This window comes from Bacillus sp. X1(2014) (genome assembly GCF_007678255.1).
This window is the reverse complement of sequence record NZ_VEED01000004.1, coordinates 230,687-288,357: the sequence shown is the minus strand read 5'-3', so window position 1 is coordinate 288,357 and position 57,671 is coordinate 230,687. Positions and strand designations below refer to the sequence as shown.

Below are 57,671 nucleotides of genomic sequence, written 5' to 3'. Positions count from 1 at the left end.
GCTCCGCAATCACATTTCCAGTTGGTCCAACTATTTTCGTAATTAAGTGGCTGTCTTCCCTCTTTCCGCCATTTGGGAAAGCTGAAAAGGCGTTAGCCATTTGCAGGGGAGAGACCCCAGTACTCATACCGCCCAGTGCAATCGCCAGGTTTTTATCTGCTTTCTCGACGGGTATACCGAACCGCTTTAAGGAATCGATTCCCTTATTTAAGCCAATCTCATTTAACAGCCATACAGCTGGGATATTCAGCGACTTCTCTAGCGCTTTGTACATCTCAACCTTGCCTTCATAGGTCTTTGAAAAATTTTCTGGCTTGTAGTTTCCGAAGCTGATTGGTTTATCAACAAGTTCAGATGAGTATTTATATCCTTCTTCAAGGGCCGGTGTGTAAACGGCCAGTGGTTTAATCGACGACCCTGGCTGTGCCCGTAATTGGGTTGCACGGTTAAATCCGCGAAATACATGCTCACCGCGTCCACCAACTAGAGCACTCACCCCGCCTGTACCCGGGTCCATTAGAACAGAGCCACTTTGAACAAGTTTTCCCCCTCTACTGCGTGGGAACAAGTAGTCTTCACTATACACTTGTTCAAGATCAGACTGCAGATTTTGATCCATCGCGGTGTAAATTCGATATCCTCTAGTTAGAATTTCTTCTTGTGTTAAACCATATTTATTGATTGCTTCATTAAGGACCGCATCCACATAATATGGATATTTTCGTTCCACATTGCTTCCGCCGCCATCATGTAGTCGAATTTTTTCTTTATTCGCTTTGTTATATTGCGAACTAGTAATCATCCCAAGTTCTTTCATTTTACTTAATACAGTATTTCTTCTTTTCATGGCTAAATCATAGTTGTTGTAGGGATTTAGGTAATTCGGTGAATGCAGTAAACCCGCAAGCATTGCTGCCTCACTGATAGTAACGTCTTTAATATTTTTATCAAAATATTTTTTGGAAGCGTTGCTGATCCCCCAGGAACCGCTCCCGAAATAAACTTGATTAAGGTACATCTGCAGTATCTCGTTTTTTGTATAAACTTTTTCAATTTTTACAGCTAAAAATAATTCCTCTGCTTTTCGTTTATAGGTTCGTTCAGGAGAAAGGAGGGCATTCTTTGTTAACTGCTGGGTTAACGTACTGCCGCCGCCCGTGATTCTGCCCGCAAACAAGTTACTGAAAAATGCACGAGCAATCCCTTTGATATCGAAACCGCCATGCTCATAGAATCGTTCATCCTCAATTGCCACGACAGCATTTGGGACATACTTCGGCAACTCCTCGATTTTTACTCCTTTTGTCCGATTCGTAGCGACATTACTTGCGATTTTCCCTTTTTTATCATAAATAACGGTCGGCTGACTGAGACCTTGCTTCAGCGATTCTACATTGGCTCTCATCGCAAGCCAGCCAAAATAAAGGATGGTAGTTAAAACTACCACTAAGATTAATAGTAATAATATTTGAGTTAAATGTTTCTTTTTCCAGAAAAGAACAAACTTTTCCCAATATGGATGCAATTTCTCCATGTAATCTCCTTACTTTCAAAAGTAATTTTTAATTCTTTTATTATAAATTTTATAAATTAAAAAGACTAGTAAAAGCCTATATAACAAGTAATATTCCCATATGTAACCAAAAAAACTTATGTGACGTCTAACGAATTGTAAAAAAATTAATTATTTTGTAGGGGTTAAGTGAGTGTGCTTCGTCTATTATGGTGAAGTGATTGGAAAACAGGAGGAAATTATGATAACAATAAAAAACTTAAGCCATGACTTTGTGATTGGAAAAAAAGGGAGACAAACGATCATTCCAGTACTTAAAGATATTTCTTTAAGTGTCAAGAAGGGTGAAATCGTCACTATTGTTGGCAGAAGCGGGTCAGGAAAATCGACGCTCCTTAACTTAGTTAGTGGTTTCATTCATCCGAAAGAGGGTGATATTTGGATTAGCGGGGAAAAAGTTTCAGATTTAAATGAATCAAAATTTGCGGACTTCCGAATCAATCATCTAGGATTTATTTTTCAAAGCTTTCAATTGATACCGAGCATGACCGCTTTTCAAAATGTGGAATTGCCGTTGATATTAAAAGGTGTAAATGAAAAGGAAAGAAAAGTGCAAACCGAAACGATGCTGCAAAAAGTGGGATTGCTAGATTACCAGGATCATTATCCTGGAGAGCTGTCAGGCGGGCAGCAGCAGCGTGTAAGTATCGCCCGGGCCTTAATTGTAAATCCCCCAATTATTCTTGCCGATGAACCAACGGGCAGCCTTGATAGTGAAACTGAAGAAGAGCTATTACTATTTATTAAGGAATTGAATAGGGATTTAGGAATTACGTTTTTAATTATCACCCATGATGATAAGGTAGCTGAGATTGGTAACCGTAAAATTGAATTAAAAGATGGACGCATTGTCCAGGAGGTGTTTGCATGAAGTTAAGAGACCAATTTCGCTTCGTCCGCCAAAATATGAAGAAAAATAGAACAAGAGTATTTATGACGATTCTTGCAACCGCAATGGGTTGTGCCTTCTTAATTGTCCTCGCCTCTGTAGGGTTTGGTTTACAGAAATCGGTGGTAAAGGAAATTACCGAACGGAGGGTCATTACCCAAATTGATATTCATGGTAAGGAAACAAAAGATGAAGGTATTTATCGCCCTTTAAATGATAAAGATGTTAAATTGTTTGAAAAGATAAACGATGTAAAAGCAGTGACAAGAAGGAAAATGTTACAGCAGGAGGGTGCTTTTACGATTGGGAAATATCAAGAATCGGCACCAACCTTTGTAGCAAATTTTCCGGCTGAAATAAAAGCTGGTTTTGAATTATCGGAAGGGCATATTCCAAAAGGGAAAAATGAAGTGGCCGTCGGTTATAATTTCTTAACTAATCTAGCTGACAAGGATGCGGGCGATGATCTGTATGATGAAAAGGGGCAGATTAAAGATGAGTATCTCTATAAAGGTGAATTACTTGGAAATGAAATAAACTTAACCGTAAAACAGTTTAAAGATGGTAAACAAGTAGAAAAAACGATCCCATTAAAGGTCGTGGGGATTTCTAAAAAACCAACAAAAGAATGGGCACAGGATAGTAGTGTCTTTATTTCCGATGAGATGTTAACTGAAATTGAGAGATTTACGGGGACACCCAAAGGATACATGTTGGATATAAATACAAATGAGGTACCAGAAGATCTTGTAAACAATAAAAATATGTATGATGAAGTAAAAATTTATGCCAAAAACATGGAAGCAGTTCAAAGTATATCTGACCAACTAAAAGAAAAGAATTATGCTACATATTCAGTTGTCAATGAACTAAAAGAAGTAAACATGGTGTTTATGATTGCAAAGGCAGGTCTGATCTTTATTGGGACCATCGCGATACTGATTGCTTCCATTGGAATTTATAATACGATGACGATGGCGGTGACCGAGCGGGCCCCTGATATTGGGATTATGAAAGCAATCGGAGCCAACCCGAAAACCATTAAACGAATCTTTCTGCTTGAAAGCAGTTATATCGGGCTTATCGGTGCCCTTATTGGTACGATCGTTTCTTATGGGATTAGTTATACGGTTAATTTTGTGATTCCATTAATTATCAAACAGGCTTTTGGCCAAGAGACGGATTTAGACCTGATTTTTAGTGATATTCCGCTTGTTTTACCGATTATCTGTGTTGTAATTTGTTACGCTGTTACTATCATTTCAGGATTACGCCCAGCACAGCGCGCAACAAAGGTCGATGTCTTAAAAGCTATGAGAAGAGAAGTGTAATGGATAAAAGAAAAAACCCATGATATCAGCGGACAACCATTTCCTCGTCCAAGCATATGTTAATAGAAAGATTGTTTAACAAAAATGGAAGGGGATGGGGAGATGATCAACTGGAAAGTCCGATTAAGAAATAAGAACTGGGTAATCGCGTTTGTTTCTCAAATCATGATTGTGGCTCAGATGGTGTTAGCAGCTTTACATTCTTCCGGAATCATTGATTTTCAGCTTACTGATGCTATTCAGAATGGTGTGTTAACCCTTGTGAATGCTGTGTTTGTTTTGTTGTCTATGTTAGGGATTGTACAGGATCCGACCACAAAGGGGTATAAGGATAGTGAACGGGCGTTAACCTACAAAGATCCAAACTAATGTATAATAGTCAGTTCCAAATCGGAACTGGCTTTTCCTGTAATAACAGTAAGAAAATTCTTTACAATAGCCACACAAATTGTTTTACTAAATATGGACTAAAAAATTTGTGAGAGGCAGTACATATAAATGGTAAAAATAAAAAGCTATATCGGACAATTTCACCCGATTGTGTGGGTTTTATTAATTGGGACCGTTCTATCTAGAGGCGCTTCATTTATGACGCTGCCTTTCTTATCTATCTACTTATCTAGGAATATGGATCTGTCGCCAATCATCATCGGCTTAACCGTTGGGATGAGTCCATTAATGGCAACAGTTGGCGGTTTTATCGGAGGTCATTTATCAGATCGATTTGGCCGAAAACCTGTTATGCTTATCTCTTTGTTTACGGTTGCATTTGTTTATTATGGGTTTACGATGGCAACTGGTGAAGGATGGTTTATCCTTTTAAATGCATTAAACGGACTGTGCAATTCATTTTTTGAACCAACCGCTCAAGCTTTAATGGCCGATTTAACCGATAAGGAAAAGCGGATGAAGGTATATTCCTTACGATATACTGCCATGAATATTGGAGCATCAGTAGGTCCGCTGGTTGGAGCCTATTTAGCCAGTACATCAGCAAAGTTATCGTTTGCAATAACTGGAACCACATATTTATTGTATGCAATGGTGCTGGTGATCCTGATGAAGAGGCTAGTCATAACTCAGCCCGGACAAAGCAAAAAGGGAGTCTCTTTTGGTGATGCATTTAAAATTATTAGAACGGATAAAGCATTAAGGTATCTAATCATTGGTATCATTTTAGTCAACATGGGCTATGTTCAAATTGATTCCAACTTGCCGCAAATACTTGAAGGTACTGTCGAAAATGGCATTGTCATTTTTTCAACGCTGATCACGATAAATGCGGTGATGGTTGTTTTCCTGCAAATGCCCATTAGTCATGTTGCCGAGAAGTTCCGGTTAATGCAGGTGATGGTTGTCGGTGCTGTATTTATGGCAGCAGGATTAGTTGCCTTTAGTTTTGTAAACGGCTGGGTAACTGCCATTCTGGCAATTGTGTTCCTAACCATAGGTGAAATTTTAATTTTCCCATCGAACAGCATGATGATTGATCAATTGGCACCCGAACATTTGCGAGGTACGTATTTCGGGGCAGCACAATTTCGGAAGATTGGAAATTTTTTAGGGCCAATTATTGGCGGCTTTCTACTTAGTCAGTTTCAAGGCCAAATCATGTTTTGGGTACTTACGATCACAACCTTGGGTAGTGTGGTTTTCTTCTTATCAGGAAATAAATTTTATAATATTAACGAAAAAACTCCAAACCTTGAAAAAACAATTTGATAAAAATAAGAAATGCCTCTGGATACGCAGCCAGAGGCATCATCTTTATCTTAGAATATCTTCAATTCTTGCCAGAGTTTCATCATTTAGCTTAACACCCGATGCTTTCACGTTTTCTTCCAATTGCTCGGGACGGCTTGCCCCGACAAGTGCACTTGCTACATTCTTTTGCCGCAAGATCCAAGCAAGGGCAAGATTAGCGAGGGAAAGGTCATTGTCTTGGGCAACATCTTTTAAAAGTTCTACTTTATCAAGGTTCTCATCCGTTAACAAACCAAAAAGATTGCTGTATTTTTCCTGTGAAGCCCGGCTCCCTGTTGGAGCTTGTTGGCCTTTTATATATTTTCCAGTTAGCACACCCTGGGCAAGCGGGGACCAGACAACCTGGCCAATTCCATGCTTTTCACTTACAGGCAGTACTTCTTTTTCAATATAACGTTGCAGCATGCTGTATTGCGGCTGATTGACTACTATGCGGTCCAGCAGCTTTTTATCGGCAAGATGAACAGCTTCGGAAATTTGTTCAGCTGTCCACTCACTTACACCAACATATAAGACTTTCCCCTGACGGACTAAATCATCAAGTGCACGTAAAGTTTCGTCGAGCGGTGTTTGAGGGTCATAACGATGGCAATAATAAATGTCTACATAATCAGTGTTAAGACGTTTAAGACTAGCATGGCATTGTTCAATAACATGCTTACGAGATAATCCTTTATCATTCGGACCATCACCCATTGGCCAGAAAACTTTAGTAGCCAATACATAAGAATCACGTATATATTTTTTCAGTGCCTTACCTACTACGATTTCAGCTTCCCCTCGCATATAAACATTGGCAGTATCAAAAAAGTTAATCCCTAATTCGTAGGCTTTATCGATTGAAGCAGAAGCATTTTGTTCCTCTACATAGCCTCCATATGTAAGCCAGCTTCCTAAGCTTATTTCACTTACCTTTAAGCCAGTGTTTCCCAAGCGACGATATTCCATATAATAAATCCCCTCCTAAAAAATTTCGCGACTCAAAATAAAAATACAACAAAATTTACCTAAAGGTCCACAATTTAGTGAGTATTTGCTAAAATAAGAATATCCAGATAGTTCCATGTTGAACTGCGCATGATTTTGATCGTACTTTTCAGAGGTTTATCGAATATGAATAATCATCTGTTTGAAAAGGAGTCCTTAAAATGTGGTTTTGGATCATTATTTCGGTACTATTGTTCGTCCTATTACTTGTAGTTGAGGAATTTTTCTATTATTTTTGGAATCGGTATGTGTATGGGCCGAATATAAAAGGGAAAAGGAGATGGTTGAGTAAACTAGTATTAGGTACGGTTGGTTTAATCAAGAGGTTGTTCCAGAAAAGGGAAAAAGTATTATCAAAAACGAAGTCAGATAAGGGCCTTCCATTATAAGGGAGGCTCTTATCTTTTTTAATTGGTCGGATTCTGTTTTTCCTTTTTCTTATTTAAATAACTACCAAAGGTATCGATGACGTAAAACAAAAGAAATAAAAAAATAATTACATATTCAGCGGGTTCCATTACTTTAAAAGGGTTTATCGCCTTCCAAATAATTCCTGGTATGCCAATACCCATTAAAAGATCTAGTGAAACAATTAGGATTACACTAAAAGTCGCCAATAAGCCCGATACAAAAAATATTTTCAACCTCATCACACCTTTTGGGATCATATTGTCCTTATTGTTTGGTTCTAAGCAGTTCCTTATCCCAGTTTAAAAATGTTTATTATGCTTGATTTAAACCGTTCTCAATGGGATAAAGTGGTAACCATTGGGCAATATATCCAATAATGGGTGAAAAGTTATAAATAATAGTAAGCGAGGTGGATTTTGTGTCGATTTTGTCTAAAATGCTCAAAAATAAACAAAAAAAGAGACAGGAAGATAATTATAGGCAAAAACAAGATCCGCAAAAACCAGAGGACTTGCCTATTCTTAGGGATTATCAAGAGAATATCTCTCATTTAAAAGAGGAAACTGGCAATAGTAGCGATGTAAACGTTCGCGAGTTTAAGATTGGTTCCCATAAAGGCGGACTTGTTTTTATTGACGGATTGGCTAGTGATCAAAGCATTGCAGACTATATTCTAGAATCAGTGATAGAAACAAAAGTACCCGAAGGACCGATAGATATTTTTCAATTCATGATGGATGAAGCAATGGCACTAGGAAATGTGAAGACCATTGAAAATTGGAATCAAGTATTTGATTCATTGTTTTCTGGAAATACAGTCATCTTTTTGCAAGGTTGCAACAAAGCAATTAGCGGCGAAACCAAAGGATGGGAAAAGCGGGCCATTTCTGAACCCTCAACCCAATTGTCGATACGAGGTCCAAAAGATTCGTTTACAGAGACACTCCGGACGAATACTGCTTTAATACGGCGTCGTATAAAAAGTCCCAATTTACGGGTCGATTCCATGAAACTAGGTACTGTTTCCCAAACTGACATCGCAATCCTTTATATTAATGGAATTGCCAATGACAAAATTGTTGGAGAAGTTAAAGAAAGGCTACAGCGAATCAATATTGATTCCATCCTTGCCTCTGGTTATATAGAGCAATTGATTGAAGATCAAACTTGGACAACATTCCCAACAACGTACCATTCAGAAAGACCGGATGTCGTGACATCCCATTTATTGGAGGGGAGAATTGCCATAGTTGTCGATGGAACTCCGTTTGTTGTAACTGTTCCAGCTATTTTTATTCAATTTTTCCAAGCGCCGGATGATTACTATTCACGGTTTGACATTTCAACTGGGATACGATTGTTAAGAATTTTGGCATTCCTTATCGCAGTTATTGGGCCTTCTGTTTATATTGCTGCGACTACTTTTCATCAAGAAATGATTCCAACCACTATGGCCATTGCTATTGCTGCTCAACGTGAAAGTGTTCCATTTCCAGCCTTTGTTGAGGCATTAATCATGGAAGTAACGTTTGAAATATTAAGGGAAGCTGGTTTAAGGCTTCCAAGAGCAGTTGGTCAAGCTGTATCAATTGTAGGGGCGCTCGTAATTGGCCAGGCAGCCGTACAGGCGGGATTTGTTTCTCCTGTCATGGTTATTGTTGTTTCCATCACGGCGATCGCAAATTTTTCCACCCCTGTTTTTGCTATGGCCATTGCAGCAAGATTAATTCGCTTTGTTCTAATGGGATTAGCGACAATTTTAGGATTTTATGGAATCATGTTAGGGCTTATGTTCATGACGATCCATTTATGTTCACTTCGTTCATTTGGAATTCCATACATGATGCCGCTCGCACCTTTTAACCTTCATAATCAACAAGATGCATTTGTTCGTTTTCCTGTCTGGGCAATGAAAAATAGACCCATGTTTATTAGTAAAGGAAATATTAAAAGGACTGGGGAAAATCAAAAGCCACAGCCTCCAAAGCAATCGGAAAATCAATCTAAAAATGGTGAAGAGTAATGAAAAAATGCTTGCTTGTTATTTTGGTTTTAATAATGACTATGCCGATCCTCAGTGCATGTTGGAATCAGAAAGAGCTCACAGATTTGGCCTTTGTGACGGCACTTGGTATTGATCGGGAAGATGATGATATGTACCATGTCTCGTTTCAGCTTGTTAATCCTGGGAACGTTTCAGCAGGACAAACTGGAGGAGGTCAAGGTCTGCCGATTGCCGTTTATAGAAGCACTGGTAGGACGATAACGGAAGCAGCGAGAAATGCAACGAAAAAGGTTTCACGACGGCTATATTATGCACATACCAATTTAGTGGTTGTAAGTGAAGAAGTCGCTAGGGATAGAACTTCAATGCTTAAAATGTTGGATGCCTTTGCAAGGGACCCAGAGTTTAGAACTACGACAGAGATCGTTATTGCAAGAGATTCTACCGCAGAGGAAATCGTCACTACTCTGACCATTCTTGATAAACTACCCGTTACCAAAATTACTAAAGAGTTAAAATTTACTGAAGCAATGAAAGGGGAGAATATGAGTATAAGTATTGATGATTTGATTGACGGAATCGTAGGAAACGGGAAAGAACCGATTTTAAATGGGTATAAACTAATTGGTATGAAAGAAGAAGCCAACAAGGCAACCAATTTGCAAAAAACAACCACCGATGCTTTTCTCGCAGCAGATGGACTAGCTGTCATTAAAGATGGGGCATTGATTGATTGGATTGAAAGTAAAAAGTCTCGTGGGGTCATTTGGATTTTAAATAAAGCCAAGAGTACCGATATTACGCTTAAATGGAATGGGAAGAAAAATGCCCTTAGTATTGTCCCTATTCGGTCAAAAACCAAGGTTTCGACGGAATTTAAAAACGGAAAACCCGTTATTAATATAAAGATTGAGAACGAGGGCTGGGTAAGTGAAGCCAATACAGCTATTAATTTGATGGATCCAAAAACGATAGGAAAAATTGAAAAGTTAACGGAGAAAGCAATTAAGAAAGAAGTACAGTCGACTGTGAAGGAAGTGAAGCGGCTAAAGTGCGATATCTTCGGGTTTGGTGATGTAGTTCATAAAGCCAATCCTGTCCTATGGAAAAAGTTAAAGGGAGATTGGAACAATGATTTTGCAGACCTTGAGGTGAATATTAAGGTGGATTCTTACGTCCGACGTGAAGGGGTTCGAACGAATCCGTTTTGGTCAGATATTAATAAATAATGATGGATATGGAATGAGGGGGGGGGGCGCTCGAAATGGAAAGGGCAAAAATAAGTGGATTCCAATTATTCGTGCTTATTGTATTGTTTGAAATGGGCAGCGCACTTCTCCTTAGTCCCGGATCAGAAGCGAAACAGGACGCCTGGATCGCTATATTGTTCGGCTTAGTTGGCGGAATCATTGTCTTTTTTATTTATTATCGTCTATATATGTACTATCCTGACCTGCCCTTAACGAGTTATCTTCAAAAAATAATAGGAAAATGGTTTGGAAAGGTTATTGGTTTTTTATATATAGTCTATTTTATCTATATCGCATCAAGGGTATTGCGAGATTTTGGAGAGTTATTAACCACAACGATATATAATAGTACACCACTATTTGTAATCAATACCTTAATGGTTGTAACTATTATCTATGGGATCCATAAGGGGTTTGAAGTATTAGCACGAGTTTGCGAAATTTATTTTGGAATTGTCTACATTACAGCGATATTCGGCATGTTGCTAATTACCTTTTCTGGTTTAATTCATTTGGGTAATCTCACCCCAATCTTAGAAAACGGATGGAAACCTGTTATTAAAACATTTTTAAAGACAACCCTCACCTTTCCCTTTGGAGAAATGGTTGTCTTTACGATGCTGCTTCCGTTTTTAAATGATAAAAAAAAGGCTAAACTCGTTTGTTTAGGCGGGATGATATTAGCGGGGATTAACATCACCATTACAACTGTAGTAAATATTTCTGTATTAGGCGTAGGTCTCTTTCATCGATCTACTTTTCCCTTATTAACTACAATAGGGAAAATCCAAATTGCCGATTTTCTTGAACGATTAGATGTATTATTTATGCTCTATTTAATTATTGGCGGTTTCTTTAAAATTGCTATTTTTTATTATGCTGCGGTGGCCGGTGCTGCTGATATCTTTGAGTTTAAAAATCAACGCAAGCTGGTGTTTCCAATTGGGATGATCGTACTTTTTGGTTCGATAACTATTGCCTCTAATTTTGCAGAATTTATAAGAGAGGGTACTGTTTTTGTTTTGATTTTTCTGTCGTGGCCATTTCAAATTATCATTCCCTCCATCTTACTAATCATTGCTTTTTTTCGTAATCGAAAGAAAAAAACATGCCCAGCTTAATGTGAAATGGTTTTTGAATAATCCATATTGCTTAGATGTAATCAATAACCCTTCTAAGGGGGGGAACATACGTAAATGGAAAAAGTAAAAATTAGTACAACCCAATTATTTGTCCTAGTTGTATTATTTGAAATGGGCAGTGCTATTCTGGTTGGGATTGCATCAGGTGCCAAACAGGATGCCTGGATCGCTGTATTGTTGGGTTTAACCGGTGGATTAATGGTCTTTTATGTTTATTATCGATTATTTGTGTACTATCCTGACCTACCCTTAACTAGTTATCTTCAAGAAATAATAGGGAAATGGCTTGGACGGTTTATTGGGGTATTATATGTTGTCTATTTTTTATATTGTGCTTCAAGGGTATTACGCGATTTTGGAGAATTATTATCTTCAACCATTTATAATAGTACTCCATTATTTGTTATCAATTCCTTAATGATTATTACGATTATTTATGGCATCCATAAAGGGTTTGAAGTATTAGCGCGGGTTGGAGAAATTTTCTTCGGCGTTGTCTACTTGACGGCGATATTAGGGATGTTGTTAATTGTCTTTTCGGGTTTGATTCATTTAGGAAACTTAAAACCAATTTTAGAAAATGGGTTGAAACCTGTCATAAAAACATTTCTAACTCAGACCATTACCTTTCCTTTTGGGGAAATGGTCGTTTTTACTATGCTTCTTCCATTCCTAAGAGATAAAAAGAAGGCAAAGATTGTTTGTTTAGGTGGGATGATCTTAAGTGGAATAAATATTACCATCACAGTGGTAGTAAATATATCTGTATTAGGTGTAGCACTCTTTCATCGGTCTACTTTCCCGCTCTTAACTACAGTAGGAAGGATTCAAATTGCCGATTTTATCGAACGATTAGATGTATTATTTATGCTCTATCTAGTAATTGGAGGTTTTTTTAAGATTGCCATCTACTTTTATGCAGCAGTTGCTGGTGCAGCAGATATCTTTCGAATTCCGAATCAACGCAAAATAGGGTTTCCTTTAGGCCTTATTGTTTTATTTGCATCCGTTACCATTGCATCCAATTATGCAGAACATATTAAGGAAGGTTTAGTTTTAGTCCCGCTTTATTTGCATTGGCCATTTCAAATTATCATCCCGTCTTCGTTACTAATTATTGCTTTCTTTCGGAATAGGAAGAAAAAGAAAAGCCCGGCATGATAACGCGGGCTTAAACATTTTGTTATACATACTCATTGCCCAATCGGTGGGTATCCTTCGGAGTATTTTGTTTAACAGGCAGAGCTATCTGGACCGATGTCCCATGATTTTTTTCACTGTCGAAATGAATCGTGCCTTGGTGCGATTGAACAATCTTGAAACTTACCGTTAATCCTAGCCCTGTCCCTTTTTCTTTAGAAGAATAGAATGGTTCGCCAATTTTCTCTAATCTTTCTTTTGAAATCCCGCAGCCAGTGTCATTAATAGTGATTACCACCTTATTTTCTTCTGACTGTTCTAAATCAATGGAAACAGTTCCGCCCTTTGGTGAAGCTTCAATTGAATTTTTAATAAGATTGATAAATAATTGCTTGAGTTGGTTGGGTTCACACTCAATGACTATTTCATTTTCTATAAATGAGGAGTCGATTTGGACATTATATAAACTAGCTTCTGTGCTTAATAGTGAAATGACATCCTTCAATATCTTTTGGAGGTTTGCCTTGGTATATTTTATGATCTGCGGTTTAGCCAATAGCAATAGCTCGCCAACAATATGATTGATCCGGTTTAATTCGTCTAACATGATTTGATAATAGTAATCATGCTTTCCATCTTCCATTTGTAAAAGCTGTACAAACCCTTTTAAAGATGTCAGCGGATTCCTAATTTCATGAGCTACACTTGCAGATAATTCACCCACAATTGATAACTTTTCTGTCCTTCGAAGACGCTCTTCTGTTTCCCTTAATTTAGTGACATCACTGCCATAGCCAATTATTCCAGCAATATTCCCATTAATAATGATTGGGAGTGAGGTACATTTTAAGATAATTCGATTCCCGTTTGCATGTGGAATGTTGATCTCATACATGACTGGTTTAATTTCTTCCACAACTGTGGAAATAAATTTAGGTAGATACCTTACATATTTTTTTGGTAGCAAATTCTTAATGTTTTTTCCTATTATTTCTTCACGTTTGAAGCCGGTAATGACATCATATTGTGAGTTTAAATTGGTAACCGTTCCACTCAGATCCATCATATATACAATATCTGGACTGTATTCGAATAGTGATTTATATTGTTGCTGACTTTCTGCCAATTTTAACGCCATTTCCTTTTTCTCGGTGATGTCACGTCCGATAATGACTAAACCTTGGCGGCTGCCATCACTATTAAATAGCGGCACTTTGATTGTGTCAAAGATTCTTGTTGACCCGTCTGGGACAGGAAGGACTTCCTCAATACGGGTAATGGTCCGATTATTCCAAGCCTCTTCATCAGAAATTTCACAATATCGAAGGGCATCACCATAAAAGTCAGTATAATTGGCTAATTCAGAGTCTCTTTTTCCTCTATAATCCACATTCTTCAGGTGAAACAATTGTAACCCAAATTCATTGGCTTCAATCCATCTGCCTTCTCCATCTTTAAAATTAACAAAATCAACCATTGAATTGATTAATGTAGATAACCGTTTTTGATCTTCCTGGGAAACAGATAATTCTTCTTTTTTACTGATAAAAAAATAAAGAAATCCTCCAGTAACCAAAATATATAGCATCTCTTTTACCCTTTCAACCACACCAACTATTGAAGATGGGATAAACTTTTCAATTAAATAATTGGACCCAAAGATCCAAATAATACTTGTAATTAAGTAAAACAGGATCAGCTTTTTTTTATTCATGGAAATCTCCAGTTCTTTTCAATAAATATAATACATAGTCTATAGTACTAGAAAATCCATTATTTTGGAATAATACAATAGTGAAAATAGTAGAATTACCTGTCTAATTCGATTCTTTTCCCTAAAATAAGCAAATCTCTCTCAACGCCGTCCAGTTCAGCTACATTTGAAAGGTGAGCCCATTTTTCAAAGCCAAAGCTTTTAAAAAGCTTGATACTAGGTTCGTTATGACCAAAAATAAAACCAAGCAGGGTTTTGATGTTTAATCCAGGACAAGCATCCATCGCTTTTTGAATTAAAAATTTACCCAGTTTTCTCCCCCGAAAATCTGGATGAATATAAATACTGATTTCCGCCGTTGCATTATAAGCTGGGCGGCCGTAAAAGGATTGGAAGCTTACCCATGCGCAAATTACACCTTTGTCTTCAACAACCCATAATGGACGAAAAGCGGGTGAATGTTCATGGAACCATTGGATCCGGTTCTCTACTGAAATGGGTTCCAAATCGGCTGTAACCATCCTGCTTGCTATGGTTGTATTATATATATTGATAATGGTTTCCAAATCACTCAAATTTGCATCTCTAATCGTAAAGTCCTCAAACATCTCATTTATCACTCCAGTTTTTATATATTGTCTAATAGATTTTATATTATCTTTTGGCACTAACATTATCAATATTGACATACCATAAATTATTTGAAAAAAAGAAAAACCTTTTCTCGGAATTGTTATCCGAGAAAAGGCCTTTTCTTTTCATGACAATTTATTTCTAAACTGCCATAACTCGTTTCTTGGCCAAAACCTTACCAGCGGTGGGCCTTGGCATTGCTCCTTAGAATGATCTGATTTTGTGACATTTGCGTTTGCCCATTAATCTGTGCTTTGGTATGCTTCGCTCTCGTCGTACCATAATGAAAAAGCTCGGAGTGCGGATCTAAATGATCTTTATAGCTCATCAAATCACCTCATCAAAGGATTTGAAACGAAGATATTCTACTGAATATCATATTTATCATTTGTAAAAAAACAGGAAAATAGTCATTAAAACTGAAATAATTAAATCTAAATAAATACTTGTATTATCTGAAAGTTCGGAATAAAATAAAGTTACATACCAACCGGTAGGTATGCTCATGTTAGGTTTAGCATATGATTATTTAACGGCATTAACCATTAATCTTAAAATAAGAATGGAGTGAATGATATGTATTTACGTTTGACTGATGAACAAAAAATGGTTCAAAAAACAATTAGGAGATTCGTAGAAAAAGAACTCATTCCACTTGAAAATGATGTCCTTAGAAATGAACGTGAAGGTAAACCAAGTCTTCCTGCCGGTACACTTAAAGAATTGCAATTAAAAGCTAAGGAAGCTGGATTTTGGGGAATTAATACTCCCGAAGAATACGGCGGGGCAGATCTGGGCCAAATGATGATGGCGATTGTGTTAATGGAGGTTTCAAAAACATTTGTACCGTTTCAGTTTGGCGGTAGTGCTGATAATATCCTATATTATGGGAATGAAGAACAAAAGGAAAAATATTTAATCCCAACGATTAACGGAGAGAAAAAGTCATGTTTTGCCATGACGGAGCCTGGTGCTGGTTCCGATACAAGAAATATTAAAATGACGGCTGTAAAAGACGGAAATGAATGGGTCCTAAATGGTGAAAAAACATTTATTACTGGCGGAAATGAAGCCGATTTTGTGATGGCAATAGCGATTACTGACAAAGAACTACATCAATCCACACATGGGCGTGAAGGAGTAACATGCTTTATTGTCGACCGAGATATGGGCTGGAAATCAGAGTATATACATACAATGGGAGAATGGGGACCAGCTGGCCTTGTATTCGAAAATGTCCGTGTACCGGAGGAAAATATCCTTGGTGAGTTGCACAAAGGCTATAATCTCGGTCTAGAGTGGATCGGTTTTGCGCGCTGGGTCGTAGGGGCAAGAGCAGTCGGAACTGCCGAACGTTTGCTGCAAATGGCGATTGATTATGCGAAGGAACGGGTCACTTTTGGTAAACCAATTGCCGAAAGACAAGCAATCCAATGGCAAATCGCTGATTCAGCAGTTGAAATTGAAGCGGCAAAGTGGCTCGTCTTGAACGCTGCTTTCACCTTAGATAATGGGGAAGATAACCGGCACTTAGCATCAATGGCAAAATTATATGGTGCAAATATGGGAAACAATGTCGTCGACCGTGTCCTTCAGATTCACGGCGGGATGGGTTATACAAGAGAACTGCCGATTGAGCGCTGGTACCGTGAAGCGCGACTCTGGAGAATTTACGATGGCACAGATGAAATTCAACGAATGATTATCGCGCGGAACCTGATTAAAGGTCATGTTAAGATCGGTCAATATGTATAAAAAAATGTAAGCGCAATCTACAAATTTATTTAAACCGGAGGAGAATAGAAATGACAGGAAGATTTGCAGGAAAAGTAGCTTTTGTAACGGGTGGAAGCCGTGGAATCGGAAAAGGAATCGTGGAGCTTTTTGCCCAAGAAGGGGCGAAGGTTGCTTTAATTGATTTGAATGAAGAGGCGTTAAGTGAAACAACCAGTGAATTGAAAGAAAAAGGTGTAGACGTGTATTCGAAAGTAGCAAATGTCGTGGATGCGGAGCAAGTTGAAACCGCGATGCAAGAGGTTTATGAAGCCTTCGGGTCCGTTGATATTCTTGTTAATAATGCAGGAGTGATTCGCGATAACCTGCTTTTTAAAATGACAGATTCAGACTGGCAAATGGTTATGGATGTACACTTAAAAGGATCATTCAATGCTGCCCGTGCCGCCCAAAAATATATGGTCGAAAATAAATACGGACGCATTATCAATATTTCATCGACTTCTGCACTGGGAAATCGCGGTCAGGCCAACTATGCTGCCGCCAAGGCGGGGTTGCAGGGCTTTACCAAAACTCTCGCAATCGAATTAGGGAGATATGGTATTACTGCGAACTCGGTAGCTCCTGGATTTATTGAAACAGAGATGACCAAAGAAACTGCTGCGAGAATCGGGATTCCTTTTGAACAACTGATTCAAGCAAGTATCGCAGGTATTCCAGTCGGCAGAAGTGGAAAGCCAGAAGATATTGCCAATGCAGTTGCCTTCTTTGCTGATGAAAAATCATCGTTCGTTAATGGTCAAGTGATTTATGTTGCTGGCGGACCAAAATGCTAAATAGATGAGGTGAGGGTGAATTGTTTAAAGACCAGATCGGTAAACAATCGACTAAAGTTAAAAATGTTGTTGAAAGAGGAGCCGTTAAAAAGTTTGCAGAAGCAATTGGGGATCTTCATCCGATTTATTTTGATGAGGAAACGGGAAGAAAGTCTAGATATCAAACCAATATTGCTCCGCCAACCTTTCCAAGAACATTTGATTATGGTGACATTGAAGGATTAAACCTGCCAAATAAAGGCTTAATCCATGGTGAACAAACCTTTCATTACGAACGTCCTGTAAGAGTAGGAGAGGAAATACTCTGCTATTCTAAAGTGAAGAATTATTTTGAGAAAAAAGGAAACTTCGGGGAGATGGGGTTTCTGATCCTTGAAAGCTTTGGTGAAAATGCAGAAGGTGGTTTGATATTTAGTTCAACTTCTACGGTTGTCATTTCAGAAGCTGTGAGGAAGGTGTTGGTTAAATGAGTACACTCACAGAGTTACAAGTCGGAGAGTCTGTAAAGGAAATACAACTGGATCCTGTCTCAAGGATGGACCTAATTAAATATTCAGGTGCATCTGGAGACTTTAACCCGATCCATACAATTGATGTTGAGGCAAAAAAGGCCGGATTACCAGGGATCATTGCTCATGGAATGTGGACGATGGGGAACCTTGCCAAGCTTTTTACTGCCTATTATGAAGATGGCTTTATGAAAGATTACTCAATCCGCTTCAAAGGGATGGTATTCTTAAATGACGTAATCACGTTAAAGGCTACATTGAAAGAAAAGCAGGATAAAAACCTGCGCTTTACGGTGCAGGCTGTGAATCAACAAGGGAATGTAGTGTTAAAAGGGGAAGTTTTATATCACCAATATTAAGCATGAATGAATTCTGACCCAGCACCAAGAGGACCTCTCTTTATGGTGCTGGGTTTATTGTTATCTATATTATTTATTCTTACAACATCAACTGACACGAATAAGAAAAGGTGTGGGCCATGTCATATTGTTTGGAAAATGTTTCTACTATATTAATGAAAAAATTGACGAATAAATAGATATTGAATATTGTGAAGATTTTGATATTATAGAGATTATCTGCATACCAACTGGTTAGTATTTTAATTTGAGGGATTCGTCTTAGGCAGTTAACCAGTTTTGGCTTACAAAGGGTTCGATTAAAAAAGATTCTTTTTTTATAGGGGGAACGACCAATGAATGTGAAAGATTTGTTTGATTTAACGGGAAAAGTAGCTATTGTTACAGGTGGAGGCAGAGGATTGGGACAGCAAATCGCTGAAGGCTTTGCTGAAGCTGGCGCAAATGTAGTGGTTTGTTCAAGAAAATTGGAAGCCTGTGTAGAAATTAGTGAAGAATTAAAAAGAATGGGTGTGGAGAGTTTTGCATTAAAATGTGATGTCACAAAGCCAGAGGATATTAAAAATGTCGTCGACCAAACAGTGGAGCGCTTTGGGCGAATCGATATTCTCGTTAATAATAGCGGTGCATCCTGGGGTGCACCGGTCGAAGAAATGCCACTCGAAGCGTGGAAAAAGGTGATGGATGTCAATGTTACAGGTACTTTTTTAATGTCCCAGGCGGTTGGTAAGGTTATGCTCCAACAAAAATCTGGAAAAATAATCAATATTGCTTCAGTAGCTGGTTTAAAGGGCAGTAATCCAAAGTATATGAATGCCATCGGCTATAACTCTAGCAAAGGGGCAGTAATTACTTTTACGAAGGATTTGGCAGTCAAATGGGGGCCAAGTGGTATTTATGTCAATGCGATTGCCCCAGGATTTTTCCCAACGAAAATGTCTAAAGGATTGCTGGATCATGGGGGAGAAGCAATTCTCGAAGGCACACCCCTAAGGAAGTTTGGTTCTGAAAATGACCTTAAAGGCGTTGCCTTATTCCTAGCCGCACCAGCATCTGATTTTGTAACGGGTGATGTCGTGGTGGTCGATGGTGGTGCACATGCGATGTAGATTCGCTCGTTGATGATGAGAATTCGCTCGGTGACTGCTGGATTCTTTCGAAGTCTCAGCAATTCGCTGATAGAACCGGAGTATTCGCCGATAGAACCAAGGATTTCGCTGATAGAATACAAGAATTCGCCGATAGAATCCCCTTTTATACTAATAATGGACCATATTAGGGCCATGTATATTTAAAAAGACAATAATTTACTTGAAAATGCTCCCCTTTTAATAATAATAGTCAAATTCAAGAGGTGAAAATGCTATGAAAAGAGATGCAGTCATTGTTTCAGCTGTCAGAACGGCGATCGGAAGACAAGGAAGTGCTCTTGCTGGGGTTCCTGCCCATGTTTTGGGCGCAGAGGTCATTAAAGAAGCAGTTAAACGAGCAAATATTAATCCTGAAACCATTGATGATGTCATTTTTGGAAATGTCCTCTCTGGCGGTGGAAATATTGCTAGATTAACAGCCTTAAAGACTGGGTTATCGATGGATTTGCCTGGATTAACGGTTGACCGGCAGTGCGGTTCCGGAATCAATGCTATCAATCTCGCTGCTCAAGCAATTCGTGCTGGAGATGGCGAAATCTATATTGCCGGAGGGACAGAAAGCATGAGCCGTGCTCCCTATTTGATGGATCGGCCCGAAAAACCATTTAGCCCTGTACCGCCAAGTTTTAGAAAATCACAGTTGTCTCCGAAAGAAATTGGAGATCCGCCCATGGGAATTACCGCTGAAAACTTAGTTGAAAAATATCAAATTACAAGAGAAGAACAAGATCAATTTGCCCTTCAAAGTCAACAGCGCATGGCAATCGCGATGGAGGAGGGTCGATTCGATGAACAAATTGTCCCCATCACGATTCCTGTCAAAAAGGGAGAACCGCTTATTTTTAAAACGGATGAGCATCCACGGCCACAAACAACCTATGACGCTTTGGCAAAACTGCAGCCAGCATTTCTAAAAGGCGGAACCGTTACAGCTGGCAATAGCTCGGGCTTAAATGATGCTGCATCAGCCCTTGTGATTATGTCGAGAGAGAAGGCTGAGGAATTAGGTCTAACCCCGCTAGCAGTGATTCGTGCATATGCAGTTGCTGGTGTAGACCCGAACATTATGGGAATCGGACCTGTTCCTGCTGTAAAAAAGGTACTCGAAAAGTCTGGATATTCGTTAAATGAAATGGACGTTATTGAAATAAATGAAGCATTTGCGGCACAGGTATTAGCATGTAACCGCGAACTCGAAATGGACTTAAATAAAGTTAATATAAACGGAGGAGCCATTGCCCATGGACATCCACTCGGGGCAACTGGTGCCATCCTTGTTACAAAAGCAGTCTATGAATTAAAACGATCAGCTGGGAAATATGCACTAATTACCGCATGTATTGGCGGCGGGCAAGGGATTGCCACAATAATTGAACGTGAATAAATGATGGTGTCAGGCACCAAGGGGAATGGGAGGCAGACAATGTCTCCCTCCTAGGCAAAATAGTAGAAGAGTTTTCATAAAATGACAGCGTTTACAATAAACTTTAACATTCTATTAAACAAGGAGTGAAGTCCTGTTGTTAACCCTTCATTATGATTTTTGGCCTAAAATCTCTAAATCTTTAAAGGTTCCATCCACTTCTCTTTATGACAACCTCAAAGTCAGTGCAAGCCGTTATCCAGACCAGGATGCCATATATTATTACGGTAATAAATTGTCCTTTGAACAGCTCGATATCGAAGTTAATGCCTTAGCCGGTTATCTGCAGCACAAATTAGGTGTCAAAACTGGGGAAAAGGTCTTGTTATTCATGCAGAATTCCCCGCAGTTTGTCATCGGCTATTATGCAATTTTACGAGCCAACGCCGTGGTTGTACCGATCAATCCCATGTTAGTTGCTGATGAACTGGCGTTTTATGTAAAGGACTGTGAAATTAAGACTGCTATCGCAGGGCAGGAATTATATGAGCGCATCGGTCCGTTGTTAGGGAAAACGTCATTGTCCAATTTACTCATCGCTGCCTATTCGGATTATGCCGGTGAAGACTTTGATGGAATGCTTCCAAAAGAAGTAGAAGCTGCGAGATTTCCTTTTTCAGAAGGTGGTCATTACCTTTGGAAGGAGGCAGTCCAAGCAAATCTTACACCAACAGAGCATACAGCCAAGGGTGATGACCTCGCATGTCTTCCATATACCTCAGGAACAACAGGTCTGCCAAAAGGCTGTATGCATACCAATCGAACAGTAAATGCAAACACAGTGGGTGCTTATCACTGGTCATCAACGACACCAAATGCGGTCCATTTAATGTCCTTGCCGCTTTTTCACGTAACAGGAATGGTCCACAGTATGCATATGCCAATCTTCAGCGGGAGTACGATGGTTATCTTGACAAGATGGAATCGAGATCTCGCAATCGAAATGATAAAAACACTAAAAATTACACACTGGGTGACGATTGCGACAATGATTGTTGATTTCCTGTCCAACCCAAACCTGAAAGCAGAAGATATTGCCTCGTTAACTTTCATTTCCGGAGGGGGAGTCGCGTTACCTGAGGCGGTTGGTGAAAAGTTATTTAAACTATCAGGATTGCGTTTTGTCGAAGGCTATGGTCTATCCGAAACGATCGCACAAACCCATTTTAATCCATCGGAACGTCCAAAAATGCAATGCCTGGGCATTCCCTCGTTTGATGTCGATGCAAGAATTATTGAACCTGCGACTGGAAAAGAACTAGGGATCGGGGAAGTTGGCGAGATTATCGTTAACGGGCCGCAAGTGATGGTTGGCTATTATAATCGCGATGATGAAAATAGAAGTTCTTTTATTGAAATCAATGGTAAAAAATTCTTTCGTACAGGTGATATCGGACGTTATGACGAAGAGGGTTATTTTTTCATTGTCGATAGGGTTAAACGAATGATCAATGCTTCCGGCTACAAGGTTTGGCCTACCGAGGTTGAATCTTATCTTTATAAGCATCCCGCCATTCAACAAGCCTGTGTTGTTGGTGTTCCAGACCCAAGACGGGGCGAAACAGTAAAAGCCTTTGTCATATTGAATGAAGGGTTTGAAGGAAAAGTAAGTGCAGAGGAAATTATTGAGTGGTCAAAACAACATATGGCTGCCTATAAATATCCTAGACAGATTGAATTCCGAAAGCAGTTCCCAATGACATCGAGCGGTAAGATATTATGGCGGTCCCTCCAAGAAGAGGAAAAGGCGAAAACATCCAGTAAGATTCAGTAAATGTAGCTCAATAAGGGGAGCGGGCCATTCGGTTAGCTCCCTATAAGGTAATCATCTTTTATGAAAAAAATAATATAGTTTTGATCGTGTCTAGGTCAATCCTCCGGTAAAAATACTATTTTCGAAAGGAGGGCGATCAATTGATTAAAATTGTTCCGCTTGAATTAGAGACTCATTTCGCTGAGGGGACGGTAAATGCTTTTTTGGCGATTGGAGACTCGGTTACGTTAATCGACACTGGAAACCCTGGGAAAACGTCATTTCAACAACTTAAAAGCAAACTACATACGCACGGAGTTACATTAAAGGATATTGATCAGATTGTCCTTACCCACATCCATATTGATCATGCAGGAGGAATTCCTTACCTTTTGGAAGAAAAAGAGTTTCCAATCTATGTCCATGAACAGGCGAGTAGTTCTATTAATGCCGGTGTGGAAGAGTATCAACGAATACAAGCTTTCTTCCGCCAGTTTTTAACAAGTTGTGGTGCAGACCCATTAAAGCACATCATCGAACGACCATTTAAAGAGGAAGAGTGGCGCAATGTTACCTTGATCAATGAAGGCGATGTTATTCAGTTAGGTGGGAAGGAGTTTGAGGTCGTTCATGTTCCCGGCCACAGTCAATCTGATATTTTACTATGGAACGAGGAAACTGGAGATACCTTTGCCGGCGATCACTTATTAAAGGCCTTTTCCGTGAATGCCTTTATTGAACCACCAAATCCCGGTGTGGTCAATCGGCCGAGACCGTTATTGCAATACCGACATTCACTTGAAAAAGTAAGCAGACTGCCATTGAAAAGGATCTATCCTGGTCATGGCGAGGCATTTAGCGATCATTTAACATTGATCAAAACGAGATTACTTGAACAGGAAAAACGATGCGCGCAGATTCTCTCCATTCTTGCGACCGGTGGTAAGTGTATCTATGAAATTTGCAGAGAAATGTATCCTCGTTTGCATGGGCATACGGTGTTTTTAGGCTTATCTCAAATACAAGGCCACTTGGACCTGCTTGAAGAAAGGCAGCAGGTGAGATATGAGCAAAAAGATTCAGTTATCATCTATCGTTTGACTTAACAAAAATGTCTAGTAAAGGAGTGCTTGTGTGAACCTTAAGGATCTGCTAGAAACAAATATCGCTAAATTCGGTGAGTATCCTTTTTTATATTTCAATGAAAAGAAAATTACCAATGTGGAAACGAAGCAATACGCAGACCAATTTGCTTCTGGCTTACGAAAGCTTGGAATTACTAAGGGCGATCGAGTGATGGTATGTATGCCTAATTGCCCGGAGGTCCTCTTCTCTTATCAAGGGATTACCAGAGCAGGAGCAACGATAGTCCCGGTTATGTTTACTTTGCACCCAAAGGAACTTCACTACATCGCACAAAATTCCGGAGCCAAAGCAGTCATTACCTCCTCCGCTGTACGTAAAAATGTTGAACAATTACTAGAAGGATTGTCAATAAAACCTCAGTTGATTGTTGTGGACCAACCTTCAGATGATCGAATAAAAAACTTTTATGATGTGTTAGTTCCCGCCGCCATAAATCAAATGGATGAACAAGGAAACACAGATGATACAGCTGTCATTTTGTACACTTCTGGAACCACTGGAAATCCTAAAGGAGTTCTATTAACCCACAAAAACTTATACTCGAATGCCGAGAATTCGGCAAAACATAATGAAACAGACCGGGGAACAACTCTTGGAGTCCTGCCGCTTGCACATGTGTATGGTCTGACAATCTCAAATATTTGCTTTCTAAAAGGCAGCACAATCGTTATTTTTTCAAACTTTCAATTAGAAGAGGTATTTCAGGCAATTGAAAAATATAAAGTGGAGACATTCTCAGCGGTTCCTGCGATGATACATGCCATGGTTTCTTATCCAAGAGCCGAACAATATAATACCACCAGTCTTGAATCAGTCGGTTCTGGTTCAGCACCATTGCCTGTTGCCTTATTGCGTGCTTTTGAACAAAAATTTGGTGCAAAAGTGTTCGAAGGCTATGGATTATCAGAAGCTGCTCCGGTTGTTACTGCTCACAAGAAAGGCATAGAAATAAAACCCGGTTCGGTGGGGATTCCGATCCCAGGGGTAGAATTGAGAATTGTCGATGAAAATGGTGAGGAAGTTCCAGCTGGTGTAGTGGGGGAAATAATTGTGCGCGGTGATAATGTCACACCAGGCTACTATCAAAATACCGATGAAACCAAGCGAGTCTTAAAGGATTCATGGTTATTTACGGGCGATTTGGCTCGAATCGATGACGAGGGCTATGTCTATATTGTTGATCGAAAAAAGGATTTAATTATTCGCGGCGGCTTTAATGTGTATCCTCGGGATGTCGAAGAAATTTTAAATGCTCACGAACATGTTTTTGAGGCAGCAGTGGTCGGGGTTCCCGATGAACGAATGGGTGAAGAAATGGTTGCCTACGTGGTAAAAAAGCCAGAATCAAAAGTAACCGAAAAAGAATTAATCAACTATTGCCAAGATCATATAGCAAAAAATAAAACACCACGAAGAATTGTTTTTCTAGAGGCACTGCCGAGAAATGGTGTGGGGAAAATATTAAAAACACATCTCCGCAAGCAGGCATCAGAAATTGTCATCAAACCGTAAAGGAAAAAAGGAGGAGAAGTTAGGTGGAAAAAAGAACCATATTAACAACTAGCAGTCGAGGTTTACTTGAAGATTCGTTCCCTTATCGTTTATTTCAAAAAGCAAAACGGTTGGGGACATGGAACCCGGCTGATATAGATTTTAGTCAGGATCAAAAGGATTGGAAGGCGATGAATTCGGAGCAGCGAGCAGATATTTTACGGCTAATCTCTCAATTTCAAGCTGGCGAGGAAGCGGTTACATTGGACTTGCTGCCACTCATTATGGCGATTGCGAAAGAAGGGCGTTTGGAAGAAGAGATGTTTCTAACAACTTTTTTGTATGAGGAAGCGAAACATACGGAGTTTTTCCGGCTAGTATTGAATGCGATTGGTGAGCGAGGAGACCTATCTCATTTTCATACCGAAACCTATCAGAAAATTTTCTATGAAATTCTCCCAACGACAATGGAACGTCTTATTACCGACCAATCCCCCGAAGCCATTGCTGAAGCATCGGTCGTGTACAACATGTTTGTTGAGGGGGTATTAGCAGAAACCGGATATTTTTCCTTTTACAATGCCTTAGAAACAGCGGGGATTATGCCTGGCCTGCTTGAAGGAATCGGAAACTTAAAAAAGGATGAGTCAAGACATATCGGCTATGGAACATTCCTATTGCAACGTTTAATTTGTGAACATCCACATCTCTTTGATTTTGTGGCAGCCAAGATGGGTGAACTGACTCCGTTAGCGATTAGGCTGAACCAAGAAGGCATCGCGGGAAGGGAGGTAAGTGCATTTGGTGGGGACCCGGAGGACATCATGAACTTTACCTTGAAACAACTCTCCATTCGAATGGAGATTTTAGCACGGGCAAAAGGCAAAAAAATCGAAGAGATTTATAGATTTTCAGATAGTGAATTAGGAGTACTTTAGAATGGTAGAGGAGGAATTATGATGACGGTAAAGGTAGATGTCCAAACATTTCCCCATTTTATTAATGGAGAGTGGGAACCTGGGAGCAGTCAAGAAACATTTGACGTTCATAACCCGGCCACTGGTGAATTAGTAGCAAGGGTGGCAAAAGGAACGAAGGAAGATGTCGACCGTGCAGTAAATGCAGCCCGCGTGGCGTTTGACCAAGGAGATTGGAGAAATATGAAGCCGAAAAACCGGGCTAAGGTGTTATATGCCATTTCCTATCAAATTGCCGAAAATGCTGAGGAGCTAGCATACTTAGAAGCAATTAGTTCAGGTGGAACGGTACGCCGAATTGGCAGTAGTGATATTTTACAAATGGTTGACTTGTTCCAAACTTTAGCCAACTTTACGGTGGACTATCCATTCTCGGAAACACTTCCTGTTCCGCCATTCCCAGGACCCGCCCACAATTTTATTTGGCGTGAGCCAATCGGAGTATGTGCGGCCATCACACCATGGAACTTACCGATGGTGATTGCGACATGGAAGATTGCTCCCGCACTAGCAATGGGGAATACGATTGTCATTAAGCCGGCCAGCTACACGCCGCTGTCGACTCTGAAACTAGCAGAAATTATTTCCGCTGTGGTCCCTCCAGGTGTAATAAACGTAATCTCAGGTCCAGGGGCAGAGGTTGGCGAAGCATTAGTTAACCATCCAAGTGTTGATAAAGTTGCTTTCACTGGTTCGACAGAAGTTGGCAGACGTATTATGGGACTTGCTGCAGGCACGATTAAGAAAGCCACATTGGAGTTAGGTGGTAAATCCCCCAATATCCTTTTAGAGGATGCAGATCTTAATATTGCCCTGCCTGGAAGTCTGTTTGGAGTATTTCTCCATTCCGGACAGCTTTGTGAATCAGGGACTCGGCTTTTTGTCCCGGATAAGCTTTATGACCAAGTGGTTGCAGGGTTAGCCACCCTAACTAGAAAATTAAAACTCGGTAATCCACTTGATCCTGCCACTGATGTTGGTCCGGTAATCTCAAGAAAACAAAAGGAAACGATCCTTTCCTACATTGAAGCAGGTAAACAGGAAGGAGCTACCCTTTTATGCGGAGGCAAGGAAGTTAAGGTAGCTGGCTGTGAAGAGGGCCATTTTATAGAACCAACGATTTTTACGAATGTCTCCAATGATATGAAAATTGCTCAAGAAGAAATTTTTGGACCAGTCCTCTGTGTGATTCGTTATTCAGACATAGACGATGCGATTCGAATGGCGAATGATACGATTTATGGGCTCGCAGCAGGAGTCTGGACACGCGATGTTAATAAAGCGTACTCAGTCGCTAGAAAACTGCAAGCGGGTGTCGTCTGGATAAATGACTGGCATATGCTCCGCAGTGATGCCCCGTTTGGCGGATACAAACAAAGTGGAATCGGCCGCGAAATGGGACAGCAGTCACTCGATGCCTATACCCAGGTAAAGCATGTGCACACATCGATGTCACCAGAGTTGGAGCGGCGCAATTGGTATGGTATTCTGTTTGGCCAAAACTAATGAAGAGGTGGGGATGAATATGAAAACAACCTTATCACAGTTTATGTTACGTACGGGAATATACAGCGGTTCAAATTCGAGGGCGATGATCCCAAGTCTTTTTGCAGGTCTGGGTGCTAAACGCGTACTTCTCTTAAGTGATCGAGGCTTAGAGGCAGCAGGCATTGTTGAAAAAGTCGCCGAGATTTTTACGCTGACAGGGCATGGCACTGGTCCTGAATTGGTTGGACAATTTTTAGATATTAAGCAGGATGCCGAAAGCCGATGCATCAATGAAGCGGTCCGCTATGCACGAGAAATCGGCGCGGATTCCTTACTAGCCGTTGGCGGGGGCAGTGTTCTTGATACTGTAAAAGGGGTAAAATATGCTCTCCACAAAGGGTTGACAGATATAAAAGAGGCCATTCCAGGCGGCTTATTATATGAGACCTTTCCAAAAGCCAACTACATGCCAATTCCACATATAGCGATCCCGACAACAGCGGGTACCGGTTCAGAGGTTTCACCAATTGCCGTTATTTTTAACGAAGATATCCAAATGAAGACGAATATCATCAATCCTTTTATTAATGCCGATATGGCGATCTTGGACCCAGATTTAACTGTGGGACTGCCACCATTGATAACAGCATTTACAGGATTTGATGCCTTAACACATGCCATTGAGGCACTCGCATCGCCAACGGCAACAGGCCTAACCGATGCCTATGCACTTCATGCCATTCGCCTGATTGAAAAAAATCTGCCAATTGCCGTTGCTGATGGTTTGAACCTTGATGCCCGCATGGATTTATTACATGCAAGCTTGATGGGAATTACCGCTTTTAGTTTTGCATTAAATGCAATTCCTGTCCACAATATGGCACACGCCTATGGTGCCTTGTTCCGGATTCCACATGGACTCGCAAATGCCGTCTTTTTACCGGTGGTCATGGAGCTGGTTCCTGATTTATATCTTCCAAAGGCAGCGGAATTAGCACAGGCCTTGAATGTAGACGTAAAGGGGGATACTCCGCAAACAGCGTTAGCCAAAGTGATTGGAAAAATTAAATTGCTTCAATATAGGGTAGGATTACCGGCAGATTTCAAGCAATTCAATATTACCGAAGAGGCACTCCAATTGGCGATTCCAGCCGTGATGAAGGATCCAGCTGCGTTGAGCTTTCCTATACCAAAAGAATTAATTGAAGCGATTGGACAAAAGGTGGTTCCGTTGACAGTAAAATAGGATAACAGGGAAAACCATTATGGATGTGCTGTGATTCATAATGGTTTTTTAAAAAATTTTGATATTTTTATAGTTATCAACCATACATATGGGAGTGAAATAAGTGGAGGATATTAGAATCTTGAACGAAAGTATGAATATCAACTTTAAAAAATTAACAGAATGTACCATCACAGATATAATCACAGCTTGGAATCGAGGGTTTGAAGGGTACTTTGTGAAATTAGAAATGACAGCTGAAATGTTTTTTAACCGTTTGGTAAATGAGGGATTATCTTTAGAGCACTCATTGGTAGCTTATGACGGTGATAAACCTGTAGCAATCGTTTTAAATGGCTTCCGCGTCATTGAAGGGAAAAAGACATCCTGGAATGGGGGGACCGGAATTGCTCCTGAATACCGAGGGAGAGGTGTGTCCAAGTTGTTAATGGAGGCAGCCTTAAACGTTTATGCTGAAGAAGGAGTCCAAGTTGCCACCCTTGAAGCTATAAAGGAAAATGAGCGGGCGATACGATTATATCAACGATTTGGCTATGTGATTACTGATTCCCTTGTTTATCTAAGTGGGACATTAGATTTGATGGCCACACCGATTTCTTATAAATCGATTCGGCCCAAACAGCTCCAAACCTACCATTTTTACAAAGAAAATCTTCCATGGCAGTGTCAGTGGCAGAGTGTTAAGTCAGGGGAAGCGCAGATTTATTATGATGAGAATCAGAATCCACTTGGCTACTCTTTATTCAAAAGGGTTTGGAATCAAGAAGGGCAGTTGGAGAAGGTATTGCTCTTTCAACTTGAAATATTCGCTGAGTTGAAAGAGGAAATGATTAAGTCAATATTGAGTTCGATAACAAGAGAAAATCAGATTCCCATTAATTTCATGACCATAAATGCGTCATTATCTAATCCTGTCACTTTAATATTACAAGATTTAGGCTTTGTCAAAACAACAGAGCAAGTCCAAATGGTCAAAAAAATAGATCAATAAAAATTTTTTGAATCCTAAATCATATTATTATATAATTTTCGTTAGGGCCATTCTCAGGTCGCTTGGGCTTGACCTACATAAAATAATAGGATTAGGAGAAATACAAATGGAAAAAGTACTTATTTTCGGTCACAAAAATCCTGACACCGATACAATTTGTTCTGCGATTGCTTATGCAGACTTAAAAAAACAATTAGGGATGGATGTTGAGCCTGTCCGTTTAGGACAAATCAACGGGGAAACACAATTTGCGCTTAACCAATTCAACGCAGAGGTTCCACGTTTGGTTGAAGCAGTTGCTAGTGAAGTGAACTCAGTTATTTTAGTCGATCACAACGAGCGCCAGCAAAGTGCCAATGATATCGCAGATGTTCGAGTTCTAGAAGTTATTGACCACCACCGTATTGCGAACTTCGAAACAAGCGATCCATTGTATTATCGCTGCGAGCCTGTAGGCTGTACAGCAACAATCTTAAATAAAATGTATAAAGAAAACAATAAAGAAATCAGTAAACCAATTGCAGGTCTGATGCTATCTGCGATTATTTCTGACTCTTTATTATTTAAGTCTCCAACATGTACACCAGAAGATGTTGCAGCAGCACGCGAGCTAGCTGAAATTGCTGGAGTGGACGCTGATACTTATGGACTTGAAATGCTTAAAGCTGGGGCAGATGTTCGCGATAAATCCATTTCTGAACTCTTAAGTCTGGATGCAAAAGGATTTGAAATGGGTTCAAGTAAAGTAGAAATCGCTCAAGTGAATGTCGTTGACACTGCTGATGTTCTCGCTCGCCAAGAAGAATTGGAAGCAGCGATCTCTAACATCATCGAAGAAAAGAACTTAGACTTATTCTTGTTCGTGGTAACAGATATTTTAACAAACGATTCAGTTGGTTTAGCTTTGGGTAACAAAACAGCTGCGGTTGAAAAAGCCTATAATGTTTCCCTTGTAAATAATACGGCTACACTAAAAGGTGTCGTTTCTCGTAAAAAGCAAATTGTTCCAGTTTTAACTGATATTTTTACAAAAGGTGAGTAATAAAATAGACCGTTCATGGAGATTTCCATGGACGGTTTTTTTCAGTTTTTAGACTAAACAATTAAATTCCTTCTTTCCATCGACAATCTTTTGTTGTAATCTATTAAATATTTAGAAAATCGAAATTATCTTTAAATTCAACAGGAAGAAGGAAAATTCGCATGCTGTTTTTGTCATTAATCAGTTCTTTTTTTAATGCAATGAATGCGCTTTATGCCAAGAAGATTGTTGGAGAAATGAAGGATAATAATAGTTTCATTGTTACTTCGTTTGCCTACATTGGTGTGTTTCTTGGTTTAACATTGCCATGGCTTTATTTATTCAAAGCTAACACGATTTCGATTACACTATTGGTTTTGGTCGTTTTGCTGGATATGGCAGGAAATTTGCTTTTCTTTAAAGCAATGAACAAAATCGAGGTATCTGTCCTTTCGGTTTACATGGCTTTAACTCCATTATTCACGTTTATACCAAACAGCTTCCTCTACGGTTTCCATCCATTTGTGCTCGTGTCTGTTTTATTTATCATGGTTGGCGTCTATTTCCTAAATTTAAAAGGCCGGAACCCGTTGACCCCATTTCTTGAGCTTAGGAAACCAGGGAATTTATTAGGGATTTCTTCAGCGATTGTTTTTGGTGTGAGTATGGTGCCGTCTCAGCAATTACTTGTTCATGGCTGGGTTAATCCAGTGACACTATATTTTTACAGGGCTTGCGGGATTGCTTTGATTACCTATCTGATTTATCGTCCAAAGGTATGGTTTCCGAGCTTGCATAAACATCTAAGTTTACGCGGAATCACCGTCATTATCCAATGGGTCTGCTTATTTACAGCCTTAAAGTTTGCTGATGGAACACTGGTTGTCTCTTTGGCCTTCACTTCACCATTATTCGCTGTGTTCTTGGCGTGGTATTATTTTAAGGAACGTATCACTCCTGCGAAGCTAACGGCATGTGTGATTACGATTTTAGGAATTATTATTACGGTTGTTTAAGGAGAGTAATATATAAAGGAGGAATGAGCAGATGAGCCGAAAGCACTCGACCACCATGTTTATGGCTGGTCTGCAATGGTTATTTTTCATGTTTGCAAATACTGTGGTCATCCCGTTAACGATCGGGGATGCCTTTGATTTATCAGCAGGGGAAGTAGCAAGTTCGATGCAAAGAGCATTTATTTATACAGGGACAGCCTGTATCTTGCAAGCATTGTTTGGGCATAAGTATCCTCTAATGGAGGGACAATCGGGCTTGTGGTGGGGGGCCATCTTAAGTCTTTGTGCATCTGCTTCTTCCGCTGGTATCAGTTTGGAGGAACTAGGCGGCGGACTTGCGCTTGGGATTATTGGTTCAGGTGTTCTAGTTATGATCCTTGGCGTGTTAGGGATGGGAACTGTGTTAAAGCGTTTATTCACACCCGTTGTGATGAGTACAGTCCTTTTTCTCCTCGCGAGCCAGCTGATTGTTATTTTCACAAAAGGAATGCTTGGCTTAGGTACTGGTGAACAGATTGATATTCCAACAGCAGGATTATCGATCCTGTTAATCATTCTCGTAGTATGGATCAATTTGAAGGGTCCGGGTGTGATCCGAAATTTTTCCATCCTAATTGGAATTGTAACAGGGTGGGTGGTTCATGCAATTTTCTTCCCAGCACCCGCTGCGAATGTAAGTCCGTCTACGGAGTTTTTTCAGTTATTTCCTTGGGGGAAACCTAGTTTAAGCTTGGGGCTCATTCTTATGACAGTGATCACTGGTTTAGTTAATACAACGAATACAATGGCATCGATAAAAGGGGTGGAGCCCATCTTAAAGACTTCAACCACAGATAACCAATACCGCCGCTCTTTTGTACTAACGGGAATTAATTCAATCGTTTCAGGGCTGTTTGGGATGGTTCCATATGCTCCTTATATTTCTTCGCTCGGATTTTTACAGTCTACGCTCATATTTGAGCGGGCACCTATTATCATTGGTGGAGCGATGTTTATTGTCCTTGGCTTGGTGCCTGCACTAAGTAACTTGTTTTCCACAATGCCAATTAGTGTGGGGGATGCCGTTTTATTTGTTGCCTATTTGCAACTATTTAGTGGTGCACTCACCAATTTGAATGGAATTCTTTTTAACCAGCGAACGATCTATCGCATCGCGGCTCCAGTGCTGCTTGGAATCGCCATCATGAATATTCCATCTGAAATGTTTTCCTCACTGCCAATGTTGGTTCAACCGCTGTTATCGAGCGGCTTACTAGTAGGAATTTTGCTAGCGATCGTCCTAGAAAATACCATTAATTGGACAAAACTAGAAAACCCTGTGCCAAATGCGGAAAGAAAAATTAGTTAGTGAATTGATAAAGGCGCCCCATAAAAGCTAGGGGCGCCTAGTTATTTGTTATCTGTATTATACTTGTTGCGTCAGCTTGTCTTTTAAAAAAGGGTAGAGACTGACGGCGAGATGAATATTTAAAAATTGTTGGCTAACGGATAAATCAGTGGAAAGAATCTCTTCAATCCGTTTTAAGCGGTACATCAGAGTGTTCGTATGAACATGGATGGACTCTGCTGCTTCTTTCGCATTTTGATTGTGTTCAAGATAGGCGAATAACGAAGGGAGTAGTTCTCCTTTTCGTGATTGGTCGTATTCAAACAGCGGTCCTAGCACTTCAATAATAAAATCGATGAGTTCCTCCTCAGTATTTTGAAGTAGAAGACGTTGAACCCCAAGATCCTTATAACTGATAACCTGATTTTTTCCCCCAAAGCTTTGAAGGAATTGTAAGCATTTCGCTGCTTCCTGCATTGATTTCGTGACCTTTAATAAGCTGGAATGAATTCTGCCGATCCCAATAGAAACCGTGGTTCCCCAATTTTTTATCTGGATTTCCTGCTGGAATTTTGCCACTAGTTCCTTCACGCGCTGATGTGTATAGGTGCTGGAAACTTTTTGTTGGAAAGTTAGTAATACAACGATTTGATCGTGATTTCGTACGGCCATTCCTTTTAACGGATTTTTTAAAAATACTCGGTTGGCCATTTGGACAAGATGGCGGATGATACTGTTCTTTTTAGGGGTATTGTCCATTTCATCAAGTCGAATCATCAATGCTAAATAATCCCCTAATGGGTCGAAATCCATCTGTTTTACTTTTTGAAGGATGTTCCCATCCATTTTACCGGAAAAAAGAACATCAATGAGTTCGCCGTTAATTGTTTCCTGTGCCTCAAAAATTGCTTGCTCCTTTACTACTTCAAGCGAGATGACCGTACAAGCATGCTCTAAGGCAGCAATATCCACGTCTCGCATCTTTTCAGGGGAAACGATAATAAGTGAACCAAAAAGAGTCGGCTTTGCTCCGATGGGAAGAATGGTAATACAATGCTTTTCCTTATCCATGTTTGTTTCTAGCAATGAACGGATGTTTCCAGGTGTTCTAATCGACTCCTGTGCTAAATCTCGAATGGTAAATAATTCATCGTCGGAAAGCTCATTTTTAAAAGCGGAGGAGATCAATTCACCAAGGTCATCAAATAATAAGACCGTGTGGCCGGTGGTATCGTGCAGATAGGTAATGATTGAATCGAGACCTTCTCCATGTAATACTAGTTCAGCTAATCGATTATGGATATCAACGGAGCGTGATAACATCTCGTTTTGTTTTGAAATCGTATCATTTAAATCTTCCAACTGTCTTACTGTCTTTTCTTGCTCACTATAAAGGTTTGCTTTCTCAAGGGCTACAGCTGCTTGATGGGCAATCGCTGTTAGAAGATGTATGTCCTCTGGGATAAAGTGAAGCGACGGATCAAAAGAGTCAAGCGTAATCACACCGATACATTCTCCTTTTGACAAGATTGGAGCACAAATCGATGAATAAGGGAGTGTAGGAATCGATTGATCCATGAGTGCGTGATTCGTTTCCGAGAGTGTGGCTGTTGCTTTTTCGACTTCTGTCCGGTTGTGAAAAATCAAACATTTTTGCGCGGAAAAAGCTAAACCCGTCATCGATTCACCTGGTTTCAATCTTACTCTTGTAATCTCAGATGTGAAGTTACTGTCTGATTTTGGAATAAGCAGATCTTGATCAGGGTCATAAATGAATAGAACCCCCCCGTGCGCTGCATCGATAACTGATACCGTTTGAACCATAATAGAATCAATAATCGTATCAATATCAAGTGATGAATTTAACACATTGGAAACATGGATTAATGATTGCAATTGACGATGGCTAAGTGTTTCTTTCATCATGCACCTCACATTTTAATGATCTTAGAATAATATGAAAAATTTATTTCTTTTGTTTATTGTAACAAATTTCACAATAAATTGTGTGATTTTTGTCAGGAATTATAAAGTGAATGAATGTTCTTAGTTCATATTTTGTGTTTTTACACAAATTGTTTGTTAGAAATTTTGTGGAAAATAACATAACAAATATTCAGATAAGTTTTATAATTATAAATACATTAATAATATACGCCAATCTATTAAAGCATTAAACAAATAGGAATGTGGCAGAGAGGATGGAAGAAGTGATTAACGAAGAAAGATTATGGGGTCGTTTGCAACTTCTTAGTGAAATAGGAAAAACCGAATCGAATGGTGTCACTCGTTTGTCTTTCACTCCGGAAGAACGAGCGGCTAAAGATCTTGTCACCACATTTATGAAAGAAGCTGGTTTACAAGTACGTGAGGATGAAGTCGGAAACTTAATAGGCAGGAAGGAAGGGGTAAACCCTGATGCGCCTGTGGTATTAACTGGTTCACATATTGATTCAGTTTTTAATGGAGGAAATTTTGATGGACCGCTTGGTGTTCTATCGGCTGTTGAAGCCCTTCAAGTCATGAATGAGCAAGGAATTGAGACAGAACATCCGATTGAAGTGATTGCGTTCACCGATGAAGAAGGGGCAAGATTTAGCTTCGGAATGATTGGCAGCCGTGGGATTGCTGGTACACTAACACAAGAGGAATTGCTTAATAAAGATAAGCAAGGGATATCGATAGCGGAAGCGTTCGTTGCAAATGGACTCGAGCCGGAAGCAATCGGCAAAGCAGCCCGAAAGCCTGAAGAGGTGAAGGCATATGTCGAACTTCATATTGAACAAGGAAAGGTCCTTGAGGGACAAAATCTCTCAACTGGAATTGTATCAGGATTAGCTGGTCCATTATGGCTCAAGTTTATTTTAGAAGGGGAGGTTGGTCATGCAGGCGCCACCCCGATGTCGATCAGGCATGATGCCTTGACTGCAGCTGCAAGAGTGATGCTTGTTATCGAAGCAGAATCAGCTAAAACTGGAACTACGGTTGGCACAGTCGGACAAGTTCAAGTGAATCCTGGTGGAATCAACATTATTCCAGGCAGAGTTGAATTCTCATTAGACCTTCGGGATATAAGTGAAGCTGTCCGCGATGTAGTAGAGGAGAAGATTAAATTACAGGCAAAGCAGATTTGTGAGGCCCAAGGTGTGAAGTTAACGATTGAAGATCTACAGCGTGTCGCACCCGCACCATGTTCGGACATCGTAAAGAATGCAGCGAGAAACGCTTTTGAAAAATTAGGTCTAGAAAGCAATTATCTTCCAAGCGGTGCAGGTCATGATGGTATGCAATTGATGGATTTATGTCCGATGGGGATGATCTTCATCCGTTCCAAGAATGGAATAAGTCATGACCCAGCTGAGTGGAGTTCAAAAGAGGACTGCAGAAACGGTGCCAATGTTCTCTATCAAACGGTCTTAAATCTAGCGGTTCAAAAAGTAAATGTAATAACAAACTAATAGGAGATGACAAGCATGAGTATTCATACACAAGTAAATCTTAATCAATTAGCAGAAGAAACAAAAGAACAAGTCATTACATGGAGAAGGCATTTACACCAAAATCCTGAACTATCTTTCCAAGAGGAAAAAACCTCGCAATTCATTTATGAAACTTTACAATCTTTTGGAAACTTGGAGATTACTCGACCGACCAAAACAAGTGTGGTTGCTCGTTTAATTGGACCGCAGCCAGGTAAAACACTTGCGATTCGAGCGGATATGGATGCCTTGCCAATCCAAGAGGAGAACACATTTGAATTTGCCTCCCAAAATCCTGGGGTAATGCATGCTTGTGGACACGATGGTCACACAGCAATGTTGCTTGGAACAGCGAAAATTCTTTCAGGCTTAAAGGATCAAATTAAAGGCGAAGTTCGTTTCTTGTTCCAACATGCAGAGGAGTTATTCCCAGGTGGAGCAGAGGAAATGGTTCAAGCTGGAGTAATGGATGGGGTTGACCTTGTAATCGGTACACACCTTTGGTCACCAATTGAAAAGGGAAAAGTTGGCGTGGTTTACGGGTCAATGATGGCTTCACCAGACACTTTCTGGATTACGGTGAATGGAAAAGGTGGACATGCCGCACTTCCACACCAAACCATTGATTCTATTGCAGTAGCCGCACAGGTGGTAACCAACCTTCAGCATATTGTTTCTAGGAATACAGATCCGCTCGATAGCTTAGTTGTTTCTGTGACTCAATTTATTGGAGGAACCACGCACAATGTCATTCCTGGCCAAGTTAAAATTTGGGGTACTGTTCGCAGTTTTGATCCGAAACTTCGTGAATCTGTTCCTTCAAAAATGGAACGAATTGTCAAAGGGATTACCGAGGCCCATGAAGCATCGTACGAATTCAAATATGAATTTGGCTACCGCCCTGTTATCAATGATAACGAAGTAACAGCAGTGATTGAAGAAACAGTTCGGGAAGTATTTGGTGAAGAAGCACTTGATATGATGAGACCAAATATGGGAGGAGAAGATTTCTCTGCATTTATGGAAAAAGCGCCAGGCTGTTACTTCTATGTAGGAGCGGGGAATGAGGAGCAAGGAATTATTTATCCACATCATCATGAACGTTTCACAATCGATGAAGATGCACTTGAAATTGGAGTAAAAACCTTCCTTCATGCGACATTTAAATTTTTAGGATAAATTACGGCAATGAGCCTTCGTAAAACAATATAGATAAATACTTTACGAAGGTTCATTTATATTAATAGAAAGAAGGCATCATTATAAAATAATATTGGGGGTTTATCTATGAAATTACATCAACTTCTTGCAATCATACCGTTTATTGGATTACTAGGCGGAGTTCCTTTCGTCAATAAAGTAACTCCCTACGTGTTCGGAATGCCTTTTGTTCTCTTTTACATTGTTCTCTGGGTAGTGATTACTTCAGGAATTATGGCGCTTGTGTTTAAATTGGACCCAGCAAATCAGGAGGAGGAAATCTAATGAATACTGCATTAATTATCATTTTCGGATTTTTAGCATTATCTATCTTCCTTGGTGTTCAGGCCCAAAAAGGGAAGGACATGAGCCTTGAACAATGGTCTGTTGGGGGCCGCGGCTTTGGCACAATCTTTGTTTTCTTATTAATGGCAGGGGAAATTTACACTACGTTTACTTTCTTAGGCGGAAGTGGCTGGGCATATGGAAAAGGAGGTCCAACCTATTATATTTTAGGATACGGCTGTTTAGCTTATATCATGTCCTATTGGTTGCTTCCTGCAATTTGGAAATATGCAAAAGATAACAAATTAATGTCTCAATCCGACTTTTTTGTTAGTAAGTATAAGAGTCCATTACTTGGTGTTTTTGTTTCGCTAGTTGGTGTTGTTGCACTAATTCCATACCTTGTTCTTCAATTAAAAGGTTTAGGTATCATCGTTGCTGAAGCTTCTGGTGGTTCTATTTCATCCACTGCGGCAATTTGGATTGGCGTTATTGCTGTAACGGTTTATGTAATGATCTCAGGAATTCATGGTTCTGCATGGACAGCTGTTATTAAGGATATCATGATTTTAGGAATTGTTTTATTCTTAGGTATTTATCTGCCAATTCATTACTATGGCGGTTTCCAACCAATGTTTGAAGCAATTGAAGCTGCAAAACCAGGATTCCTTGCCCTTCCTGAAACTGGTTTAAGTGTATCTTGGTTCATTTCAACTGTATTATTAACGGCTCTTGGCTTCTATATGTGGCCGCATACTTTTGGTTCCATTTATTCTGCACAAAGTTCAAAGGTATTCCGTAAGAATGCGATTATTATGCCACTATATCAGTTAGTGTTATTGTTTGTATTCTTTGTAGGATTTGCCGCAATCCTTCAGGTGAAAGGATTAGAAGGAGCGGACGGTGACCTTGCGTTATTAAAACTATCAATGCAGACGTTTGATCCATGGGTAGTCGGACTAATTGGAGCAGCTGGTTTATTAACCGCGATTGTTCCGGGCTCAATGATTATGATGTCAGCGGCTACATTATTAGCGAAAAATGTCTATAAAGTGTTTGTACCAAAAGCGTCTGATCAGCAAGTTTCTAAATTAGCAAAGAACTTAGTTCCAGTTGTAGCAATTATTGCGCTTTACTTTACATTTAAAGGCGGGGACACTCTTGTAACCTTGTTATTAATGGGTTACAGCCTTGTAACACAATTGTTCCCAGCATTGGTTTTCAGTTTAGCTAAAAAGAACGTAGTTACAAAAGCAGGTGCTTTCGCAGGTATCGCTGTTGGGGTATTTACGGTTGCCTACATTACAATCAGTGCTTCTACTGTCGGGACACTATTCCCAGAACTGCCACAATTTGTTAAGGATCTAAATGTGGGTGTTATTGCATTAATTATCAATTTAGTGGTGACATTCGCTGTTAGTTTCGTAACAAAATCTGCAACGGCTAATAATACGAATGAGCGTGTGGCTTAATTAAAACCGATAAAAACACCTCCAACGTCGATCTACTTCGATTACTGGAGGTGTTTTATATTTGAAAAAGGTTAATTGGAAAGTTAAGTGGATTTAGTCTGTTTGTGTTTGATTTTCTTCTTCTTTCTTATGATTCATCAACAAAAATGTCAATGGCTGGTCTGTTCCTGTCATCAATTTGTACACATAGGAAGAGGTAATTTTATAGCCATCGTCTATTTTCGCGGCTAAATAATTTGTCCGTTCAAACAGAATCGAACGGATATGATTGATTTGACGGGATATTTTGTCCATCAGTGCTTCTTGATTGTCCAAACGTTGTAAAACTCCTCCTTGAAATTCTTCTTGTTTAGACATTTTTTCGGCAACCACTTTTTGTAATTCCAACTGTTCATTCATTTGAAGGACAAGTAGATGATTAGCAGCCTCGGAATGCTCCAGCCGTTTACGTAAATCATTCAGTTGTCGGCCTACATTATTCCATTGTGTTAAATGGGTTTCTTCTTGTAGCTGTGTTTGCACACCTATTTCAGATAACGCTAAATTGAGTGCTGCATTCGCTTTTTGCTGTTCTTGTACGAGTTCGGACAGAAAATCCTGTCTTGAAATAATCTGATTTGTTGTTTGTAGCTGTTGTTTATTCTTGTAGACTTCCGGATGATGATTGTTATTTATGAATAATCCCATACCTCTCTCCGCCTTTTATATTTTTGATTGTAATATTTTATGCTTGATATTCATAAGAGGAGACATGATTGGGCTAGGATATATTCTTTCGTACAGGTCATGAAGACCAAATCTCTTTGGAAAAATAGAAGAATTGGTTATCATACAGGTGATGAAGACCACTTCCCTTTGAAAAAACAGAGGAATTGGTCATCATACAGGCGATGAAGACCCAATCCACGCGTTTTAAGTAAAAATTCTAATTACACTAACTGTACGGTTTTCAACACAAACTTCTCAACGACCTTTGCCACACCATCGTTCATATTCGTGTCAGTCACATAATCAGCTTGCACCTTAATATCTTCTGGTGCATTGCCCATTGCTACACCAAGTCCTGCAAACTCAATCATTGCTAAATCATTGTAACTGTCTCCCATGGCAATAACTTCTTCCCGTTCAATACCGAGTTGTCCAATTAAATGATTAAGGCTTGTACCCTTGGTTACACCAGCTTCGGTAAACTCCAAAAAGAAAGGCTTGGAGCGCATTACACTTAATTGTCCTGCTAACTCCTTTTGAAGCTTTTGTTCTACTTCGGCAAGTTTCGATTCTTCTTCAAGCATTAACACCTTCACAACAGGGTCCTTAACAGAATCTACTAAGTTGTCAACCTCGAAGATTTCTAATCCAGTAATTTCACCTTCAATATCGGTAAATTGATTCGCTGCTTCGGTTACAATGGAATCCCCAACATAAGTATGCATCCAAACATTCTCGCGACGACTTAATTCGTAGAGATGATGAACTGTTTTTGGGGATAACGTGCTGCTAAAAAGCTCTTCACCTGTTTGGCAGTTTGTTATTTTTGCACCATTAAAAGAAAGAATAAAACTACCATACTCCTTTAAACGCAATTCTTCTGCAATATCATACATTGCATAGGTTGGTCTCCCTGATGCTAATACGACCTTAACTCCAACTTCCTGGGCATCCATTAACGCCTTCTTTGTACGTGGGGAAATTGTATGGTCGTCCTGTAGTAACGTATCATCGAGATCTAAAACAATCATTTTATATTTCATTCATACCTGAGTCCTTTCTTCACAATATCTTCTCATCTTACTATAAAAATAGGAAAAAAACTTATTACAATTGAATCCAGTTACAAGTTTTTTAAATAAAATGTAGTAAAAACCAAAATGCTGAAGGTGATTAGTTATGTCCATTTTTGATATTTTTAAAAGTAAATGTCATATATGTAAGCGGAGAGTAAGTCCATTAAGGAAATATATTAATGATAAGGGGGAAATAGTAAAAGTATGTATCCCATGCTCAGAGTATGCGGAAAGAAGGGCTTTTCGGAAAATAACTTAATAAGTTAGCTGACATGCAAACTTCCTTTAGATAAGGGAGGTTCTTATTTTTGAAAAAATGTGCAATACTTAAGGGATATTCAGGTATTATGTTAGGAGAAAGGAAGTAAAGGGGGAATTTCAAACATGAATCGCTGCGGATGGGTTAATCAGGATCCATTATATATCGAATATCATGATCATGAGTGGGGAGTTCCAGTCTACGATGATCGCCTATTATTTGAATACTTAAATCTTGAAGGGGCCCAGGCTGGCCTTAGCTGGTATACAATCTTGAAGAAGCGGGAGAACTATCGAAAAGCCTTTGATAACTTTGATGCTGAAAAAATTATCCGCTATGACGAAAAGAAAATCGAGGAATTAATACATAATGAGGGAATTGTCCGCAATAAGCTCAAAATCAACGCTGTCATTACTAACGCACATGCATTTTTGAAGGTCGTCGACGAATTTGGCTCATTTAGTAAGTACATATGGTCCTTTGTTGGCGGTAAGCCGATTCAAAACCACTTTAAAGAAATGAAAGATGTTCCTGCAGTCACGGAAATAAGTGATCAATTAAGTAAGGATTTAAAGAAGAGAGGCTTTAAATTTGTAGGCTCGACCATCTGTTATGCGTTCATGCAAGCTACAGGGATGGTGAATGACCATATTGTCACTTGTGACTGTTATCAAAAAGCAGTTCAATTGACGAAATAACAGAAAAAAGCGATTATCTCAATGAAGAGACATCGCTTTCTTTCGTTTGTGTAAAGAAAAAGATGAAGATGGCGATAGACAATAAAAAAAGAAAAATTTCACCTTTTGATGGCTCGAACGTTGGGAGGTCTGTTAGAGACAAAAATGACCACTTCCTTCTTAATTTAGATTAGAATTTCAGGTTCGATATCAAAATGTTCAGAGACAATCCAGCGGAACTGTGTAAATACTTTTTCCAAATCAGGCAGTGCAGGTACGTGTTTAGGAACTCCAAAAATAGGACCAGTAATATTGAAGCTAAATCTCCCTGGACCTAAAAAGATCCCCGAAACATTTGTCTGATCACTAATTAATAGGATGGCTAAAAGGATATCTCCAATGTCCAATATTAAGCTCAATGTTTTATTTCCTGATATTCCTTCTAAACGTCCTATTCCGGTTAGCGGCCCACCAACCGAAAGGGCAAATCCTTTTGGTTCAACTATAAGTCTAACAACTGTCACTTGACCTGTTAATAATAAAAATGCAGTAATAATATCAATATTCCGTTGGATAGATATAATTGTTTGCAAACGTTTTTCTAAGTCACATGTATTATTCAAAGATTTTCACTACCTATTCAATCATCATGTGCAACGATCATGACAAGACCAGAAATCTTTGCAGCTAAGACATATCTTTTGTATGGTATGAAGAAAATTGAAGGATGCTACTAAATTAACAAAAAAAGCCCATCAAACTTGATGAGCTTTTTTGAAATGCCATTTATAACTAATTACTTCGGAGAGTTTTCAATCATAAAATCAGATGTTGAAATAGGTATAATTTTGCCGCCAATTTGCACATGAATCGTATCGTTGAAAATGGCTTTCACAATTCCCTTTAAGGAGATGGTTGAATTAACAGAGATTTTTTTTGATTCAGATTGGTTTGCCACAATATCAACGCCTTTCAAAATGTTAGAAACTAAGAACAATAAATCTATTAAAGATACATTAATTATTCGGAATAATATAATGAATTCCTGCTAAAACAAGGGATTATTTATTAAAAATCGGTCATGTTATGATCCAACTATTTTGTAAAGGGGTGTTTATACAATAATAGCAGTTTAACATGAACCGCAGTTCAAGTATCGCATGGATAGAATGGACTGTCAATGAAAACGTGAACTATGGTTCAAATTTTAAAAAAAGTGGTATGATATAACTGAGGTGATAAAATGCCAGACCGAGATGACCTATTGATTGGTGAATTCCCTTCTCTCCCAAAACAGGAGAGGGCACAGCAAAAAAGGAATGCACTACTTGAAAGTGGATTAGAACTATTTATTTCAAATGGGTACGAGCAAACTACCGCTAAGGAAATTGCAGCCCATGCCGGGGTGGCGACTGGAACCTTTTATCGGTATTTCTCCGATAAACGCCAGCTTTTAATGTCGTTATTAGAAGATAAAATAGACAAGCTTCTCCCACCTGAACCAAGTTGGATGTCAGGGAATCCGGAATCATTGTTAGCATCATTATTAGAAGCACATAACAAACGACTTAGTGAATTTGGTCTGCAGCGTGTCCTGCCTGAATTGCTATTGAAAGACCCAGGTCTGGCTGAATTTTTGGGTGATGCACGAAGGAAAATTTATTCAAGAATTCTGTTTGGTTTAAAGCAAGCGGAGGAAAATGGATTAACATGGAACGATTTGGATTTAGAAGCTGTCGCTTGGGCAATATTAGTTTTAGTGGAGAATAGTCACGGAAACGATAACTTGAGTGGGAAAAGAACAGATTATCTAGAAATTTCAAAAGTTATTTGCCGGATGGTATTTCCCCCAGACGTATTAGAGAAATTGCGGGTTTCAGATGTAAAAGATAATCCAAAATTCAAAAGTTGAAAGTGGTGTCGATATGATCAATGTAAAGGTCAAGGATTTTATGGTTAAGGATGTTATTTCAGCTAGTCCTAGTTCTTCCATTAAAGAGGTAACGACCTTACTTGTTGAGAATAAAATTGGCGGTGTACCCATTATTGACGAAGAGGGCGTCTTGCACGGATTTGTGACAGATGGAGATATTTTGCGGGCAATCAGTCCGGTTGATCGACGTTTTCATGATTATTTCTCCTTAATTACGTATGTAGCTGAAGAAAAAATAGAAATTCGTCTTAGTGAACTAGCTGAACGTGAGATCATTCGGATCGCAAAGACCCACGGAATCGTAACCATCCACCCTGAAGATGACATGAAAAAGGTCGTCTCCCTATTGTCCAAGCATCACTTTAAAAAATTACCTGTTGTAGATGATTCCAATCATGTGGTGGGTGTTATTAGCAGGGGAGATGTTATTCGCAGCATTCAAGAAACGCTGATAAACGATTGGCAATAATTTTTGTCATTTTAACAACCCTTCACCGAAGAAGTGAAGGGCTTTTCTTTAGGAAAATACTATTTTCCTATTGCTTTGATATGCAAGATAAAAAAACTATTGGACTGGCTTTTCAATCAGCAGTTCTGATGCAGGGAGCGTGATAATTTTACCGCCAATCTGAACATGAACGGTATCGTTGAAAATGGCTTTGACAATTCCTTTTAATGAAATTGTTGAATTAACAGAGATTTTTTTCACATCAGCTTTGTTTGCCAAATTTACCAACACCCTTCAAAATAGTTATGAAAATATTATATATGAAGATAAGGAAATAAAGCTAGAATAAATAATCAGAAAAGTTAAAAAAATTTAATTTTTAACTTTTCTTTTATACATATGTGGAAAAGATGTAGAAGGTGTGTTTTTTACCTGCAATCTGCGAAATTGCAACTTTAGTCTGTAATAGGGATGTGAATACGAAGATCTCCGGACGACTGCCATGTTGCAGAAGATCTGCAACTATTACCTGCAGAGTGTGATATAATATTTTCAAAAAAGGAGGCGGAGCAATGTCGAATGGAATCGGGAAGGAAGAGGAGCTAATTGATGATACCTGCTGCTCACTTGATGCCAGTGATCGTAAGAGTCATCATTCCGATAAAGTGAAAAATAATCTTGTTACAAGATTAAACCGTATTGAGGGTCAAATTCGCGGCATTAAAGGCCTAATTGAAAAAGATACATATTGTGATGATGTCATAAATCAGATATCGGCCACTCAATCCGCCTTAAATAGTGTTGCCAAAATCCTGCTTGAAGGTCATCTGAAGAGCTGTGTGGTTGAAAGAATACAGGAAGGTGATATGGAAGTCCTGGATGAGGTTTTGGTAACGATCCAAAAATTAATGAAAAAATAATATTTTCGACGAAGAACGTGCCTTTGGTACGTTCTTTTTTTATTTTCGTAGGAAATTTGGTCTATTATCGTCGAATGATTTATTTTGAAATATTCTGACAAATGCATTATTATTATCTAAAATTCAAAGTATTTTCCCAAATGCAAGAAATGGCTAAGGAAGATAGAAGGAGGACAATAGATTTAACGCAAATTCCACTATCGTCACTTTTTACTATAATTCTACGATTTACGTTCTTTTTACCTATTACTACGTGAAAAACGGCCGCTATCCTTTTTACTTAAATGCAAAATATCTTGAAGAAATGAAAACTATTTTAGGAATTTTCCCAACTAATAAGGAATAGTTATTTAGTACTATTAGCTAGGATTAATATGAAGGAGGAAAATATGAACCGAAGAGATTTTGTTAAGTATGCAGGGGGCGGTATTGCTACTTTATTTGTTGGAAGCATGATGCCTTCATGGATTTCAGGCAATAAGCTATTTGCGATAGAACAAGTTCAAGAACTTAACTTTACGATTACCGATGGGATAAAGGACATGGCAACGCATAATTCAATTAACAAGGCTCAGTGCTACTTCTGGTTTTACAAGGAGAAAAATTTCCCGGCAGAGGTACCTGGCCCCCATATTTTTACCACTGTGGGAAATACAGTGAAGGTTACAGTAACAAATGGTCTGGATGAACCTCATGCATTTTACATACCGGGACTAGTCGATACTGGTCCGATCAGGCCTGGAGACACAATCACAAAACAATTTGTTCTTACTGAAGCTGGAACTTATTTATATTATGACAACCTTAATGCCCCTGTGAACCGAATGATGGGACTCCATGGTGCACTAGTTGTCATGCCCAATGAGGCAAAAGCAGGGCATCGAGTTACCCCTTATTCCAATCCAACACAAGCTGTGCAACAGATCTTTGATGACTTTGGCTCTACTGCACACTTCCCGGGTTTGGCCTGGGAGCAAGGCGACCCATCAACCAATACTCAGGCCTTTCGGCAGTATATTTGGATTCTTCACGAGGCAAGTTCAAGACTGTTTGCGGAAGTAGGAAACTATCCGCCTGGAACCGATTATCCAGCATCACAATTTGTGAAGGCCTTTGAGACTGATAAATTTCGATCAGATGGAAAGAACAGGAAACCTGAATTCTATACAATAAGTGGACAGTCAGGATGGTTTTCTGCTCATAACCCTTATATTACTCCAAATCATCGGGTAGGAGAACCGTGCATTATCCGAATTTTGAACGCCGGTTTGTCGATGCATTCTTTGCATATTCACGCAAACCATGTCTACGTCATCGGGATTAACGGCGAGGTCCAAAAAAACCCTTATTGGATTGACACTTATACATCTCACCCACTCGAAATCGTCGAATGGGCTGTTCCTTATATCAGACCACCTGACGTTCCGAATAAGCGTGGAATCGGGCTTCCGGATGAGCCGTTAATGTCAATCGCGAATCCTTCAATTCCTGGGTCGCGGCCACATCCGGTTTGGCCGCCTCTTGAGGAGTTAGGAACTTATTTGCCTGAAAGAGGAACAAAAGCAGGGGATATTGATATCTCTGTTAGAATGTCTCCAATCTGTTACCCAATGCATGACCACTCTGAGCCAAGCCAATCCTCCCAGGGCGGTAACTACGGACTCGGCATGATGAGCGGGATCCATTTTATAGGGGATCGTAACACAAATGGAGGTGTAACAACATTTCCAGAAGCTACTGCTTATCATGGCCCTGAAAAAACCGGACTGGCAGCCGGACCAGACGGTTCCCATACAGACCATTAAAAAATCAAATATTAATTTGCTTAAAAAGGAGAAATCATATGTCATTTTCAAAACCTGGGTACCATATTCCACGCAGGTCAGTAACAGGCCATGAAGCCGACTGGGTGAAGTCGTTTGATCCACCCAAAGCCAGTCCACCTACCCCGGATCTACTTGAACCGACAAATCCGGTTCCAGCATTTGTAGCTAAAAATGTGCCAGGAGCGACAATGCTTACTCCAAATACGCAAAGAGTCGACTTAATGCATGGAACAGAACTGAAGGCGTGGGATGGCAAGAAAATGGAATTCTTTATCCTGGGAAATCCTGATGTACCCATGTCGGCAAACGGTACGTTTCCAGGTCCAACCATTCGTGTTCCTCGTGGGGTCATCTTTCATGGTGAAGTACAAGGACATGGACAGCCTCCCCACACCATCCATTGGCACGGCATTGAGCCTACTGCCATGAATGATGGGGTCGGCCATACCTCCATGGAAATAGGAAACTATACGTATCAGTGGCAGCCAAACCATATTGGCAGTTATTTTTACCATTGTCATAGGAATACGATCCAGCATTTTGAATTCGGTCTATATGGATTCTTAATTATCGAACCACCAGATGCATATGATCCGAAGGATGGCAAAAATGTAGGAGGGTATCCAAGACGTACTGCAGCAAACCTTGTGAATTATCCAGAGTTTCCAGGATTTGTGGGCGGTACCCTTGAGAGTGGCGACCCACATGCAATGACAGTTCCATATGATGTGGAGGCACTCTGGGTCATCGACGATATTGATTCTGTCTGGCGGATACAAGCGGAAAATGCACACCAAACCTTTCCTGAACACGGAGATATTCCTGGAGTCAACGATGATTTTCATAGTAATGACAAAGGCAGTTATGATTTCTTTGCCTTTCAGGATTACAATCCTGACTACTTTGTTGTAACAGGTGAATACTTCCCGGGGCGGGTTGGAGGAACAGCATCGATTCGTCCAAGTGTGACAATCCCAGCTGAATTAAACAGCGGCGTAAAGGGAATGCAGGTTTCTGTGAATGCCAAGGTGAATCAGACCATCCTTGTCCGAATGCTTTGTGGAGCGTATGTCAAAATCAGAGTTGTTTTTCCTGTAGATGTTGTTTGTATTGCCTATGATGGCCGTTCCCTTGGAGTACCGCCGTTTGGTAAGTATAACTATCCATATACCATTAAGGCCGGGACCCCGATTGAGATGAGTACAGCCCAGCGCTGTGATGTATTGATTAGAACGACGAAACCAATAAATTCCTATGCACAGGTGGAGTACAGACATCACCTCAGCGATGCATTTCTATTTAATGGCAGAATCCCGTTTGTGGTGAAATAGGAAAATTAATAGATTCTTTAGGTTACATGATGGAAACAGGAGGGAAGTTATATGTTTAGTAATATTGGAGTTCCAGGCTTGATCCTGATAGTAGTCCTAGCTTTAATCGTGTTCGGACCTAGTAAACTTCCTGAGTTAGGGCGTGCTGTGGGTACAACCCTGAAAGAATTTAAAAAATCTACCAGAGAGACATTATCCGATTTTGATTTTGAGCAGGAAAAAAGAACCAAGGATAAACTTCCTCCTCTCTAAAGCTATTATAATTGACATTTTTTTAAGACAATAGTACTAAAGTCGTTGCCAAGTGACTAAATTCATTTGGCAACGTTTCTAATTTTGAAGTAGAGGCACATCATTCATTAAAGAGTGTATTGGAGGGTGGAAGGTCTTTGAATAGACTCATAGTAATATTCATAGCTGCATTTTTATTTATGCCAACGGTCACAAAGGCTCATACACAACTTTCGGCATCTAATCCACAAGACGGACAAGTTATTACAAATGATATCCAAGAGATTTCGCTTACCTTTGCAGGAACGATTGAAAAATTAAGTACGATGGGCTTACTTGTGAATAGTATAGAGGTTCCGTTTAACAAGATTCAAATACAAGATGCAAAGATGGTTGGGTCCTTAGAGGAGCCATTAAAAAATGGAACATACAGGCTTCAGTGGAAAATAGCTGGTCATGATGGTCATCCGGTAACTGGGGAAATACAATTTCAAGTGAAAAAGGACCAGGTGGGTCAGGAGACGAATACATCGACATCTAATCAAAATCAAGGAACAAGTAGTGAAGAGACGCAAAATCAACCGATTACAAATCAAACTCAAGTCACTTCCGGTGCTGAGAAACAAACTACAACGAACACCACTGAACAGCCAACAAACAAGGAATCGGCAGAAAAAATCACCAAGGCAGATTCCGAGAAACAATCTTCAAACAATGTCATCATGTCTATTTTTATTGGATTACTAGTAATTTTGGCCAGTGGATTTCTCCTCCTAATAAGAAAGAAGTGATGTGTCAATGAGTTATCTAATTCCAATTACTGAATTTGGTCATTATATGCTTATTTCCATTTTGGTCGGGTATGTGGTTCTACAATTTATTCCTGAATCAAAAAAACCTAAGATATATATCAGTAAGCCATTGTTACTACTTTGTCCGCTTGGGATCATCCTCTTTACCTTTGCACCACTTTTAGAATTGATTCTTTATTTTAATGGAAGCGTTGGTTTTCGGTCTGCTGCATTTTCTGTCTTGAGTGATTCTGAAATTGGCAGGGCATGGATTTTTATTTGCAGTTTAGCGATCCTCCTCTGGATCACCATATATGTAGATGGATCTAGGTTTTTTCAAGCACAATGGCTCCTGTTGATGATTTTTGCAATTGGAAATGCCAGTCATGGAGCCTCCATTAATTTCTGGCCAGGTGTTCTATCTCATTCTATCCATTTTCTATTCGTCACGGTTTGGGTAGGGGTGTTACTACATATCGGTTGGTTTTCGACTAACAGTGATAATTGGTCCAGCTTTTTGAGGTGGTTTACACCGCTTGCGATAGGGTGCTTTTTAATAATTAGTTTGAGTGGATTTATGCTGATGTTCGTTGTCATTGATCAACAACAATATTTAAACAGCTGGCTTGTCCCTTACGGGAGAATGTTACTTATTAAGCATATAAGCATCATTCCTGTTCTGGCATTTGCTTTCCTTAATGGTGTTCTTTCCCGTAAAACAGCAAAGAATCCAGGTTTTGACCCACTTCCATGGATAAAAGCCGAGAGTTTAATTTTAATGCTCGTCTTCTTTTTCACTGGAATATTGGGGACGTTGCCTCCCCCTCATGAAGTCGATGTCACACAGACAATTGCAGCCATGAATCCATCATGGCTAGAGTGGCTAGTGGCAAAAAATACGTTTATTTCTGGTCAAGTAGAACTTGCACCAACCAGTTCTTCAGCACTGCTTATATTTATCTCAGTCCTATTTTTATTCTTAATTCTAATAAGTTATAAAATGACGAATCATGCCTTTGCTATAGTTTTTGGTACATGTTTTATCATCACTATTTATTTAGGATTGATGTTTTCTGTAAAATTGGATTCCGATAATAATGAACCGTTTCCGTATCAGGGGGTTATAGAAACCCTGCATAAGAGCGATCTAAATTATCAGGCGAAAGGAGAATAATTTGAGAAAGAAATCTCCTTTATTTCTATTTAGTAGTTTCCTATTCTTATTGGCAGTTACATCCATATCTGTTTTTTCGGTTGTAAAATCATCAAAACCGCCACATAGTGTGGTAAATGAAAAACGTGCAGCTGCTGTAGTTAATAAGTTGGCATCCAAGGGAATCGTATCAGATGCTCAAATTCAAATTCCGATTCCTATTCATACTTCTAATAAACAAACACCCACCAACAATAGTATCCATGGACACAGCAAACCTAAAGGAACAGCACCGAGGACAGCTCTAGATAAGAGTAATATAAATCTAGCAAGTGAAACAATTGATTTAAACAATCAGTGCAGTAAAAATGCCCCCGTCCGTAAATTTACGATCACTGCAATTAATGTGGACATGGTATACAACAAATTTGGTGATCATCAGCCAGATTCTAAGATTTATGCTCTAAAAGAAGACGTTTCGAAAATTAAAAAAGCTGTTAAAGAGAATCCCGGGAAACCAGTTAAAGAAGTCCAACCACTTACTATTCGTGCCAACAAAGGGGACTGCGTCGAGGTTACCTTCTCTAATCAGTTAACAGAAAAAACTTCGATCCATATTGATGGGGTTGGTTATGATGTTCAAACATCGGACGGAACGGAAGTGGGATTTAATCGTAATTCTACTGCTGCTCCCAATACTGAAATAATCTACCGTTGGAATACGGAAGAGGAAGGGACTTTCTTCTTTTACAATGGTGCGGATTTGACCTTCTATACTGACCCAACTGGTGGGAAGGGAACAATGGGAGATGGATTGTTCGGTGCACTAATCGTGGAACCGATTGGAGCGAAGTGGACTGATCCACAAACAGGGGAAGAACTAGCGAGTGGTTTATATGCCAATATCGAGTTACCTGATCAACCAGATTTTCGTGAGTTTGCTCTTTTCTTTCACGATGGAGTAAATGCTGTGGCTGGAAATCAGTCTTCAGAAGTGCCTCCTAAAAATGAAAACGAAGGGGAAGAGCAAGAAGATCCTCATGAAGCTGTTGAGGACCCTAATGAGGCATTGGAGAAGGAGTTATATGCAGTTAATTATCGGGCAGAACCACTCGATGAACGGATGGAAAATTCTCTGACAGAAGATGGAAAAGACCCGACTATGTTTTATTCCTCATGGGTATATGGCGATCCGGCTACCCCCATAACTCCAGCATATGTGGGAGATCCAGTGAAGTTTCGAGTAATCGGGGCAAACCAGGAAGAAAACCATGTCTTTCATCTTCATGGGCACCGCTGGAAAAGCGATTCAAAGAAAACGAATACTGTTGATTCTGAAACTCTTAATATCGGAAGTTCACAAACTGCCGAACTGACAAACGATGCGGGGTATATTCAAAATGGTAAAGGAGCACCTGGCGATTACTTATGGCATTGCCATCTGTTTCCACATTATTTACAAGGAATGTGGGGACTTCTGAGAGTTTTCGATAAGTTACAACCTGAATTACTGCCATTAAAGGACCGAGAAACACCATCCCAACCGTCAGTTGAAAACCCAGGGTTTCCGAATTACATTCCTGGGGAGCAGGGGAAACGTGCTCCGAAACCACCAGATCCTGAGCTTCGTCCTGCAACCGAAAAAGAAAAGGAGGCTTTGGGAGCACTGGTACCGGGAGCACCAAATTTTGACCGCTGTCCAAAAACGGCACCAGTTCGTAAATATAATGTTGTCGGAATCCAAACCGATATTGTTTACAATAACGAGGGTGATCATGACAAAGAAGGACGAATGTTTGTGCTGGCAGAGGATGAAGCAAAAATTTTAAATGGTACTTTAAGACCTCGTCCTTTGGTGATTCGGGCCAATGAAGGTGATTGTGTAGAAGTTACATTGGAAAACCATTTGATTAATGCCACTGAACCAAATGCGCTGTCGATGCACATTCATTATGTGGGCTTTGATCCTTTGGGTTCTGATGGTACAGCGGTTGGGTGGAATTATAATCAAAGCACGGAGCCTGGTGAAAAAATTCGCTATCGCTGGTATGCAGATGAAGAGGGGAACATCTTTTTCCATGACCATATGTCAGCAGGAGAAAAAGGTTTTCATGGTACCTTTGGTGCGCTGATTGTTGAACCAAAAGGCTCGAAATGGATCCATCCAAAAACAGGATTGGAAATGAAATCGGGCACAGAAGCAATGATTGTCATTCCTGGAAAAGCGGACTTCCGTGAGCAAGTACTCGTTTACCATGATTTCGCAAGAATGTGGGATAAAAACGGGAATCTGCTGCCACTTGAATCGGATCCAGCTAATACACATAAAGCACATGGATATGCAGCAGTCAATTACTCGAATGCTCCATTTTTTAGAAGAAATAGCGCCGACCCTGCTTACGTCTTTAGTTCATGGGTCCACGGAGATCCACAAACGCCGATAATTGAAAGTTATCCAAACGACCCGATTAAAATCCGCTTAATACAGGGCGCCCATGAAACACAGCATAACTTTAATTTACACGGCTTAAATTGGAAAAAAGAATCAGGACAGCAAGACTCTGAATTAACTTCTACACAAACAATTGGAATGTCCGAACAGTTCACGATGGATATTCAGCCAAATCCAGTTGGGATTAGGCAACGGGATTATCTTTGGTCTTCGCAGACGATTGAAGATTTGTGGAGTGGTTTGTGGGGATTTGTCAGGGTCTGGGGTGAACAAAATACCAACCTTAAAAAGCTGCCTGATAGAGTTGAAGTAAAGCAAAAGATTGACACGAATCGATTGAAGAAAATGAAAAAAGAAGGTACAAAGCCGCCTAAAGCCATTGCGAAGGGCAATATCTGTCCAGATACTGCAAAAATCAAATCATTCGACGTGACAGCATTTATGAAGGATATTGTCTACAATAAGGCAGGTGATCATGATCCGTATGGACTAATGTTCGCCTTAACCAAGGATGTTACCGCCATCAAAAAAGGTACAAAACCAACTGAACCTTTGGTGATCCGTGCTAATGAAGGTGAATGTATCCAGATTCGGTTAAGAAATAACTTACCATTTAACCCGCCAGAAAATAAGAATGATCCTGACTTGTTAATGGCTAAGCAAGTAGACTGGAAAAACTCTAACCGTGTAAGCTTGCATCCGCAAATGGTCCAATATGATGTTCAAGGGTCTGATGGAGCGACCATTGGCTTTAATTACGACCAAACCATTGGTCCTGGTGAAACAATCATATATGAATGGTATGCAGATAAAGAACATGGTGGCACGATTCTGTATGATTATGGAGATATCCGCAGTCATCGCTTGCATGGAGGATACGGTGCACTAATCATTGAGCCGAAGGACGCTTTCTACCGAAACCCTAAAACAGGTGAATCAATTATGTCAGGAGCCCTTGCGGATATTATCGTACCAGGGAAACCGGATTTTAGAGAGCAGGCGTTAATGTTCTCAGATGGACTTTATACGATTGGAAAAGATGGCAGCCCGCCAACCCCGGGGCAAGTGGATCCAATTACTGGTGAGCTGTTAGATTTAGAGGACCATGGTGAAAAAGGAATTAACTATAGTTCGGAACCGTTTAAATATCGACTTGCTGAAAATTCAGATAAATCATTAATTTTTAGTTCAGTGGTCCATGGTGATCCATCCACGCCAATACCAGAAGCGTATATGGGGGATCCTATTAGACTACGAGTCATGCAAACTGCAGACCGTTCAAGGGGAAGTGTCTTCACCCTCCACAGTAATAAGTGGCGCTATCAATGGACCGATCCGAATTCAAAAGTGGTCGGAAGCCAAGGGTCGCTAACACCAGGGGATTCCCTTGATATTATTCCGATTCAAAAGGAAGGTTTTTTCAATCCAGCAGGAGATTATCTATACCGAGAAATGAAGCTAAGAAGATACCTAGAAGGGGGGTTATGGGGCATCCTCCGAGTCCATGACCAGCCGAAGAATCAACTCCTTTCATTACCGGATCGTCTTCCGAAGGCACCAATCAATGTTAGGAAGGGAACCAAAGCTAACTCCATTATTTGGGATGTATTGGAAAGTAAAAATCTTGTCGGATTCAATATTTACCGAAAGTTAATTCCGGAAAATACCTTCAAGAAAGTAAATAAAGAGATGAATAGGAGTGGTTCATTTACTGAAGAGGAAGTTCTTCCTTTTTCCACCTACGTTTATTCGGTTCGTTCCGTCGATAAATTTGGCAATGAATCTCTTAATAGTAAGGAAATTATTGTGGATGTTAGTGGAGGAAAAAACACAACAGGGCAAAAGGAAGAAATAGTTCAAGCGGGGCCATCAGGAAGTAAAGTATTAAAAGGGTTTCAGGAGAACGTTGAGATAAAGACGGAAGAAGTTCAAAGAATAGAAGGCAGCTTTCAGATCTCCAAAATAGAATTAGATAAACTTGGAAGGGAACTCTCAGGCTTTATCAAACCAGTTGAAGAACGGGATAAAGCATTTTAGTGGGATTCCTTAGTATTCATCATTTTTACTAATTTTTATGGAAAAGGTGGGCTGCATTAAATGGAATCACGAAAAATTACACATGCAAAACGGAATCTGGCTAGGAGGAGAAAATCTGCGATTAAGCGTTTATTTCTCGTTACACTAACAGTCCTACTTATGCTAAGCGGAGGAATTATTTTCACAAGTGCTGAATATGGGATGCCCATAAAAGATATTCCCAAATTAAAGCAAGTAGGACCTATCGGAGAATATGGATTTCCTGCTTGGTATAGAGATTCACAAGGTAATCGAAGTGAGCTTTGTTTAGATTTCGAAAACCCGCTGTGTGCGCTTCCGATTGAAGAAATTCCTAATCCTGCCGAACCTTTTTCAATTGAGAAAGGTAATTTTCCAGAAGAGGCTTTTTATCAGCTAGCAGGTGCAGAAATCGACCTTCCTGGCGGAGGAAGAGCGGTAGCAACTTTTGCTCTGGAAGCAGCTTGGGCAAATGAAATAGTTCAAGAGGGAGATCAAATCGTATTTGGAAGGGTTCGGTTCCGAATTGATGGTCTGGTAACCGGAGGAAAATATACTATTACCCATCCATATGGTATAGATACTTTTACAGCGGTGGCGGCCGATGAAAGAGATCCTTCAGAAGGCGGAGAAATAAGATTCGTAGAAGACATTGGTGTTCAAGATCCCTTTGATGGGCCAATGAAGAGCCGTATTGGAACATTTTTGCGATGGGACCCAAAAGTAGCTCCTGCAGCACCTGAAGGATATGTTGGCGACCCGGACGTAAACCATAAGATAATTGGTGGTGTAAATGGCCAAAACTATTTTAAAATTCAAGGACCGGGTCTTGGTGCTAATTGTGGAAATGATTGTAGTATTGAAACAGATGAATTCAGTTTAAGTGGGAAAATTGCTCAGAATTCCGGGGTGGATGTTGCACGAGCGACATATAGCCGAAATGTAGATACAGATGGAAACACTATAGCTGGTGGTACTATTGATGTTTTTGCTTTTACGGAAGAAGATAAGGATTATACACTTCAAGTGACCGGGGCAGGGGATAAGCCGATACCAATGAAAGGGAAACAGGGTAAATATTATGCTCGGGTTTCATTTACAAGTGACACACCGCCGGTTTTAACTATAACAAATACGACAGATAATCCTGACAGTGTGAAAACTGTTACGCCTGTTGATATGATCGTAGAACCAAAAGCCATTTATCGTTCTGATCAAAAACCGCAACAAATAATTATTACAGCATCCTCAAGTGATATTGTAAATAAACCAGAACTGAAGATTCCAGAGTTAGGTAATCAAGCTCTTACTGATGGAAGGTTGGTTATAGAAAGTCCATCTTTTATTCCACCATACATTACGATAAATTCAGCAAAAAATGGGACTGTAACAATACCTGTAGAAGTTGTCGGTGCACCTGCGAATCCTCCAGTTGCGGATGCAGGATCGGACCAGACTGTTAAAGCCGGGGACCTTGTTACGCTTAATGGTAGTAAATCTGTTGGGGACTTTGATACAAATCTAATTAAATGGGAATTTGTTTCGTCTTCAAGTGGAATTACTAACGTAGATTTAAAAGATGCTAACACGTTAGCACCTTCGTTCACAGCAGAGCAAGGAATGGGAACCCTTAAGTTTAAACTAATACTTACAGGACCTAATGGTGATGTCAATGAGAGCACTGTTAAAGTAACGGTTGAGGATGAGGTAGTTGCTCCAGAAGCAATGATTGTTGGACCTAACGAAGTCCCACAGGGCAAGGAGGTAATACTCGATGCCAGTGGATCGAAAAATGCCGTAGAATATATCTGGGAGCAGACTGCTGGTCCAAAAGCAACACTTAATACGGCAGACCCAATAAAGCTGAAGTTTACTTATCCAAAGGAAAACAAACCAGTAACGATTCAATTGACAGTTAAGGGCGTTGATGGAACACTTGCAACAAAAGAAGTGACAATCAATACTAAGTCAGAAGCGATTGCAATTACAGGAGCTGAATATCGTTCAGGGGAATGGAGAATTGATGGTACCTCTGACGTAAAAGGACCAGGTGTAACGGTAACTATTT

The 57,671-nt window shown here is 39.8% G+C and carries 52 protein-coding genes (2 of these 52 running past the window's edge); 40 read left to right on the top strand and 12 right to left on the bottom strand.

The features are described 5' to 3' along the window. A protein-coding gene (locus tag FS608_RS11190; RefSeq protein WP_144549912.1) for a transglycosylase domain-containing protein crosses the window boundary here: on the bottom strand, positions 1-1,534 show its 5' portion. 560 nt of this gene lie to the left of the window's left edge; the window shows 1,534 of its 2,094 coding nt (coding positions 1-1,534); it begins with the start codon at positions 1,532-1,534; the stop codon falls past the left edge of the window. 220 nt (positions 1,535-1,754) lie between these two features. Here FS608_RS11190 and FS608_RS11185 point away from each other — a divergent pair, with 220 nt between their 5' ends. The 4 genes from FS608_RS11185 to FS608_RS11170 all read left to right on the top strand — a co-directional run bounded on the left by FS608_RS11185 (position 1,755) and on the right by FS608_RS11170 (position 5,515). Beyond that, positions 1,755-2,444, top strand: coding sequence for an ABC transporter ATP-binding protein (locus FS608_RS11185; RefSeq protein ID WP_144549910.1), 690 nt, complete (start codon positions 1,755-1,757; stop codon positions 2,442-2,444). After that, a complete protein-coding gene (locus FS608_RS11180; RefSeq protein WP_144549908.1) occupies positions 2,441-3,793 on the top strand; it encodes an ABC transporter permease in 1,353 nt (450 codons plus the stop codon). The genes FS608_RS11185 and FS608_RS11180 overlap by 4 nt, the downstream gene beginning before the upstream one ends. A 102-nt stretch (positions 3,794-3,895) precedes the next feature. Then, positions 3,896-4,162 carry a phage holin gene (locus FS608_RS11175; RefSeq protein ID WP_144549906.1) on the top strand — a complete coding sequence of 89 codons (267 nt, stop codon included), beginning with the start codon at positions 3,896-3,898 and terminating at the stop codon, positions 4,160-4,162. Between the two features lie 129 nt (positions 4,163-4,291). Beyond that, entirely contained in the window at positions 4,292-5,515 is a 1,224-nt protein-coding gene (locus FS608_RS11170; RefSeq protein WP_144549904.1) for an MDR family MFS transporter, read from the top strand. Between the two features lie 45 nt (positions 5,516-5,560). On the opposite strand, the gene FS608_RS11165 is transcribed toward FS608_RS11170, so the two are convergent. Then, positions 5,561-6,505, bottom strand: a complete 945-nt coding sequence (locus FS608_RS11165) for an aldo/keto reductase family protein (RefSeq protein ID WP_144549902.1) — start codon at positions 6,503-6,505, stop codon at positions 5,561-5,563. Between the two features lie 200 nt (positions 6,506-6,705). Here FS608_RS11165 and FS608_RS11160 point away from each other — a divergent pair, with 200 nt between their 5' ends. Next, the gene (locus FS608_RS11160; RefSeq protein WP_144549900.1) at positions 6,706-6,933 is read left to right on the top strand and encodes a hypothetical protein; all 228 of its coding nucleotides are present in this window, start codon (positions 6,706-6,708) and stop codon (positions 6,931-6,933) included. Between the two features lie 18 nt (positions 6,934-6,951). Here FS608_RS11160 and FS608_RS11155 read toward each other — a convergent pair whose 3' ends face one another. Then, positions 6,952-7,188, bottom strand: a complete 237-nt coding sequence (locus FS608_RS11155; RefSeq protein WP_144549898.1) for a YczF family membrane protein — start codon at positions 7,186-7,188, stop codon at positions 6,952-6,954. Positions 7,189-7,391: 203 nt separating this feature from the next. Between FS608_RS11155 and FS608_RS11145 the strand changes: the two genes are divergently transcribed. The 4 genes from FS608_RS11145 to FS608_RS11130 all read left to right on the top strand — a co-directional run bounded on the left by FS608_RS11145 (position 7,392) and on the right by FS608_RS11130 (position 12,513). After that, positions 7,392-8,978, top strand: a complete 1,587-nt coding sequence (locus FS608_RS11145; protein WP_144549896.1) for a spore germination protein — start codon at positions 7,392-7,394, stop codon at positions 8,976-8,978. Further along, positions 8,978-10,189, top strand: coding sequence for a Ger(x)C family spore germination protein (locus FS608_RS11140; protein WP_144549894.1), 1,212 nt, complete (start codon positions 8,978-8,980; stop codon positions 10,187-10,189). The genes FS608_RS11145 and FS608_RS11140 overlap by 1 nt, the downstream gene beginning before the upstream one ends. 35 nt (positions 10,190-10,224) lie before the next feature. Next, on the top strand, positions 10,225-11,331 hold the full coding sequence (locus FS608_RS11135; RefSeq protein WP_144549892.1) for a GerAB/ArcD/ProY family transporter: 1,107 nt from the start codon (positions 10,225-10,227) through the stop codon (positions 11,329-11,331). 75 nt (positions 11,332-11,406) lie between these two features. Continuing rightward, on the top strand, positions 11,407-12,513 hold the full coding sequence (locus tag FS608_RS11130; protein ID WP_144549890.1) for a GerAB/ArcD/ProY family transporter: 1,107 nt from the start codon (positions 11,407-11,409) through the stop codon (positions 12,511-12,513). A gap of 22 nt (positions 12,514-12,535) precedes the next feature. On the opposite strand, the gene FS608_RS11125 is transcribed toward FS608_RS11130, so the two are convergent. The 3 genes from FS608_RS11125 to FS608_RS11115 all read right to left on the bottom strand — a co-directional run bounded on the left by FS608_RS11125 (position 12,536) and on the right by FS608_RS11115 (position 15,167). After that, positions 12,536-14,206, bottom strand: a complete 1,671-nt coding sequence (locus FS608_RS11125; RefSeq protein WP_144549888.1) for a PAS domain-containing sensor histidine kinase — start codon at positions 14,204-14,206, stop codon at positions 12,536-12,538. 95 nt (positions 14,207-14,301) lie between these two features. Further along, positions 14,302-14,814, bottom strand: a complete 513-nt coding sequence (locus FS608_RS11120; protein ID WP_144550092.1) for a GNAT family N-acetyltransferase — start codon at positions 14,812-14,814, stop codon at positions 14,302-14,304. Between the two features lie 200 nt (positions 14,815-15,014). After that, a complete protein-coding gene (locus FS608_RS11115) occupies positions 15,015-15,167 on the bottom strand; it encodes a YpzG family protein (protein ID WP_144550091.1) in 153 nt (50 codons plus the stop codon). Positions 15,168-15,415: 248 nt separating this feature from the next. Between FS608_RS11115 and FS608_RS11110 the strand changes: the two genes are divergently transcribed. From FS608_RS11110 to FS608_RS11035, 16 genes are all read left to right on the top strand, one after another. Continuing rightward, a complete protein-coding gene (locus tag FS608_RS11110) occupies positions 15,416-16,594 on the top strand; it encodes an acyl-CoA dehydrogenase family protein (protein ID WP_144549886.1) in 1,179 nt (392 codons plus the stop codon). 50 nt (positions 16,595-16,644) lie between these two features. Continuing rightward, complete coding sequence (gene fabG, locus FS608_RS11105; RefSeq protein WP_144549884.1) at positions 16,645-17,409, top strand: 3-oxoacyl-ACP reductase FabG; 765 nt, start codon at positions 16,645-16,647, stop codon at positions 17,407-17,409. Positions 17,410-17,429: 20 nt separating this feature from the next. Next, positions 17,430-17,879: a MaoC family dehydratase N-terminal domain-containing protein gene (locus FS608_RS11100; protein WP_144549882.1), complete on the top strand. Its 450-nt coding sequence runs from the start codon at positions 17,430-17,432 to the stop codon at positions 17,877-17,879. Beyond that, positions 17,876-18,277 carry a MaoC/PaaZ C-terminal domain-containing protein gene (locus tag FS608_RS11095; RefSeq protein ID WP_144549880.1) on the top strand — a complete coding sequence of 134 codons (402 nt, stop codon included), beginning with the start codon at positions 17,876-17,878 and terminating at the stop codon, positions 18,275-18,277. The genes FS608_RS11100 and FS608_RS11095 overlap by 4 nt, the downstream gene beginning before the upstream one ends. A 335-nt stretch (positions 18,278-18,612) precedes the next feature. Beyond that, the gene (locus tag FS608_RS11090) at positions 18,613-19,386 is read left to right on the top strand and encodes an SDR family oxidoreductase (protein ID WP_144549878.1); all 774 of its coding nucleotides are present in this window, start codon (positions 18,613-18,615) and stop codon (positions 19,384-19,386) included. Between the two features lie 256 nt (positions 19,387-19,642). After that, positions 19,643-20,812, top strand: coding sequence for a thiolase family protein (locus FS608_RS11085; protein WP_144549876.1), 1,170 nt, complete (start codon positions 19,643-19,645; stop codon positions 20,810-20,812). A 136-nt stretch (positions 20,813-20,948) separates the two neighbouring features. Beyond that, positions 20,949-22,625 (top strand): long-chain fatty acid--CoA ligase, encoded by a 1,677-nt coding sequence (locus FS608_RS11080; protein WP_144549873.1) that lies wholly within the window; start codon positions 20,949-20,951, stop codon positions 22,623-22,625. Positions 22,626-22,765: 140 nt separating this feature from the next. Then, a complete protein-coding gene (locus FS608_RS11075; protein WP_144549871.1) occupies positions 22,766-23,710 on the top strand; it encodes an MBL fold metallo-hydrolase in 945 nt (314 codons plus the stop codon). Between the two features lie 28 nt (positions 23,711-23,738). After that, positions 23,739-25,262, top strand: a complete 1,524-nt coding sequence (locus FS608_RS11070; protein WP_144549869.1) for a class I adenylate-forming enzyme family protein — start codon at positions 23,739-23,741, stop codon at positions 25,260-25,262. Positions 25,263-25,285: 23 nt separating this feature from the next. Further along, the gene (locus tag FS608_RS11065; RefSeq protein ID WP_144549867.1) at positions 25,286-26,179 is read left to right on the top strand and encodes a R2-like ligand-binding oxidase; all 894 of its coding nucleotides are present in this window, start codon (positions 25,286-25,288) and stop codon (positions 26,177-26,179) included. A 21-nt stretch (positions 26,180-26,200) separates the two neighbouring features. Further along, on the top strand, positions 26,201-27,724 hold the full coding sequence (locus FS608_RS11060; RefSeq protein WP_144549866.1) for an aldehyde dehydrogenase family protein: 1,524 nt from the start codon (positions 26,201-26,203) through the stop codon (positions 27,722-27,724). A gap of 19 nt (positions 27,725-27,743) precedes the next feature. Next, positions 27,744-28,952, top strand: a complete 1,209-nt coding sequence (locus FS608_RS11055) for an iron-containing alcohol dehydrogenase (protein WP_144549864.1) — start codon at positions 27,744-27,746, stop codon at positions 28,950-28,952. Between the two features lie 103 nt (positions 28,953-29,055). After that, a complete protein-coding gene (locus FS608_RS11050; RefSeq protein ID WP_260871643.1) occupies positions 29,056-29,943 on the top strand; it encodes a GNAT family N-acetyltransferase in 888 nt (295 codons plus the stop codon). Positions 29,944-30,049: 106 nt separating this feature from the next. Beyond that, complete coding sequence (locus FS608_RS11045) at positions 30,050-30,985, top strand: manganese-dependent inorganic pyrophosphatase (RefSeq protein WP_144549862.1); 936 nt, start codon at positions 30,050-30,052, stop codon at positions 30,983-30,985. A 161-nt stretch (positions 30,986-31,146) separates the two neighbouring features. Next, positions 31,147-31,980: a DMT family transporter gene (locus FS608_RS11040; RefSeq protein ID WP_144549860.1), complete on the top strand. Its 834-nt coding sequence runs from the start codon at positions 31,147-31,149 to the stop codon at positions 31,978-31,980. A 31-nt stretch (positions 31,981-32,011) separates the two neighbouring features. Next, the gene (locus tag FS608_RS11035) at positions 32,012-33,328 is read left to right on the top strand and encodes a uracil/xanthine transporter (protein WP_144549857.1); all 1,317 of its coding nucleotides are present in this window, start codon (positions 32,012-32,014) and stop codon (positions 33,326-33,328) included. Between the two features lie 57 nt (positions 33,329-33,385). Here FS608_RS11035 and FS608_RS11030 read toward each other — a convergent pair whose 3' ends face one another. After that, positions 33,386-35,230, bottom strand: a complete 1,845-nt coding sequence (locus tag FS608_RS11030) for a helix-turn-helix domain-containing protein (RefSeq protein ID WP_186328685.1) — start codon at positions 35,228-35,230, stop codon at positions 33,386-33,388. A 287-nt stretch (positions 35,231-35,517) separates the two neighbouring features. Between FS608_RS11030 and FS608_RS11025 the strand changes: the two genes are divergently transcribed. From FS608_RS11025 to FS608_RS11010, 4 genes are all read left to right on the top strand, one after another. Next, positions 35,518-36,765 (top strand): Zn-dependent hydrolase, encoded by a 1,248-nt coding sequence (locus FS608_RS11025; RefSeq protein ID WP_144550087.1) that lies wholly within the window; start codon positions 35,518-35,520, stop codon positions 36,763-36,765. 15 nt (positions 36,766-36,780) lie between these two features. After that, the gene (locus FS608_RS11020) at positions 36,781-37,965 is read left to right on the top strand and encodes a M20 family metallopeptidase (protein WP_144549853.1); all 1,185 of its coding nucleotides are present in this window, start codon (positions 36,781-36,783) and stop codon (positions 37,963-37,965) included. A 108-nt stretch (positions 37,966-38,073) separates the two neighbouring features. Then, entirely contained in the window at positions 38,074-38,271 is a 198-nt protein-coding gene (locus tag FS608_RS11015; protein ID WP_144549851.1) for a DUF3311 domain-containing protein, read from the top strand. Beyond that, positions 38,271-39,743, top strand: a complete 1,473-nt coding sequence (locus tag FS608_RS11010; protein WP_144549849.1) for a sodium:solute symporter family protein — start codon at positions 38,271-38,273, stop codon at positions 39,741-39,743. The genes FS608_RS11015 and FS608_RS11010 overlap by 1 nt, the downstream gene beginning before the upstream one ends. Positions 39,744-39,836: 93 nt before the next feature. Here the strand turns inward: FS608_RS11010 and FS608_RS11005 are convergent, their stop codons facing one another. Beyond that, positions 39,837-40,430: a hypothetical protein gene (locus FS608_RS11005; RefSeq protein ID WP_144549847.1), complete on the bottom strand. Its 594-nt coding sequence runs from the start codon at positions 40,428-40,430 to the stop codon at positions 39,837-39,839. Between the two features lie 242 nt (positions 40,431-40,672). Further along, complete coding sequence (locus FS608_RS11000) at positions 40,673-41,494, bottom strand: Cof-type HAD-IIB family hydrolase (RefSeq protein ID WP_144549845.1); 822 nt, start codon at positions 41,492-41,494, stop codon at positions 40,673-40,675. 417 nt (positions 41,495-41,911) lie between these two features. Between FS608_RS11000 and FS608_RS10995 the strand changes: the two genes are divergently transcribed. Continuing rightward, the gene (locus tag FS608_RS10995) at positions 41,912-42,484 is read left to right on the top strand and encodes a DNA-3-methyladenine glycosylase I (RefSeq protein ID WP_144549843.1); all 573 of its coding nucleotides are present in this window, start codon (positions 41,912-41,914) and stop codon (positions 42,482-42,484) included. Between the two features lie 164 nt (positions 42,485-42,648). Here the strand turns inward: FS608_RS10995 and FS608_RS10990 are convergent, their stop codons facing one another. Both FS608_RS10990 and FS608_RS30195 read right to left on the bottom strand, forming a co-directional pair. Beyond that, on the bottom strand, positions 42,649-43,086 hold the full coding sequence (locus FS608_RS10990; RefSeq protein WP_144549841.1) for a hypothetical protein: 438 nt from the start codon (positions 43,084-43,086) through the stop codon (positions 42,649-42,651). 173 nt (positions 43,087-43,259) lie between these two features. Continuing rightward, entirely contained in the window at positions 43,260-43,421 is a 162-nt protein-coding gene (locus tag FS608_RS30195; protein WP_186328684.1) for a hypothetical protein, read from the bottom strand. 285 nt (positions 43,422-43,706) lie between these two features. On the opposite strand from FS608_RS30195, the gene FS608_RS10985 reads away from it, so the two are divergent. Then, positions 43,707-44,375, top strand: coding sequence for a TetR/AcrR family transcriptional regulator (locus tag FS608_RS10985; RefSeq protein WP_144549839.1), 669 nt, complete (start codon positions 43,707-43,709; stop codon positions 44,373-44,375). 13 nt (positions 44,376-44,388) lie between these two features. Continuing rightward, positions 44,389-44,865: a CBS domain-containing protein gene (locus FS608_RS10980; protein WP_144549837.1), complete on the top strand. Its 477-nt coding sequence runs from the start codon at positions 44,389-44,391 to the stop codon at positions 44,863-44,865. Between the two features lie 96 nt (positions 44,866-44,961). Here FS608_RS10980 and FS608_RS30190 read toward each other — a convergent pair whose 3' ends face one another. Then, positions 44,962-45,123 (bottom strand): hypothetical protein, encoded by a 162-nt coding sequence (locus FS608_RS30190; protein ID WP_180230179.1) that lies wholly within the window; start codon positions 45,121-45,123, stop codon positions 44,962-44,964. Positions 45,124-45,416: 293 nt separating this feature from the next. Between FS608_RS30190 and FS608_RS10975 the strand changes: the two genes are divergently transcribed. The 8 genes from FS608_RS10975 to FS608_RS10940 form a co-directional block, all read left to right on the top strand. Beyond that, positions 45,417-45,764: a metal-sensitive transcriptional regulator gene (locus tag FS608_RS10975; RefSeq protein WP_144549835.1), complete on the top strand. Its 348-nt coding sequence runs from the start codon at positions 45,417-45,419 to the stop codon at positions 45,762-45,764. A gap of 389 nt (positions 45,765-46,153) precedes the next feature. Beyond that, positions 46,154-47,569 (top strand): multicopper oxidase domain-containing protein, encoded by a 1,416-nt coding sequence (locus FS608_RS10970; protein WP_186328683.1) that lies wholly within the window; start codon positions 46,154-46,156, stop codon positions 47,567-47,569. Positions 47,570-47,607: 38 nt separating this feature from the next. Further along, a complete protein-coding gene (locus FS608_RS10965) occupies positions 47,608-48,921 on the top strand; it encodes a multicopper oxidase domain-containing protein (RefSeq protein WP_144549833.1) in 1,314 nt (437 codons plus the stop codon). 51 nt (positions 48,922-48,972) lie between these two features. Then, entirely contained in the window at positions 48,973-49,173 is a 201-nt protein-coding gene (locus tag FS608_RS10960) for a twin-arginine translocase TatA/TatE family subunit (RefSeq protein WP_144549832.1), read from the top strand. A 137-nt stretch (positions 49,174-49,310) separates the two neighbouring features. Beyond that, positions 49,311-49,943: a copper resistance CopC family protein gene (locus FS608_RS10955; protein WP_144549831.1), complete on the top strand. Its 633-nt coding sequence runs from the start codon at positions 49,311-49,313 to the stop codon at positions 49,941-49,943. 7 nt (positions 49,944-49,950) lie between these two features. After that, entirely contained in the window at positions 49,951-51,117 is a 1,167-nt protein-coding gene (locus FS608_RS10950) for a copper resistance D family protein (RefSeq protein WP_144549830.1), read from the top strand. 1 nt (position 51,118) lies between these two features. Further along, entirely contained in the window at positions 51,119-55,585 is a 4,467-nt protein-coding gene (locus tag FS608_RS10945; protein WP_144549829.1) for a multicopper oxidase domain-containing protein, read from the top strand. 60 nt (positions 55,586-55,645) lie between these two features. After that, positions 55,646-57,671, top strand: the 5' portion of a protein-coding gene (locus tag FS608_RS10940) for a PKD domain-containing protein (protein WP_144549828.1). It continues 173 nt past the right edge of the window; 2,026 of the gene's 2,199 nt are visible here — the first part of the coding sequence; the start codon lies at positions 55,646-55,648; its stop codon lies off the right edge, out of view.

Coding starts and splice junctions, on each gene's coding strand:
- FS608_RS11160 (WP_144549900.1), top strand. CDS start 6,706: ATGTGGTTTTGGATCATTATTTCGGTACTATTGTTCGTCCTATTACTT.
- FS608_RS10975 (WP_144549835.1), top strand. CDS start 45,417: ATGTCGAATGGAATCGGGAAGGAAGAGGAGCTAATTGATGATACCTGC.
- FS608_RS11170 (WP_144549904.1), top strand. CDS start 4,292: ATGGTAAAAATAAAAAGCTATATCGGACAATTTCACCCGATTGTGTGG.
- FS608_RS11180 (WP_144549908.1), top strand. CDS start 2,441: ATGAAGTTAAGAGACCAATTTCGCTTCGTCCGCCAAAATATGAAGAAA.
- FS608_RS11095 (WP_144549880.1), top strand. CDS start 17,876: ATGAGTACACTCACAGAGTTACAAGTCGGAGAGTCTGTAAAGGAAATA.
- FS608_RS10950 (WP_144549830.1), top strand. CDS start 49,951: ATGAGTTATCTAATTCCAATTACTGAATTTGGTCATTATATGCTTATT.
- FS608_RS11060 (WP_144549866.1), top strand. CDS start 26,201: ATGACGGTAAAGGTAGATGTCCAAACATTTCCCCATTTTATTAATGGA.
- FS608_RS11175 (WP_144549906.1), top strand. CDS start 3,896: ATGATCAACTGGAAAGTCCGATTAAGAAATAAGAACTGGGTAATCGCG.
- FS608_RS10985 (WP_144549839.1), top strand. CDS start 43,707: ATGCCAGACCGAGATGACCTATTGATTGGTGAATTCCCTTCTCTCCCA.
- FS608_RS11035 (WP_144549857.1), top strand. CDS start 32,012: ATGAGCCGAAAGCACTCGACCACCATGTTTATGGCTGGTCTGCAATGG.
- FS608_RS11010 (WP_144549849.1), top strand. CDS start 38,271: ATGAATACTGCATTAATTATCATTTTCGGATTTTTAGCATTATCTATC.
- FS608_RS11090 (WP_144549878.1), top strand. CDS start 18,613: ATGAATGTGAAAGATTTGTTTGATTTAACGGGAAAAGTAGCTATTGTT.
- FS608_RS11005 (WP_144549847.1), bottom strand. CDS start 40,430: ATGGGATTATTCATAAATAACAATCATCATCCGGAAGTCTACAAGAAT.
- FS608_RS11115 (WP_144550091.1), bottom strand. CDS start 15,167: ATGAGCTATAAAGATCATTTAGATCCGCACTCCGAGCTTTTTCATTAT.
- fabG (WP_144549884.1), top strand. CDS start 16,645: ATGACAGGAAGATTTGCAGGAAAAGTAGCTTTTGTAACGGGTGGAAGC.
- FS608_RS11120 (WP_144550092.1), bottom strand. CDS start 14,814: ATGTTTGAGGACTTTACGATTAGAGATGCAAATTTGAGTGATTTGGAA.
- FS608_RS11030 (WP_186328685.1), bottom strand. CDS start 35,230: ATGAAAGAAACACTTAGCCATCGTCAATTGCAATCATTAATCCATGTT.
- FS608_RS10965 (WP_144549833.1), top strand. CDS start 47,608: ATGTCATTTTCAAAACCTGGGTACCATATTCCACGCAGGTCAGTAACA.
- FS608_RS11140 (WP_144549894.1), top strand. CDS start 8,978: ATGAAAAAATGCTTGCTTGTTATTTTGGTTTTAATAATGACTATGCCG.
- FS608_RS11130 (WP_144549890.1), top strand. CDS start 11,407: ATGGAAAAAGTAAAAATTAGTACAACCCAATTATTTGTCCTAGTTGTA.
- FS608_RS10980 (WP_144549837.1), top strand. CDS start 44,389: ATGATCAATGTAAAGGTCAAGGATTTTATGGTTAAGGATGTTATTTCA.
- FS608_RS11045 (WP_144549862.1), top strand. CDS start 30,050: ATGGAAAAAGTACTTATTTTCGGTCACAAAAATCCTGACACCGATACA.
- FS608_RS11020 (WP_144549853.1), top strand. CDS start 36,781: ATGAGTATTCATACACAAGTAAATCTTAATCAATTAGCAGAAGAAACA.
- FS608_RS11145 (WP_144549896.1), top strand. CDS start 7,392: ATGCTCAAAAATAAACAAAAAAAGAGACAGGAAGATAATTATAGGCAA.
- FS608_RS10970 (WP_186328683.1), top strand. CDS start 46,154: ATGAACCGAAGAGATTTTGTTAAGTATGCAGGGGGCGGTATTGCTACT.
- FS608_RS11125 (WP_144549888.1), bottom strand. CDS start 14,206: ATGAATAAAAAAAAGCTGATCCTGTTTTACTTAATTACAAGTATTATT.
- FS608_RS11000 (WP_144549845.1), bottom strand. CDS start 41,494: ATGAAATATAAAATGATTGTTTTAGATCTCGATGATACGTTACTACAG.
- FS608_RS11165 (WP_144549902.1), bottom strand. CDS start 6,505: ATGGAATATCGTCGCTTGGGAAACACTGGCTTAAAGGTAAGTGAAATA.
- FS608_RS11015 (WP_144549851.1), top strand. CDS start 38,074: ATGAAATTACATCAACTTCTTGCAATCATACCGTTTATTGGATTACTA.
- FS608_RS11055 (WP_144549864.1), top strand. CDS start 27,744: ATGAAAACAACCTTATCACAGTTTATGTTACGTACGGGAATATACAGC.
- FS608_RS11085 (WP_144549876.1), top strand. CDS start 19,643: ATGAAAAGAGATGCAGTCATTGTTTCAGCTGTCAGAACGGCGATCGGA.
- FS608_RS11185 (WP_144549910.1), top strand. CDS start 1,755: ATGATAACAATAAAAAACTTAAGCCATGACTTTGTGATTGGAAAAAAA.
- FS608_RS11040 (WP_144549860.1), top strand. CDS start 31,147: ATGCTGTTTTTGTCATTAATCAGTTCTTTTTTTAATGCAATGAATGCG.
- FS608_RS11110 (WP_144549886.1), top strand. CDS start 15,416: ATGTATTTACGTTTGACTGATGAACAAAAAATGGTTCAAAAAACAATT.
- FS608_RS10960 (WP_144549832.1), top strand. CDS start 48,973: ATGTTTAGTAATATTGGAGTTCCAGGCTTGATCCTGATAGTAGTCCTA.
- FS608_RS11135 (WP_144549892.1), top strand. CDS start 10,225: ATGGAAAGGGCAAAAATAAGTGGATTCCAATTATTCGTGCTTATTGTA.
- FS608_RS10995 (WP_144549843.1), top strand. CDS start 41,912: ATGAATCGCTGCGGATGGGTTAATCAGGATCCATTATATATCGAATAT.